The 57,671-nt window shown below is 32.0% G+C and carries 57 protein-coding genes (2 of these 57 only partly in view); 24 read left to right on the plus strand and 33 right to left on the minus strand.

The window, feature by feature from the left end; genetic code table 11:
- The 5 genes in view from ACFS5J_RS12690 to argH are tightly spaced (at most 2 nt apart) and all read left to right on the plus strand, a layout consistent with a single transcriptional unit that may run on beyond the window.
- Positions 1-357, plus strand: the 3' portion of a protein-coding gene (locus tag ACFS5J_RS12690) for an aspartate aminotransferase family protein (protein WP_379812600.1). It extends 789 nt beyond the left edge of the window; 357 of the gene's 1,146 nt are visible here — the last part of the coding sequence; its start codon lies off the left edge, out of view; the stop codon is at positions 355-357.
- On the plus strand, positions 354-1,313 hold the full coding sequence (locus ACFS5J_RS12695) for an acetylornithine carbamoyltransferase (RefSeq protein WP_379812602.1): 960 nt from the start codon (positions 354-356) through the stop codon (positions 1,311-1,313). The genes ACFS5J_RS12690 and ACFS5J_RS12695 overlap by 4 nt, the downstream gene beginning before the upstream one ends.
- The gene (argB, locus tag ACFS5J_RS12700; RefSeq protein WP_379812603.1) at positions 1,300-2,091 is read left to right on the plus strand and encodes an acetylglutamate kinase; all 792 of its coding nucleotides are present in this window, start codon (positions 1,300-1,302) and stop codon (positions 2,089-2,091) included. Before ACFS5J_RS12695 ends, argB begins: the two co-directional genes overlap by 14 nt.
- Entirely contained in the window at positions 2,072-3,154 is a 1,083-nt protein-coding gene (locus ACFS5J_RS12705; protein ID WP_379812604.1) for a M20 family metallo-hydrolase, read from the plus strand. The genes argB and ACFS5J_RS12705 overlap by 20 nt, the downstream gene beginning before the upstream one ends.
- A gap of 2 nt (positions 3,155-3,156) precedes the next feature.
- A complete protein-coding gene (gene argH, locus ACFS5J_RS12710; protein ID WP_379812605.1) occupies positions 3,157-4,467 on the plus strand; it encodes an argininosuccinate lyase in 1,311 nt (436 codons plus the stop codon).
- On the opposite strand, the gene ACFS5J_RS12715 is transcribed toward argH, so the two are convergent.
- The 4 genes from ACFS5J_RS12715 to ACFS5J_RS12730 form a co-directional block, all read right to left on the minus strand.
- On the minus strand, positions 4,464-4,940 hold the full coding sequence (locus ACFS5J_RS12715) for an Lrp/AsnC family transcriptional regulator (RefSeq protein WP_379812607.1): 477 nt from the start codon (positions 4,938-4,940) through the stop codon (positions 4,464-4,466). The genes argH and ACFS5J_RS12715 overlap by 4 nt on opposite strands.
- 132 nt (positions 4,941-5,072) lie before the next feature.
- Positions 5,073-6,554, minus strand: coding sequence for a malate:quinone oxidoreductase (locus ACFS5J_RS12720; RefSeq protein ID WP_379812608.1), 1,482 nt, complete (start codon positions 6,552-6,554; stop codon positions 5,073-5,075).
- Between the two features lie 79 nt (positions 6,555-6,633).
- The gene (gene ruvX / locus ACFS5J_RS12725) at positions 6,634-7,044 is read right to left on the minus strand and encodes a Holliday junction resolvase RuvX (protein ID WP_379812609.1); all 411 of its coding nucleotides are present in this window, start codon (positions 7,042-7,044) and stop codon (positions 6,634-6,636) included.
- Positions 7,045-7,281: 237 nt separating this feature from the next.
- Positions 7,282-7,407: a copper resistance protein NlpE N-terminal domain-containing protein gene (locus ACFS5J_RS12730; protein WP_379812610.1), complete on the minus strand. Its 126-nt coding sequence runs from the start codon at positions 7,405-7,407 to the stop codon at positions 7,282-7,284.
- A 265-nt stretch (positions 7,408-7,672) separates the two neighbouring features.
- On the opposite strand from ACFS5J_RS12730, the gene ACFS5J_RS12735 reads away from it, so the two are divergent.
- Together ACFS5J_RS12735 and ACFS5J_RS12740 are read left to right on the plus strand one after the other, a co-directional pair.
- The gene (locus ACFS5J_RS12735; protein ID WP_379812612.1) at positions 7,673-8,488 is read left to right on the plus strand and encodes a 2,3,4,5-tetrahydropyridine-2,6-dicarboxylate N-succinyltransferase; all 816 of its coding nucleotides are present in this window, start codon (positions 7,673-7,675) and stop codon (positions 8,486-8,488) included.
- Positions 8,489-8,631: 143 nt separating this feature from the next.
- Complete coding sequence (locus ACFS5J_RS12740; RefSeq protein ID WP_379812613.1) at positions 8,632-10,500, plus strand: LTA synthase family protein; 1,869 nt, start codon at positions 8,632-8,634, stop codon at positions 10,498-10,500.
- On the opposite strand, the gene ACFS5J_RS12745 is transcribed toward ACFS5J_RS12740, so the two are convergent.
- A complete protein-coding gene (locus tag ACFS5J_RS12745) occupies positions 10,486-11,247 on the minus strand; it encodes a glycosyltransferase family 2 protein (RefSeq protein WP_379812614.1) in 762 nt (253 codons plus the stop codon). The two genes, ACFS5J_RS12740 and ACFS5J_RS12745, sit on opposite strands and share 15 nt — an antisense overlap.
- Positions 11,248-11,343: 96 nt before the next feature.
- On the opposite strand from ACFS5J_RS12745, the gene ACFS5J_RS12750 reads away from it, so the two are divergent.
- The gene (locus ACFS5J_RS12750; RefSeq protein ID WP_379812615.1) at positions 11,344-12,408 is read left to right on the plus strand and encodes a glycosyltransferase family 9 protein; all 1,065 of its coding nucleotides are present in this window, start codon (positions 11,344-11,346) and stop codon (positions 12,406-12,408) included.
- On the opposite strand, the gene ACFS5J_RS12755 is transcribed toward ACFS5J_RS12750, so the two are convergent.
- Positions 12,405-13,220, minus strand: coding sequence for a glycosyltransferase family 2 protein (locus ACFS5J_RS12755; protein WP_379812616.1), 816 nt, complete (start codon positions 13,218-13,220; stop codon positions 12,405-12,407). The two genes, ACFS5J_RS12750 and ACFS5J_RS12755, sit on opposite strands and share 4 nt — an antisense overlap.
- A 24-nt stretch (positions 13,221-13,244) precedes the next feature.
- Positions 13,245-14,006: a lipopolysaccharide kinase InaA family protein gene (locus tag ACFS5J_RS12760; RefSeq protein WP_379812673.1), complete on the minus strand. Its 762-nt coding sequence runs from the start codon at positions 14,004-14,006 to the stop codon at positions 13,245-13,247.
- 88 nt (positions 14,007-14,094) lie between these two features.
- Here ACFS5J_RS12760 and ACFS5J_RS12765 point away from each other — a divergent pair, with 88 nt between their 5' ends.
- The gene (locus ACFS5J_RS12765; protein ID WP_379812617.1) at positions 14,095-15,171 is read left to right on the plus strand and encodes a glycosyltransferase family 4 protein; all 1,077 of its coding nucleotides are present in this window, start codon (positions 14,095-14,097) and stop codon (positions 15,169-15,171) included.
- On the opposite strand, the gene ACFS5J_RS12770 is transcribed toward ACFS5J_RS12765, so the two are convergent.
- On the minus strand, positions 15,161-16,069 hold the full coding sequence (locus tag ACFS5J_RS12770) for a hypothetical protein (protein WP_379812619.1): 909 nt from the start codon (positions 16,067-16,069) through the stop codon (positions 15,161-15,163). The two genes, ACFS5J_RS12765 and ACFS5J_RS12770, sit on opposite strands and share 11 nt — an antisense overlap.
- A 39-nt stretch (positions 16,070-16,108) precedes the next feature.
- On the opposite strand from ACFS5J_RS12770, the gene ACFS5J_RS12775 reads away from it, so the two are divergent.
- The 3 genes from ACFS5J_RS12775 to ACFS5J_RS12785 are packed head-to-tail and all read left to right on the plus strand — an operon-like array spanning position 16,109 to position 19,064.
- The gene (locus ACFS5J_RS12775) at positions 16,109-17,056 is read left to right on the plus strand and encodes a hypothetical protein (RefSeq protein WP_379812620.1); all 948 of its coding nucleotides are present in this window, start codon (positions 16,109-16,111) and stop codon (positions 17,054-17,056) included.
- Positions 17,049-18,011: a lipopolysaccharide core biosynthesis protein rfaS gene (locus tag ACFS5J_RS12780; protein WP_379812622.1), complete on the plus strand. Its 963-nt coding sequence runs from the start codon at positions 17,049-17,051 to the stop codon at positions 18,009-18,011. The genes ACFS5J_RS12775 and ACFS5J_RS12780 overlap by 8 nt, the downstream gene beginning before the upstream one ends.
- A gap of 3 nt (positions 18,012-18,014) precedes the next feature.
- Positions 18,015-19,064 carry a glycosyltransferase gene (locus ACFS5J_RS12785; RefSeq protein ID WP_379812623.1) on the plus strand — a complete coding sequence of 350 codons (1,050 nt, stop codon included), beginning with the start codon at positions 18,015-18,017 and terminating at the stop codon, positions 19,062-19,064.
- A gap of 94 nt (positions 19,065-19,158) precedes the next feature.
- Here the strand turns inward: ACFS5J_RS12785 and ACFS5J_RS12790 are convergent, their stop codons facing one another.
- Positions 19,159-20,172, minus strand: coding sequence for a glycosyltransferase (locus tag ACFS5J_RS12790; protein WP_379812624.1), 1,014 nt, complete (start codon positions 20,170-20,172; stop codon positions 19,159-19,161).
- Between the two features lie 40 nt (positions 20,173-20,212).
- On the opposite strand from ACFS5J_RS12790, the gene ACFS5J_RS12795 reads away from it, so the two are divergent.
- From ACFS5J_RS12795 to ACFS5J_RS12805, 3 genes are read left to right on the plus strand one after another with little or no spacing between them, the layout of a single operon-like run.
- Positions 20,213-20,773: an L-threonylcarbamoyladenylate synthase gene (locus ACFS5J_RS12795; RefSeq protein ID WP_379812626.1), complete on the plus strand. Its 561-nt coding sequence runs from the start codon at positions 20,213-20,215 to the stop codon at positions 20,771-20,773.
- A 19-nt stretch (positions 20,774-20,792) separates the two neighbouring features.
- Entirely contained in the window at positions 20,793-22,211 is a 1,419-nt protein-coding gene (locus tag ACFS5J_RS12800; RefSeq protein ID WP_379812627.1) for a CCA tRNA nucleotidyltransferase, read from the plus strand.
- A 27-nt stretch (positions 22,212-22,238) separates the two neighbouring features.
- The gene (locus ACFS5J_RS12805; protein ID WP_379812629.1) at positions 22,239-23,264 is read left to right on the plus strand and encodes a COX15/CtaA family protein; all 1,026 of its coding nucleotides are present in this window, start codon (positions 22,239-22,241) and stop codon (positions 23,262-23,264) included.
- A 64-nt stretch (positions 23,265-23,328) separates the two neighbouring features.
- Here the strand turns inward: ACFS5J_RS12805 and ACFS5J_RS12810 are convergent, their stop codons facing one another.
- The 7 genes from ACFS5J_RS12810 to ACFS5J_RS12840 all read right to left on the minus strand — a co-directional run bounded on the left by ACFS5J_RS12810 (position 23,329) and on the right by ACFS5J_RS12840 (position 30,733).
- Positions 23,329-24,570: a LamG-like jellyroll fold domain-containing protein gene (locus tag ACFS5J_RS12810; protein ID WP_379812630.1), complete on the minus strand. Its 1,242-nt coding sequence runs from the start codon at positions 24,568-24,570 to the stop codon at positions 23,329-23,331.
- Between the two features lie 233 nt (positions 24,571-24,803).
- Positions 24,804-26,024: a LamG-like jellyroll fold domain-containing protein gene (locus tag ACFS5J_RS12815; RefSeq protein ID WP_379812631.1), complete on the minus strand. Its 1,221-nt coding sequence runs from the start codon at positions 26,022-26,024 to the stop codon at positions 24,804-24,806.
- Between the two features lie 249 nt (positions 26,025-26,273).
- Positions 26,274-27,521 (minus strand): LamG-like jellyroll fold domain-containing protein, encoded by a 1,248-nt coding sequence (locus ACFS5J_RS12820; protein WP_379812632.1) that lies wholly within the window; start codon positions 27,519-27,521, stop codon positions 26,274-26,276.
- 119 nt (positions 27,522-27,640) lie between these two features.
- Entirely contained in the window at positions 27,641-28,396 is a 756-nt protein-coding gene (locus ACFS5J_RS12825; protein ID WP_379812633.1) for a LytR/AlgR family response regulator transcription factor, read from the minus strand.
- A 31-nt stretch (positions 28,397-28,427) separates the two neighbouring features.
- The gene (locus ACFS5J_RS12830) at positions 28,428-28,742 is read right to left on the minus strand and encodes a 2TM domain-containing protein (protein ID WP_379812634.1); all 315 of its coding nucleotides are present in this window, start codon (positions 28,740-28,742) and stop codon (positions 28,428-28,430) included.
- Positions 28,743-28,762: 20 nt separating this feature from the next.
- Entirely contained in the window at positions 28,763-30,100 is a 1,338-nt protein-coding gene (locus ACFS5J_RS12835; RefSeq protein ID WP_379812635.1) for a 2TM domain-containing protein, read from the minus strand.
- 6 nt (positions 30,101-30,106) lie between these two features.
- Positions 30,107-30,733, minus strand: coding sequence for a hypothetical protein (locus ACFS5J_RS12840; RefSeq protein WP_379812636.1), 627 nt, complete (start codon positions 30,731-30,733; stop codon positions 30,107-30,109).
- Between the two features lie 130 nt (positions 30,734-30,863).
- On the opposite strand from ACFS5J_RS12840, the gene ACFS5J_RS12845 reads away from it, so the two are divergent.
- The 7 genes from ACFS5J_RS12845 to ACFS5J_RS12875 all read left to right on the plus strand — a co-directional run bounded on the left by ACFS5J_RS12845 (position 30,864) and on the right by ACFS5J_RS12875 (position 35,960).
- On the plus strand, positions 30,864-31,478 hold the full coding sequence (locus tag ACFS5J_RS12845; protein WP_379812637.1) for an HPP family protein: 615 nt from the start codon (positions 30,864-30,866) through the stop codon (positions 31,476-31,478).
- Positions 31,465-31,854 (plus strand): SMU1112c/YaeR family gloxylase I-like metalloprotein, encoded by a 390-nt coding sequence (gene gloA2 / locus ACFS5J_RS12850; protein ID WP_379812638.1) that lies wholly within the window; start codon positions 31,465-31,467, stop codon positions 31,852-31,854. The genes ACFS5J_RS12845 and gloA2 overlap by 14 nt, the downstream gene beginning before the upstream one ends.
- Positions 31,855-31,922: 68 nt before the next feature.
- A complete protein-coding gene (locus ACFS5J_RS12855) occupies positions 31,923-32,453 on the plus strand; it encodes an IS1096 element passenger TnpR family protein (protein WP_379812639.1) in 531 nt (176 codons plus the stop codon).
- Between the two features lie 88 nt (positions 32,454-32,541).
- A complete protein-coding gene (locus ACFS5J_RS12860; RefSeq protein ID WP_379812640.1) occupies positions 32,542-33,600 on the plus strand; it encodes a nucleoid-associated protein in 1,059 nt (352 codons plus the stop codon).
- A 110-nt stretch (positions 33,601-33,710) separates the two neighbouring features.
- On the plus strand, positions 33,711-34,370 hold the full coding sequence (locus ACFS5J_RS12865; RefSeq protein WP_379812641.1) for a TetR family transcriptional regulator C-terminal domain-containing protein: 660 nt from the start codon (positions 33,711-33,713) through the stop codon (positions 34,368-34,370).
- A complete protein-coding gene (locus tag ACFS5J_RS12870) occupies positions 34,367-35,677 on the plus strand; it encodes an ABC1 kinase family protein (protein ID WP_379812642.1) in 1,311 nt (436 codons plus the stop codon). Before ACFS5J_RS12865 ends, ACFS5J_RS12870 begins: the two co-directional genes overlap by 4 nt.
- A 7-nt stretch (positions 35,678-35,684) precedes the next feature.
- Positions 35,685-35,960 (plus strand): TIGR03643 family protein, encoded by a 276-nt coding sequence (locus ACFS5J_RS12875; protein WP_379812643.1) that lies wholly within the window; start codon positions 35,685-35,687, stop codon positions 35,958-35,960.
- A gap of 51 nt (positions 35,961-36,011) precedes the next feature.
- On the opposite strand, the gene sucC is transcribed toward ACFS5J_RS12875, so the two are convergent.
- The gene (gene sucC, locus ACFS5J_RS12880) at positions 36,012-37,205 is read right to left on the minus strand and encodes an ADP-forming succinate--CoA ligase subunit beta (RefSeq protein WP_379812644.1); all 1,194 of its coding nucleotides are present in this window, start codon (positions 37,203-37,205) and stop codon (positions 36,012-36,014) included.
- Positions 37,206-37,456: 251 nt separating this feature from the next.
- On the opposite strand from sucC, the gene lysA reads away from it, so the two are divergent.
- Entirely contained in the window at positions 37,457-38,695 is a 1,239-nt protein-coding gene (gene lysA / locus ACFS5J_RS12885) for a diaminopimelate decarboxylase (RefSeq protein WP_379812674.1), read from the plus strand.
- Positions 38,696-38,737: 42 nt separating this feature from the next.
- Here the strand turns inward: lysA and pafA are convergent, their stop codons facing one another.
- The 7 genes from pafA to ACFS5J_RS12920 form a co-directional block, all read right to left on the minus strand.
- Entirely contained in the window at positions 38,738-40,348 is a 1,611-nt protein-coding gene (gene pafA, locus ACFS5J_RS12890; RefSeq protein ID WP_379812645.1) for an alkaline phosphatase PafA, read from the minus strand.
- 14 nt (positions 40,349-40,362) lie between these two features.
- Positions 40,363-40,677, minus strand: coding sequence for a hypothetical protein (locus tag ACFS5J_RS12895; protein WP_379812646.1), 315 nt, complete (start codon positions 40,675-40,677; stop codon positions 40,363-40,365).
- 110 nt (positions 40,678-40,787) lie between these two features.
- Entirely contained in the window at positions 40,788-41,732 is a 945-nt protein-coding gene (locus ACFS5J_RS12900) for an NAD(P)H-dependent flavin oxidoreductase (RefSeq protein WP_379812647.1), read from the minus strand.
- A complete protein-coding gene (locus tag ACFS5J_RS12905) occupies positions 41,729-43,348 on the minus strand; it encodes a S8 family serine peptidase (protein WP_379812648.1) in 1,620 nt (539 codons plus the stop codon). Before ACFS5J_RS12905 ends, ACFS5J_RS12900 begins: the two co-directional genes overlap by 4 nt.
- A gap of 39 nt (positions 43,349-43,387) precedes the next feature.
- Positions 43,388-44,323: a calcium/sodium antiporter gene (locus ACFS5J_RS12910; RefSeq protein ID WP_379812649.1), complete on the minus strand. Its 936-nt coding sequence runs from the start codon at positions 44,321-44,323 to the stop codon at positions 43,388-43,390.
- Between the two features lie 5 nt (positions 44,324-44,328).
- The gene (gene mnmA / locus ACFS5J_RS12915) at positions 44,329-45,516 is read right to left on the minus strand and encodes a tRNA 2-thiouridine(34) synthase MnmA (RefSeq protein WP_379812650.1); all 1,188 of its coding nucleotides are present in this window, start codon (positions 45,514-45,516) and stop codon (positions 44,329-44,331) included.
- Positions 45,517-45,527: 11 nt separating this feature from the next.
- Positions 45,528-46,256 carry a toxin-antitoxin system YwqK family antitoxin gene (locus ACFS5J_RS12920; RefSeq protein ID WP_379812651.1) on the minus strand — a complete coding sequence of 243 codons (729 nt, stop codon included), beginning with the start codon at positions 46,254-46,256 and terminating at the stop codon, positions 45,528-45,530.
- A 169-nt stretch (positions 46,257-46,425) separates the two neighbouring features.
- On the opposite strand from ACFS5J_RS12920, the gene ACFS5J_RS12925 reads away from it, so the two are divergent.
- Entirely contained in the window at positions 46,426-47,367 is a 942-nt protein-coding gene (locus ACFS5J_RS12925; protein ID WP_379812652.1) for a fasciclin domain-containing protein, read from the plus strand.
- A gap of 49 nt (positions 47,368-47,416) precedes the next feature.
- Here the strand turns inward: ACFS5J_RS12925 and yidC are convergent, their stop codons facing one another.
- The 9 genes from yidC to ACFS5J_RS12970 form a co-directional block, all read right to left on the minus strand.
- Entirely contained in the window at positions 47,417-49,300 is a 1,884-nt protein-coding gene (yidC, locus tag ACFS5J_RS12930; protein ID WP_379812653.1) for a membrane protein insertase YidC, read from the minus strand.
- A gap of 69 nt (positions 49,301-49,369) precedes the next feature.
- A complete protein-coding gene (locus ACFS5J_RS12935; protein ID WP_379812654.1) occupies positions 49,370-50,986 on the minus strand; it encodes a CTP synthase in 1,617 nt (538 codons plus the stop codon).
- A gap of 92 nt (positions 50,987-51,078) precedes the next feature.
- Entirely contained in the window at positions 51,079-51,312 is a 234-nt protein-coding gene (locus ACFS5J_RS12940; RefSeq protein ID WP_379812655.1) for a DUF3820 family protein, read from the minus strand.
- Positions 51,312-51,719 (minus strand): OsmC family protein, encoded by a 408-nt coding sequence (locus ACFS5J_RS12945; protein WP_379812656.1) that lies wholly within the window; start codon positions 51,717-51,719, stop codon positions 51,312-51,314. Before ACFS5J_RS12945 ends, ACFS5J_RS12940 begins: the two co-directional genes overlap by 1 nt.
- Complete coding sequence (locus tag ACFS5J_RS12950) at positions 51,719-53,629, minus strand: LysM peptidoglycan-binding domain-containing protein (protein WP_379812657.1); 1,911 nt, start codon at positions 53,627-53,629, stop codon at positions 51,719-51,721. The genes ACFS5J_RS12945 and ACFS5J_RS12950 overlap by 1 nt, the downstream gene beginning before the upstream one ends.
- Before the next feature lie 100 nt (positions 53,630-53,729).
- Positions 53,730-55,262, minus strand: a complete 1,533-nt coding sequence (guaA, locus tag ACFS5J_RS12955; RefSeq protein WP_379812658.1) for a glutamine-hydrolyzing GMP synthase — start codon at positions 55,260-55,262, stop codon at positions 53,730-53,732.
- 56 nt (positions 55,263-55,318) lie between these two features.
- Positions 55,319-56,497, minus strand: coding sequence for an AIR synthase related protein (locus ACFS5J_RS12960; RefSeq protein WP_379812659.1), 1,179 nt, complete (start codon positions 56,495-56,497; stop codon positions 55,319-55,321).
- A gap of 76 nt (positions 56,498-56,573) precedes the next feature.
- Positions 56,574-57,017, minus strand: coding sequence for a hypothetical protein (locus ACFS5J_RS12965; protein ID WP_379812660.1), 444 nt, complete (start codon positions 57,015-57,017; stop codon positions 56,574-56,576).
- 8 nt (positions 57,018-57,025) lie between these two features.
- Positions 57,026-57,671, minus strand: the 3' portion of a protein-coding gene (locus tag ACFS5J_RS12970; RefSeq protein WP_379812661.1) for an OmpA family protein. 176 nt of this gene lie beyond the right edge of the window; 646 of the gene's 822 nt are visible here — the last part of the coding sequence; its start codon lies beyond the right edge, outside the window; the stop codon is at positions 57,026-57,028.

Below are 57,671 nucleotides of genomic sequence, written 5' to 3' on the forward strand. Positions count from 1 at the left end.
ACGTTTGGTGGTAACTATTTGGCTTGTGCTGCTTCAAAAGCTGTACTAGAAGTAATGAAAGATGAAAATCTAATCCAAAACGCAAATGTCTTAGGTGAATATCTCTACAATCAGTTAAAAGACGAACCTGCAGTGAAAGAAATTCGTTACCAAGGTCTAATGTTCGGTATTGAATTAAAATTCCCATGCGTTGATTTTAGAAACCAATTGTTAAAGGAACATCATATTTTAACTGGAAATGCTTCTTGTCCGAACACATTAAGAATCCTTCCTGCTTTGAATGTAACCAAACCAGAATTAGACACCTTTATTGGAGCTTTTAAAAAAATTGCACAATCTGATTTAGTAGCCTTATGAAAAGATTTTTCTCAGTAGAAGATGTGGAAAACGTGGATGTTTTAGTTGAAGAAGCATTGCAATTAAAACAAAATCCACTTTCCAAAAATGATTTAGGAAAAGGTAAAACTTTAGGCTTAGTTTTCTTGAATTCAAGTTTGAGAACACGTATGAGTACGCAAAAAGCAGCCCAGAATTTGGGTTTAAACACTATTGTTTTAAATGCAAATCAAGAAGCTTGGTCTTGGGAATTTGAAGATGGTGCAATAATGAACAATACAACTGTCGAACATATAAAAGATGCAGCAAATGTTTTGAGTCAGTATTGCGACATTATTGGTATTAGATGTTTTGCAGGTTTAACTAATAAAGAGGAAGATACTAGTGAAAAAGTATATTCTTTATTTGAAAAATTTGCAACAGTTCCAGTCATTTCTCTTGAATCCGCTACGCTTCATCCTCTGCAAAGTTTAGCGGACTGTATCACAATTAAAGAAAATTTACCCGTAAATAAAAAACCGAAAGTAGTACTTTCTTGGGCGCCACACATAAAACCACTCCCGCATGCCGTTGGCAATTCTTTTACCCAATGGATGAATCAAAGTGACTATGATTTTGTGATTACGCATCCTGAAGGTTTGGAATTGGACACTCAATTTACCCAAGGCGCAAGCATTGAGCATTATCAAGAAAAAGCACTCGAAAATGCAGATTTTGTTTACCTAAAAAATTGGTCCTCATTCCGTGATTACGGTAAAATGCCAATAGTTGAAAACGATTGGATGTTGACACCTGAAAAACTGTTAACGACAAACAATGCAAAGATTATGCATTGCCTACCTGTGAGAAGAAATGTAGAAGTATCCGATGCACTTTTAGATAGTGAAAATGCATTAATATATCAGCAAGCCAACAACAGAACATATGCTGCACAAATAGTATTGCAGAAAATATTAGAATCAAATGAAAAAGCTTAATATTATAAAAGTTGGCGGTAATATTATTGATGATGAATTAAAGCTTGCTCAATTCACAAAGAATCTTTCTTTGCTTGAAGAGCCCTTTATTTTGATTCACGGTGGTGGAAAATTAGCAACCGATTTGGCGGAAAAACTAAATATTCCTCAACAATTGGTTGATGGAAGAAGAATTACTTCAGCCGATACTTTAAAAATTGCTACCATGACCTATGCAGGTTTTATTAATAAAAATATTGTTGCACAACTCCAACAGTACAATGTCAACAGCATCGGATTATCAGGTGCTGACGGAAACTTGATTCTTTCAAAACAAAGGGATAAACACCCTATTGATTTTGGTTATGTAGGCGACATCACAAAAGAAAGTATCAATATAACATTGCTGAAAAATTTAATCGACCTGCAATTAACGCCTATTATTTGTGCCATAACACATGATAAAAAAGGACAATTACTAAATACTAATGCCGACGAAATAGCCAATACTGTTGCCTGTTCGCTTTCAGAGAGTTTTGATGTAGAATTGATTTATTGCTTTGAAAAAAACGGTGTTTTATTAAACCCTGAAGATGACAATTCGGTAATTGAACAATTAAATGAAGTAGCCTTTTTAAGCTTAAAAGAAAAAGGAATTATCAACAAAGGAATGCTTCCAAAATTAGAAAATTGCTTTAATGCTTTAAAAGAAGGTGTCACTCAAGTCGGTATAATCAATGCCTCAAATATTGTAAATTTTATCACTAAATCAACTAGTAATGGAACTCAAATTAAATAGTACAAGCCACGATATATTACTCGAAAAAGCATTAACCCTTTTAAAAAGTTTAATTGCTATTCCGTCATTTAGTAAAGAAGAAGATAAAACAGCCGAATGTATTCAAGCATTCCTTGAAACTCATAATATTCCAATAAAAAGAAAGATGAATAATATTTGGGTCTACAATAAATATTATGATGCGTCAAAACCAACAATTTTATTGAATTCGCATCATGATACTGTAAAACCCAATTCTAGTTATACTTTAAATCCGTTTGAGCCTATTGAAAAAGATGGTAAACTATATGGCTTGGGCAGTAATGATGCAGGTGGTGCACTTGTGTCGTTGATTGTAACCTTTTTACACCTTTGGGATAAAAAAGACTTGAAATACAACCTTATTTTAACTGCAACAGCCGAGGAAGAAATTTCGGGTATTAACGGCGTGGAATCAATTTACAATCAGTTAGGAAATATCGATTTTGCAATTGTAGGTGAACCTACCGAAATGAATTTGGCGATCGCAGAAAAAGGACTCTTGGTATTGGATTGCACTGCAAAAGGTACACCATCACATGCAGCGCATCCAAATACAGATAATGCTATATTAAATGCTATAAAAGACATCATCTGGTTCAGTCAATATAAATTTGAAAAAGTTTCTGAACTCCTAGGTGAAGTTAAAATGACCCCGACCATTATCAATAGTGGCTCTCAACATAATGTAGTTCCAGATTCTTGTAGCTTTACTGTAGATGTACGAACTACAGAATTGTATTCTAATACCGAAGTATATGAAATTATTAGAGAAAATGTAGACTGCAAGGTTCAACCACGTTCATTACGATTGAATTCATCATCAATACCGCTGTCACATCCTTTTGTTCAAGCAGGTTTAAATATCGGAAGAAGCTATTATGGTTCCCCTACTTCATCTGATCAAGCGGTTATCCCGTGTCCTTCATTAAAGATGGGACCTGGGTTATCAACACGTTCTCACAGTAGTGATGAATATATTTTTATAAATGAAATTAAAGAGGCTATAGCATTATACAATGCTATACTCTCAAAAATACTATAACTATGGCTGATAAAATTTGGCAAAAAACAACGGATAAAAACATGCAACATGCTGAAATAGTGGAAAAATTCACTGTTGGGAATGATGTTGATTTCGATTTAATTTTAGCAAAATATGATGTATTAGGATCTTTAGCACATTGTGAAATGCTTCACAACATTCAATTGCTAACAGATGAAGAGTGGTATGCTATAAAAAAAGAATTACTTGTAATCAGTCAAGAAATAAATCAAAACCAATTTGAAATAGAACCGGGTATTGAAGATATACATTCACAAGTAGAACATTTGCTTATTCAACGAATCGGTGATATTGGTAAAAAAATTCATAGCGGACGTTCTAGAAACGATCAAGTATTAACCGATTTGAAATTATATTTTAAAGCAGAATTACTATCGATTGTCGATTTAACTTCGGCACTTTTTGAATCACTAATTAATTTAAGTAATAAGCACAAATCAACTTTATTACCAGGATACACTCACTTACAAATCGCCATGCCGTCTTCATTTGGATTATGGTTTGGAGCATATGCAGAAAGTTTAGTGGACGATTTGGAATTACTTTTAGCGGCTTACAATATCACTAATAAAAATCCTCTTGGCTCTGGTGCAGGCTATGGAACTTCATTTCCTTTAAATCGAACATTAACTACTGAATTATTAGGGTTTAAAACTTTAAATTTTAATTCTGTATATGCGCAAATGACTAGAGGTAAAACTGAAAAAACAATAGCTATGGCACTGGCAGGTTTAGCGGGAACGTTGAGCAAATTTTCATATGATATGTGTTTGTATTTGAATCAAAATTTTAATTTTATTTCATTTCCCGATTCGCTTACAACAGGTAGTAGCATTATGCCTCATAAAAAAAATCCAGATGTATTTGAAATTATGAGAGCGCGCTGTAACAGAATTCAAGCATTGCCAAATGAACTCATTTTATTAATGAACAATCTCCCTTCTGGTTATCATAGGGATTGCCAACTAAGCAAAGAAGGTTTATTTCCCGCTTTCAAATCTTTAAAGGAATGTTTGGAGATGTTGCATTTTATGTTACAAAACATTACAGTAAAAGAGGGTATCGTGAAAGATGAAAAATACAAGTATATGTTCAGTGTAGAAAATGTAAACCAACAAGTTTTAGATGGTATCCCTTTTAGAGATGCATACAAAAACATTGGGTTAGCTATTGAGAACAATCTATTTCAACCTGAATACAATGTCAATCATACACACGAAGGAAGTATCGGAAATCTTTGTAATGATTTAATAGAAAAGGCTTTTTACGAAGTAAAAGAAAAGTTCAATTAATCCTGTTTTGGTATAAAATAAGCTGTTTCTTTTTTAACTTCGTTTAATACTATACTACTGTGATAAAGTCCCATATTTGGGATATTTGAGATAACGTTTACCACAAATTCATTATAGGATTTAATATCTTCTGCGATTATTTTTAGCATATAATCATAATTTCCTGAAAGACTAATGACCTCTTGAACTTGTGGTATTTCGTTTACTAACTTTTCAAATTCCAATAAAGCATTACGCGATTGCTCTTTTAAAGTGATATTACAATACGCAACCAATTCAATTCCTATTTTAAGTCGATCAACTAGCGCAACATACTTTTTAATTACATTGTTATTTTCTAAATTTTTTATGCGCTCGTAAGTTGGCGTAAATGAAAGCCCTATTCGTTCCCCTATTTCTTTCACAGAAATCCTTGAATCTTCCTGTAAAATTTCTAATATCATTTGGTCTTTAGCGTCTATTTGATCTTTCATCGGTAAACTTTTAGCATCCTTAAATATTTAAAAACAAACAATATACACACAAAAAACATATATTGTTTAAGCATTAAGTATTCATATTAAAGTGAAGTACAATTTAAAAAGAAAAAGTGGGAAACCCCACTTTTATCCTTCTAAATTTAAAATTGTCGAAGTTGTATTTTTGATATTTTCAAAGACTACTTTGTTATCATTTAATTTAATACCATAAGAAGGAATCATCTCTTTTATTTTAGTTTGCCAATCAGGAGTTTGCAATTGATCTCCAAAGCAACGCTCAATAAGTTCAATCATGATTGAAACAGCCGTTGAAGCACCAGGAGAAGCCCCTAATAAAGCTGCAATTGAATTATCCGCTGCACTTACAATTTCAGTACCGAATTGTAACACACCTCGTCCGTTTGCATCTTTTTTGATAATTTGTACACGCTTACCAGCTTCCTCTAATACCCAATCTTCTGATTTTGCATTAGGAAAATATTCTTTTAGTGATTCAATACGTTCTTCGTGTGATTGGCGTACTTGATCAATTAAGTATTTCGTCAATGGTATATTATGGGCTCCAGCAGACAACATTGGCCAAAGATTCGTTGTTTTAATTGATTTTATCAAGTCAAAATATGAACCTTTTTTCAAAAACTTCGTTGTAAAACCAGCATATGGTCCAAACAGTAATTCTTTTTTACCATTAATCATTCTAGTATCTAAATGCGGAACCGACATAGGTGGTGCGCCCACAGCCGCTTTACCATAAACTTTTACATGGTGTGCTTTGATAATATCCTCGTTCACACAACGCAACCATTGTCCTGAAACCGGGAAACCACCAAAACCTTTTCCTTCTAAAATATTTGATTTTTCTAACAACGGTAAAGAACCACCACCTGCTCCAATAAAAACAAATTTGGCGTTTACTTTACGTTTTTGTCCAGTTGTTAAATCTTTAAATTTTAATTGCCATCTTCCGTCTTCTTTTTTCTTAAGCTTTTTAACCTCGTGGTTAAAGAACATCTCTACTCCTTCTTGAGCAGTTAAATAAGAAAACATTCCTCTAGTTAAATTACCAAAATTCACATCAGTTCCTCTATGCATATAAGTTGCCGCAACTTTTTCAGTTGCTTGTCTATTTTGCATAACCAAAGGCATCCATGAAGCAATCTCCTCATGAGAAGTTGAAAACTTCATTTCTTTGAAAAGATTATTTTGGGTTAATTGTGTATAACGATTTTTCAAAAAAGAAACGTTATCCTCTCCCCAAACAAAACTTAAATGTGGAATAGTTTTAATAAAATCAGATGGGTTACCAACAAGATTTTGTTTTACTAAATAAGCCCAAAATTGCCTAGAAACCTCAAATTGCTCTGCAATACTTATAGCCTTACTCACATCAACAGAACCATCTGGTTTTTGAGGGGTATAATTTAATTCACAAAAAGAGGAATGCCCAGTACCTGCATTATTCCACGCATCTGAACTTTCAGTAGAAGCAGAATCTAATTTTTCAAAAATTTCGATTGTAATATCAGGTTGTAATTGCTTTAGAAGAGTTCCTAGCGTAGCGCTCATTATCCCAGAACCTACTAAAACTACATCTGGATTAACATTCATGACAAATTAGCTTTAAAATTTAAAAGTGCAAATATATTGCTTATTCGGTAAAAAATCTTAACAGTTTTAAGTTTATTTATTATTTTTTATTCATGTAATCTTGCAAAATAATTGTCGCTGCTATTTCGTCGATTAAACCTTTATTTTGGCGTTGTTTTTTTTTCAAACCACTATCCAACATTGATTGAAAAGCAATTTTAGAAGTAAAACGCTCGTCAACTCTTTCTAGCATCATTTCTGGAAATTCCTTTTGAAACAGTTTAATAAACTTCTCAATAATCTCAGTACTTTCAGAAGGTGTTCCGTCCATTTGCTTTGGCTCACCTACAATTACCCGTTCAACTTTTTCTTTATTGAAATAATCCTTTAAAAAAGTAATACAAGCTTCAGACGGAATAGTTGTTAACCCCGAAGCTATAATTTGCATTTCATCAGTTACGGCTATACCCGTTCGTTTAACCCCATAATCAATTGCTACTATTCGTGCCATATTTTCATATCTAAAAAACTATAATCTTTATTAAAAGTAATAGTTATTGTTTATTATTATCAATTTCTTTCTTCAACTTGTAATTTGATGCCAAGTTCCCTTCTATTACTGTCCCATTTTTATCCAATTGCAACGAGTGACTTCATTTATTAAAAAATTCACCTCTAAAATGGTCTCCTTTAGTGTAATAATATTTCCATCTTCATTCCAAAATACTCTCCCATATCTGGAAACTCTTTACCATCTTCTCCTACTTTTGTGAATTACAATTATACCCCAATACGTCATTTCTATTTTAAACTTTTTTCCAGAGGCCAATCGTATAATAGTTTGAACACCGTCACAATCTGCACAGGTTAACACTCTTTTATAAGTTGCTAAATAGTCAAATGTAACTTTAGGTAAATATTGATGTTCAAATTCATTTTGTATCGTTAAAGGTATCGCTTCAACTGCTTACTTTTTATTGGAAATACAACTTAAAAACATAACTGTAATCAATCCTTATAAGATAGTCTTTATCTGCATTCCTATTTTTTTTACAAATTTAATTAAATATGTTATCCTACGACGTTAATGAAACTGCAATAGCTAATAAAATCTTATATTTGCAAACAAAATAATTACCATGAAAGCGATTCAGACAATTATAGAACAAGCTTGGGAAAACAGAGCTTTGTTACAAGAAGAAACAACTCAAAACACCATTAGAGAAGTTATCGAATTAATTGACAACGGTACCCTTCGTGTTGCAGAACCAGTAGAAAACGGTTGGCAAGTTAACGAATGGGTTAAGAAAGCTGTTGTAATGTACTTCCCTATCCAAAAAATGGAGACTCTTGAAGCAGGAATTTTTGAATATCACGATAAAATGCCTTTAAAAAGAGGTTATGCAGAAAAAGGTATACGTGTTGTTCCAAATGCAGTAGCACGCCATGGTGCCTATATTTCAAAAGGAGTTATTATGATGCCTAGTTATGTAAACATTGGTGCATATGTTGATGAAGGAACAATGGTTGATACTTGGGCTACTGTAGGAAGTTGTGCTCAAATTGGCAAAAACGTACACTTAAGTGGGGGCGTTGGTATTGGTGGTGTATTAGAGCCATTACAAGCTGCTCCTGTAATCATTGAAGACGGTGCTTTCATCGGATCAAGATGTATTGTTGTAGAAGGTGTTCGTGTAGAAAAAGAAGCGGTATTAGGTGCTAATGTTTGTTTAACATCTTCAACAAAAATTATTGATGTTACAGGTGATGCTCCAGTAGAAATGAAAGGTATTGTACCTGCTCGTTCTGTGGTAATTCCAGGAAGTTACACTAAAAAATTTGCTGCTGGTGAATTCCAAGTTCCTTGTGCTTTAATCATAGGAAAAAGAAAGCCATCAACTGACTTAAAAACTTCATTAAACGATGCGCTTAGAGAATACGATGTAGCGGTTTAAAATCATACTATATAATTTCTTAAAAATCCAACTTGTTCTATTTACTAATAAAACAAGTTGGATTTTTACTTTATTGTAAAATCAACATTAATAAATTGTTATTCTTGCATGATTGGTTAAATTTGCCAAAAATTTAAGCTCCCATGTCAAATTACATAAACAACGTAAAACTATTCTTCAAACGTTTCTTTTTAGTTGTTTTACTGTATCAAATTTGCCGATTATTGTTTTACTTCTTTAATCAAAGTGCATTTGATACAATTACAATAAAAACCTTTCTAGGAGGATTACACTTTGACCTATCTGCGATTGCTTATATCAATATACTATTTGCCGTATTGCATTTGATTCCCGGGAATTTTAAAAATAAGCAGCGCTATCAAAAAACGCTTAAAATTACTTTCTTCACCATAAATTTAGTATTTATACTTACCAATTTTGTCGACTTTGAATATTTTAAATTTACCGGTAGAAGGAGTACATATGGAATGATTACCGCTAGTGGAATGGAAAATGAAATTGGAGGCCTTATACTTTCCTTTCTACAAGAGTTTTGGTTTTTACCTATAATAGGAATAATATTAGCAATTGTGTTTTGGAAAATGATTCCAAATCTTAAACCAACTCACGATAGCACAGCTTCAAATTTGAATATTGTTAAACAAACAGCACTATTCATTTTACTTACCGGATTGGTATTTTTAATGGGGCGCGGTGGCTTCCAAAAAAAACCAATACGAATTGTAGATGCCGTAAATTATGGATCTATCAGTCAATCTTCTTTGGTATTAAACACTCCTTTTTGTATCCTTAAAACTATTGGTAAAAAAGAAGCGTTAGAAAATCCAAATTTCTTTTCTACGGAAGAACTTAACACCATTTTCAATCCTGTTATAGCAACTAATCCTAATAAACCGCAAACCAACCAAAATGTTGTGGTGATAATATTGGAAAGCTTTGGTAGAGAAAACATCCAACGTGGACAAACACCTTTTTTAGATTCATTAATTACAAAATCATTATTTTTTGAAAATGGCTTTGCAAATGGCAAACTATCCATTGACGCGGTACCTTCTACCCTTTCCAGTATTCCAAGTTTAATGAATAACTCCTTGATAACTTCCAGTTATTCCATTAATAAACTTTATGGTTTACCTAAAATTTTAAAAGACAATGGTTATTATACCGCTTTTTTCCATGGTGCTTTTAATGGTAGCCAAAATTTTGATCAGTATTGTAAAGTAGCGGGATTCGATGCTTATTTTGGAAAAAATGAATATGAAGGTCCAGAATCATTTGATGGTAAGTGGGGTGTATTTGATGAAGATTTTTTTCAGTTTTATTGTCAAAAAATGAATTCGTTCAAAGAACCTTTTTTTACATCAATATTCACTATTTCATCCCATAATCCTTACACGATACCAGAAAAATATAAAGGAAAATTCCCAAAAGGAACAACAAAAATTCACGAAAGTATAGCCTATTCCGACTATGCCTTAAAACAATTCTTTGAAAGTGCTAAAAAACAAGATTGGTATAAAAATACTGTATTTGTTTTAACAGCTGACCACACTTCATCTGAACCAACTGAGCAAAAATTCAACACTAATGTAGGAAAATTTAGAGTCCCTATTTTATTCTTTAATCCTGGCGACGAGAACTTTGGAGGCATCAGTTACCGTAATACACAACAAATTGATATCATGCCATCCATTGTTGAACTCTTGAACATTAAAACAAAAATGATTAGTTTTGGTAAACCATATAAGTCCGAAAAAGATTTTGCAGTGAACTATTTGGACAACATTTACCACTACATTGAGGGCGATTATTATATGGCTTTTGATGGTAAAAACGCAATTGCGCTTTACAATTTCAAAAAAGATGAGCTTTTAAAAAATAACATTTTAAAACTAGAAAGTGAACTTGCTCAAAAAATGGAACGTTTTATAAAGGCCTATGTACAATCATTTAATGACCGTATAATAAACAATAAACTAACGCTTCAATAATTTATCTTGACGTTGTAATTTTAACAGTTTAGCATACTTCATATGTGAGAAAAAACCTTGAATTAAGGCTATTGTAATACCGTCTATTCCATTAAACATTCCTTTTTTAAAGAAATAACATCTTATAAAAGCAGTTAACCCATTAACTACTGGTTTTAAAGCAGATACCTTTTTTCCTTGATCAAAAAGTTGTTGTGCATGCCAGGTAGAATATTGATTTTTTTTAGCAATAATTTGTTCAAATGAATCCCAACCATAATGCAAAATATGAACAGCTACACGCTTCTCATTGGTTGTGATAATTTTTTGGTGCACCATATCTTTTGAAGGAGAAGCTGTCTTTTTATTGAAAAAACGCACTTTATGATCTGGATACCACCCCGAAAAATCAATTAATTTATCTGCTAAAAAATTTTTCACTCGAAAAGAAAAAGCATCATACCCTCCACTTAAATACTTTTCATTTAAAATAAATTCTTTTGCATCGGCATCTAAAAATTCATCGGCATCTAAATTTAAAATCCAATCGTTTTTACAAAATGGTAATCCATGAATACGTTGAGGACCATCTCCTAAAAATTTTTGTAAAATCACTTTAGCTCCTTTGGATTCAGCAATTTTAACGGTATCATCGTTACTTAATGAATCAACTACAATAACTTCATCACACACTTCAAAAAGTGCATCGATACATTTTCCTATATTTTTTGCTTCGTTAAATGTAATTACTAAACCACTTATTGCCATAAAGATTTTTTTTGCAAAGTAACAAAATTATTTTGTTCTCTTAGTTTCAAAATACTATTCACTTGCGTACTTTAGCACTTTAATAGCACATATATAATGAAAATTTTAATTATCCAACAAAAACGAATTGGGGATGTATTAACATCTACAATTCTTTCAAATAATCTTAAAAAAGAGTTTCCAAACGCTCAAATTGATTATATGTGCTATGCAAATTGTGTTGATGTTTTAAAAAACAATCCAAACATAAACAACATTATTGTATTAGAAGAAAAAACGCGAAAAAACTACTTATCGCTTTTCCAATTTATCTTTTCAATACGTAAGAAGAAGTACGATGCCGTAATTGATGCTTATAGTAAGCTAGAAACCAATCTAATTACTTTTTTCTCAGGAGCTAAATATAAAATATCTTACAAAAAAGGGTATTCTAAAATCTTTTATAATTATAATATAGAACGTTTAAAAAACGGAACAAATTCTGAAATAGGCTTAGCTATTATCAACCGATTACTTTTACTTAAACCTTTAATAAAAAAAGAAATCATTGATTATAAGCCGAAAGTATTTTTAACCGAAACAGAAATACAAAACGCAAAAGCACTTATAGCGAAGTTTCCGCTAAATAAAAATGCACCAACTTATATGATTGGTGTTTTAGGAAGTGAATGGTATAAAACTTATCCATTTGAAAAAATGGCTGAGCTATTGGATTTTACCGTTAAACAAACGAATGCAAATTTACTTTTCAACTACATCCCAAAACAAAAAGAAGATGTTTTAAAAATTTACAATTTATGTAAACCTGAAACTCAAAAAAACATCTTCTTTGATTTATATGCAACGGATTTACGCTCTTTCCTTGGTTTGCTTTCGCAATGTGACGCACTTATTGGAAATGAAGGTGGAGCTGTGAATATGGCTAAAGCACTTTTTATTCCAACATTCTCCCTATTTACCCCTAGTGTAGACAAAGAAACGTGGCAAATTTTTGAAGACGATAAAAATGTTTCAATTCACTTAAAAGACTTAAAACCTGAAATTTATCAGCAATTTGACGCCAAACACATTAAAGAAAACACATTTAAATTCTTTGACGAATATCCTATTGAAATTATAAAAGAAAAACTAGCAATTTTCTTTAGTAGAATAAAAAACTAAAGATATTGTGACACTCCTTTTTCAATAGCAGTTACCTTATATTTTCGATTAAACATTCGGATTGCGTTGTTTTTTTTCCAGGTTTCACTTGTAGCATAACTACGTTTATGATCGAGATGCAAACAAATAGCGCTATAACGTATTTGTTTTGAGAGAATACCATTATTATAGAGACGTTCTCCTACCTCTCGATCCAAACCACCATATTGCATCTCTTCATTAAACCCATTAACTGCTAGTAAATCAGATTTAAAACATGAAGTATTGTGTCCATTAAAAGTACGCTTAGTAGGTGTTATCCAATTCATTAATGTAGAAAACAGCTTATTTTTAGTCAGTTTGGACAATTTAAAAGTTTTTCCAACCCCATTCTGTACCAACCAAGCAATACTAAAACAGTTTTGATTTCTAATTTGCTCTTCACTTATAGCAATAGAAGTATTCATTGGTAATTTAAAATATCCGCCCGACAAAAAAGTCCCATTTTGCTTCGCTTGTAAATGTGAAGCAACAAAATCTTTTCTAGGAATACAATCACCATCTGTAAATAGTAAATAATCAGCTCTTGATTGAACAATAGCCTTATTTAAAATTTTACATTTACGAAACCCTTCATCATCTTGCCAAATATGCTGAATTGGATATTTAAATTGACTTTTAAACAAATCAATTATTGTTTTAGTTCTTAAATCAGATCCATCATCTGCAATGACAATTTCAAAATCATCTTCGGTTTGCACACTATAGCCAATGAGTACCTTACGAAGCCACTCTTCAGAATTGTACGTTGTAATAATTACAGATAATTGCATGTATCGAATTAAAAAGTTAAAGTATTATTTTTTCCAGAATTTTAATCTCTTTTTAATTCTTTTTTTACGGTAAAAACGATATTGAAAATCTTGTGTAAGTTTCCACATTAATTCAAAAACTTTTGATTCCTCTTCACCTGAAAGTAATGCATATTCATTACTCATTATAGCAATCATGTCCTCTCTCGGAGTTATTTTGGATAGATTTTTCATACGAGCTTTAAAATCAAGCGACTCATGAAACTTCATACGATTTAAATCTACTAAATAAAAAGAATAATTACCGTTACCATTATTCACTATTAAAGTGTTTCCAGGAGAATGATCTAGAAATTCAATTCCTTTTTCATGCATATCATAGGTAAAGCGTGTAAATTGACGTAATATATTTTCACTATCAGGATAATCGGTTTCAACCAACTCTCTATAAGTTAAATCACACTCAAGGTGTTCGCATACATAATAACTATCGTTTAAACCGATGAAATCAAAATTCTCATAATAAGCAACTGGTTCTGGCGTTCCAATTCCTTTTTTAATTAAAATTGAAGCGTACTCAAATGACCTTCTTGCTTTTGATTTTCGAAAATATTTATAAGCAACTTTATTTATTAAATTAGGAGATTTAAATGCTTTTATATTTACAGTTTTATCATCTAATTTAAATAGCTTAATTGTATTTCTTGAGCCTTGTACAAATAAAGTTCCTTCAGATTTAAATACATCAACAAAACCTTTGATGCTGTTTTTATGGGAGGTAAATTTTGAACTTATAATAAACGGCATTCTTTTTTTACCAAAAGTAGTTATTGTCTTTAATAATTCCAATTAATTGAATATTTTTACGAAAAATTAAACTTTTAAACGTTACATTTTGAAAAACAAAATACTTCTTGAGTCGCATAATTTAAACAATTTAGCTTCTGGATTAGGAACATTTAACTTTGAATTAATTAAAGCGATTTCAAACCAAAATATTGACGACTTGGATATTGTTTTAAATATCGGTAACATAACAAAGTTTAAACAAATTTTTGGCAATAAGTTTAGCTATAAACAGTATTTTACTTTCCAGAGATACCCAATGCTTTATACAAGACAAAAGTTCAACCTATGGCATTCGCTTAATCAAAACATCAAATTAGAGCCTCACCACAAATCAAAATATATTCTAACCGTTCACGACGTTAATTTCTTTGAGGAAATTTCAAACGACTATAACCACAAAAGAAATAAACTTTTTGTTGAAAAGATTAAACGTGCCGACAAAGTAGTTTACATTTCGGAATTTGCTAAAGAACAGACACACCAATACTTTGATTTGAGTGGTAAAGAAGAATCAATAATATATAATGGAAATCCAGTATTCAATCTTCTTGACACAAACAACATCTCTTCCGATTTTTTAAAAGAGAACGATCCCTTCTTTTTTTCAATTGGTGATTTTATTGAACGCAAAAATTTTGAAGCTATTGTAAAAATGATGTCTCATTTTAATGATTACAAACTAATCATTGCAGGTAACAATACCAAAAAATACGGAGAAGTCATACGTAACTTAATTATTGAGCGTAAGCTTGAAAATAAAGTATTCTTAGCTGGGAAAATATCTAATGAATTAAAACAATTTTACTTAAAAAATTGCTCAGCATTCCTTTTCCCTTCTATTAGGGAAGGTTTTGGATTGCCTCCTATTGAAGCTATGCGTTTTCAAAAACCTGTCTTTTTATCAAAATATACTTCATTACCAGAAATTGGAGGCGATGCTGCTTTTTATTGGGATAATTTTGACGAAATTGAAATGAAAGAAAAAGTAATTTCTGAACTTAATTATTTTGAAAATAATAAATCACAAATGGAGGAAAAACTTCTTAAAAGAGCATTGTATTTTAGTTGGGACAAAGCTGCTGAAGAATATCTTAAATTATATAGACAAACTCTTAATCTTTAAAATATTCTTCAAACTCTAATTTTTGCTTTTTAGGCTTGGTAAAAGTATATTTAAACCATTGCCCTATATTCTTCTTAAAGATAAAATTCTTATCCAATTGAGTAATATCTAATTCATTGATTCTGTTAGTAAAATCATGAATATTATTCCCTTTTATAAACCCAAGTGTACTCCACTGCTTACCCGTTAGGTAAAAAACATCTTTAATCTCCTTATAATTTTTTGAATTAGCTCTTCTCCACTTCTCTAAAAAAGTACTATTCAATTCATGATTATGCCCCCAGTTATTTAATTTTATTTGGAGTTCTTGTTCAGTCCTAGCTAAAGATTCGTGTAAAACATAAGTATCTACATAAATAACACGTTCACGTGTTTGCCTTGCCAATTTATAATTAGGATAATTTGTTGCCAACAATACTTTACACGTATCTTTAACATATAAAATACCATCTTCTAAATATTTATAAATGTCAATATGAAATCCTGAAATCTGGATGGGTGTTTTTTTAGGATTATCTAAAAAATGATTATACTTACGTAAGTCTTTAACAAAATCATCAAAATTCAAAACATACTCATCACTATCTATTTGAATTAACCAATTTCCTATTCCCATTTTTAATGAAAGCATGTGACGCTCTCTCGTATCATTTTGAATTGCAGTTAATTCTGGTACATAGAAATTATCTTTGTATATCTCTATTTTATTTTCGGTATCAAGTTCACTTAACCATTGAAAAAAAGAGTCATCAACTTTAAACTCATTACCACTCCACGTCAAGTTATTTATATCTTGAGCAATAAAAATCCTATCGCTATTTTCATATACAAGCGGAATCGACATTTTTAATTTCTCATAGTCGTAAGACAACAAAAAGCCTACATGAATTTTTTTCAAGCTAATAATATATTATTTTTGACAAAATTACTAAAATAAATGAGAATCGCTGTTATAAGTTTCGACTATTGGGGTTACGATGAAAAAATTACAACCGAATTACTTAATCAAGGACATGAAGCGATACACGTAAAATTAAGTGATTTTACATATCGGTATAAAAATAAAACCGAAAAAATTATAAATTTCATTTCCAAAACATTCCTTGGGAAAAATGTAAAAAAAATAAAAGCTGAAGAGTTTATTTTAAGTACTCTAAAATCATCCTCAAAATTTGACTACATCCTTGTGATTAACCCAGAGCGGATTAGCAAAAAAACACATCTGAAAATAAAAAAATTCAGTAATAAATACATTGCTTATTTATACGACAGTTTAAAAAGGCACAATGCTAAAAATCTCTTATATGGTGTATTTGATAAAATTTACTCATTTGACAAAAAGGATGTAAAAGAATACCAATTGGCCTTTTTGCCCAATTACATTCATTTACCTAAAAATAGAAATAATACAAAATCTAAAAGATGCGTTTTTTCAATTTCCTCAATAGATGAAAGACTTGAAACCTATAATACTATCGCTCAAAAATTATCTGACTTACAAATTTCTTTTAAGTTTCTTTTTTTTGACAAAAAATTAAACGCAAATTTGCACCCCGAAGCTATTTTTACCACAGAAAAATTGAGTCAAGATGACATCATGAAAGAAATTTCAGATTCAGACATCATTTTAGATATAGTTAGAGAAAATCAAATTGGCCTTAGTTTTAGAATATTTGATGCTTTAGCATTGGGAAAAAAAATTATTACAACTAACAAGGATATTAAAAATTACGATTTTTACATCCCTCAAAATATTTTAATCATTGATAAAAACAATATTGTAATTGACACTCATTTTTTTAAAACAGAGTATCAACAAATTCCAGATACTATATACGAAAAATACACGTTAAGAAACTGGATTAAAACAATTTTTAATGGATAAGAAAAGATTATTATATATTGCCCCAGATCATTATAGTTTCTATAAAGTTATCTTAGAAGGTTTCCAAAAATACAGCCAACATGAAGTACAATTTGTTTACTCCAATAAATCTGAAAATTTTAAGTACAAAAATATTTTTGAACGAGTATATAACTTTTTTTTAAAAACGTTTACAGGGAAAAATATCAAAAAACTTTATAAAGAACAGTATTTTGAAAAAAAGGTAAACGAGTATAAAAAGTACGATATTGTTTACATAAACAGACCTGACATTCTTTCTGATGAACAACTTGATAGCATTACATCCAAATGTGATAAATCTATAGTGTATTATTGGGATAGTTTCGAGAAAATTGATGGACAATTTGAGACTATGAAATATTTTGATAAAGTCTACAGTTTCGACAAATTTGACTGTGAAAAATACGGTATGATTAAAGGTCATAATTTTTTCTATGTTACAGAAACCATTAATAATCCTCAGTACGATGTTTTCTTTTTAGGAACTTATGATAGTAGATTTGAAAATTTAATTTCGATACTTGAAAAAATCAACAACCAAGGTATAAATGTTCATGCAACACTTTTCACCTATGATGTTAATCTTTCAAAGGAAATTAAACACAAAAACATATCTTTTATTCACAAAATTGTCCCATTTAATGAGGCTTACACTTTCAATCTAAATACTAAAATTATTTTAGATATTCAACACGACACTCAAGTTGGACTTTCATTTCGCCCTTATGAAGCTATGGGATTGAAAAAGAAATTAATCACGACAAACCCTCATATTAAAGAATACGATTTTTACAATCCTAAAAATATTTTTATTTGGGAAAAAGACACACAAGAAATTCCAAGTGACTTTTTAAATTCTCCTTATGAAGAACTACCCGAAGAGATTTATAACAAATATAAACTTGAAAATTGGGTTAAAACAATACTATCTTAAACCATGAAGCAAAAACTATACTTTATTTGTACAGACGGTAAAACACCTGCTGGTGGGGTTAAACAAATTTACAGACAAGTCGATATACTCAATAAAAATGGGTACGATGCTTGTGTTGTACATCGAAAAAAAGGATTTCGTCATAAATGGTTTAAAAATGAAACTAAAATAATCTACAATCTTTCATTGTTTAAAGACATAGAGAATATTATTTTAAAAAAAGAATTCAAGCCTTACAAGGCTGTGAAAAATTATATTCGCTCAAAAAATGATGATGTAATTGAAGAAAGTGGTATTATAATTTTTCCAGAAATATATGGTCCTACAATCAATTTGATTTTACCAAATATGAAAAAAGTTGTTTTTAACCAAAATTGCTTTTATACATTTGATAATTGTGAACCAAATATTATTTCTTCAAGTTCAATTTACAAAAACGATACTAATTTTTTAGGTACGATAGTAGTTTCAGAAAATTCAAAAAACTATATTGAATTTGCTTTTCCCAATACTAAGGTATATCGAATAAAATTAGGCATCGATAATCAAAAATTCTTTTATAATCAAACAGCAAAAGAAAAGCTAATAGCTTATATGCCAAGAAAAAGAAAAGACGATATAACCCAAATCATTCAAATACTTCACTCAAGAAACAATTTAAACAATTGGAATTTTATTGAGATTGACAACAAAACCGAAGACGAAGTTGCTACTATTCTTAACAAGAGTACCTTTTTTCTAAGTTTGAATCATAAAGAAGGTTTTGGCCTACCACCAGCAGAAGCAATGGCTTCTGGTTGTATTACTATTGGATTTACTGGGCATGGTGGAAAAGAATATTTTAAACCTGAATTTACATATGAAATTGAGGATGGCAATATTATTGAATTTATTAGTCAGGTAGAAAAAACTATAAATGCTTACGATAACAATCCTAATGAATTTGAAAGAAAAGCAAAAGCTGCATCAATGTTTATAAAAACAAACTATAACATGGAAGAAGAGGAAAAAAGTATAATTACAGTTTGGGACCAACTACTAAAAAACCAATAAATTTACTCTACTATAATAAACAAACAACCTTACCTAAGTAATTTTGCTATGTATGAAAAGCATTAAACTTATGTAAAGGTTTCTAAGCCAGGCATTAAACACTTGCCTTGTAATAATTTTTATAAAATCTTTTTACAAATTTACGCGCAAGACTATTACCAAAACTAAATTTCAACGATCTGAAAACAGTATTCTTTTTAATAATGTCTTTATTTAGAATACAATCATTAACTAACGCTAAATATTTATCCACAGAAGCGCTCATTGATAAATTATCAACTATAAAATTTCTTAAAACTTCTCCATCAGTTTTTTTATACTTTTTGAATTCTTTAACCATCATTTCTTTTGTCATTTTCATTTTATAAAAACGACCCGAGCAATTGTTTACCAAACTATTAGCTAGTTTATCAACTACATAACCATCTGCAAAAGACTCAGCATAAGGCCTTTGATCATATATAATTACAGGTCTACCACAAGCCATTGCCTCATAAGCAGATCTGCCCAACCCAACAACCATATCACTTTTATTAATTAAATCCTCTATTTCCCAAGTACGATTTTCGAATTTTTCAATACACAAAAAGTCAACTTTCAATTCATCACATACATCCTTTAAAAAGGAATTAGCTGATTCAGAATGACACAGACTTAAAACTGATTTCAAATTATCATTTAGTGCTTTCTTAGAATAAAATCGATCTGTATTTATACCATTCATAATAATAGCAGATGGAAAACCTTTTACAGCTAAATAATTAGCGACTTCTTGAGAAATAGCAACATGGAAATCAGCAAAAATGGAAGGCTGTTCGAGATCAGGATAAATACCATGACAGGTTTGAACAACTAAACCTTTATCCTTAAGAAACCTAACACAAGTGTTATGATTTGCCAAAACCAAGTCATAAGAGTCCTTACTCATAAAACCAACATTTAGCTTTTGCTCAATCAGTTTTGAAAAATTACCCTTAACAAAAGTAAAATACTCCACATCAAAACCTTTTGCAAGTAAACCTTCAATTAAAGCAAAAGTAAAAGTTTCACTACCTCCAAAATAATCCAAATGATTATTTGCAACTAAAACAGATTTAATTTCTGTCATGGCTCGTTTTATATTATTTTTGTAAAAATAACAATTAAATATGAACTCTGAAGTACACAATGCATTTGAAGTTATTAAAAATGGTGGCATTATCCTCTATCCTACTGATACGGTTTGGGGAATTGGATGTGATGCTACAAATGAAGAAGCTGTAAAGAAAATTTTTGCGTTGAAACAACGTGCCGAAAGTAAAAGCATGATTGTTTTAGTAAATGGAGAACGTATGATGCATCAGGTTTTTAATGAAATTCCAGAAGTAGCTTGGCAAATTCTTGATTTTGCAGAAAAACCAACAACACTTATTTTGGATAAACCCAAAAATGTTGCAAAAAACATTATTGCGGAAGACAATTCTTTAGCTGTTCGAATGGTTACTGAACCATTTTGCTTCAAACTAATGGAACGCATGAAAAAACCTTTAGTTTCAACTTCTGCTAACCTTTCTGGAATGCCTACGCCTAAATCTTTCAAAGAAATAAGTCCCGAAATTTTAAAAGGTGTTGACTATGTAGTAAATTTGCACCACGAAAAAATTTGCAGTAATCCTTCAACCATTATAAAGTTAACTTTAGACAGTCAAGTAAAGGTAATTCGCAAATAATTTTGTTTAATGTTTGACAATGAACTACAAAGAAGAATTACAACATAAGATATTTAATATAATTTCAAAAGCTGCTCAAGAACTAAATTTAGAATGTTATGTGATTGGTGGCTTTGTTCGTGATGTATTATTAAGTAGAAACCACAAAAAAGATATCGACATCGTTGCTGTAGGCAGCGGAATAGAATTAGCATTAAAAGTTTCGGAATTGATTCCAAAAAAACCTAAAGTTCAGGTTTTTAAAAATTACGGGACGGCAATGCTACGCTATGATGATATGGATATCGAATTTGTAGGAGCTCGCAAGGAATCTTACAATCATGATAGCCGAAATCCAATAGTTGAAAATGGTACGTTACAAGATGACCAGGAACGTCGTGATTTCACTATCAACGCTTTAGCTTTTTCTCTTAATGAGAATAATTTTGGCGAATTAGTCGATCCTTTCAATGGTGTTGACGATTTAGAAAATAAAATCATTAAAACACCTTTAAATCCAGATATCACATATTCAGACGATCCATTACGAATGATGCGTGCCATCAGATTTGCAACGCAATTGAATTTTGAAATTGAAACTTCTTCTTTGGAAGCCATTGCGCGTAATAAAGAACGTATTAAAATAATTTCCGGAGAACGAATTGTTGACGAGTTGAATAAAATTCTTTCAACTCCAAAACCTTCCATTGGTTTTTTACACTTGTATCAAACAGGACTTTTAGATTATATACTACCTGAATTGACTGCTTTAAATCAGGTTGAAGAAATAGAAGGTCACACCCATAAAAACAATTTTTATCATACACTAGAGGTAGTAGATAATATTTGTTTAAATACCGATGACGTTTGGTTGCGTTGGGCTGCACTATTGCATGATATTGGAAAAGCACCAACAAAAAAATTCAACAAAAAGCAAGGTTGGACATTTCACGGTCATGAATTTTTAGGTGGAAAAATGGTAAAACGTATATTCCAACGCTTACACATGCCATTAAACCAAAAGATGAGATTTGTTCAAAAAATGGTTACCATGAGTTCGCGTCCAATTGTTTTAGCGGAAGATGCAGTAACAGATTCAGCGGTAAGACGTTTAGTTTTTGATGCTGGAGAAGATGTTGAAAACTTGATGACGCTTTGTGAAGCCGATATCACCACAAAAAACCCGAAAAAATTTCAAAAATATCACAACAATTTTAAAGTTGTAAGACAAAAAATTGTAGAAGTTGAAGAGCGTGATCACGTGAGAAATTTTCAACCTCCAATTACGGGTGAAGAAATCATGAGTCTTTTTAGTTTAAAACCAGGTAGAGAAATTGGAGTATTAAAAGAAGCTGTTAAAGAAGCTATCCTTGAAGGTGTAATCCCAAATGAATACGAAGCCGCCTTAGCATTCGTAATAAAGCAAGCTGAAAAAATGGGATTGCAAAAAGTAGAGTAAACATATTACATTCTAAAAACAGAATTTATGAAAAATAACAAACCGGTTATCATTTGGCTATTGAGTGGTTGTGCACTACTTTTCATTATGGTAATGGTTGGTGGAATCACCCGATTAACCAATTCAGGATTATCCATGACGGATTGGCATTTGATTACAGATACATTTCCTCCACTTACAGAAGAAAAATGGAACGAGGCTTTTGATGCGTATAAAACTTTTCCAGAATATCAGAAAATCAACCAATATAAAGAAGGCGGGTTCAATTTATCCGATTATAAATTCATCTACTTTTGGGAATGGTTTCACCGTTTTATCGGACGTATTATAGGAATCGTTTTTATTATCCCATTTCTTTATTTTTTAATTAAGAAAAAACTAGAGACCTCAACAATTAAAAAGTGTGTCGTCTTACTTTTAATGGGAGGTTTTCAAGGTTTTCTTGGATGGTTTATGGTTAGAAGTGGATTGATTGACAATCCAGATGTAAGCCACTTTAGACTAGCTTTACACTTAACTTTCGCATTCATCACATTCGCGTACACACTTTGGGTTGCCTTAGATTTAATTTATCCCAAAAAAAATGAAATCATAACCCCTTTACGCAAAATTGCTCGAATTGCACTTGTATTTTTAATAATTCAAATCATTTATGGAGGTTTTGTTGCTGGGTTAAATGCAGGTTTAGTACACAATCATTGGCCACTTATGAGTGATGGTCAATTTTTCCATGAAAGTATACAATTGGAACAGCCAACACTTTTAAAAGCATTTACAGAAGGTAAAAGTGGGGTACAGTTTATCCACCGTACGTTTGCCTATGTTGTAGTTTTTATAATGGTTTTACTATTTTTCAAAAGTAAAAAGTACTCATTAAAAAAACAGCAAATCAAAGGAGTAAACAGTCTTATAGTTATTGTTCTAATTCAATTTGTATTAGGCATTCTCACCCTTTTATTGCATGTCCCACTTTGGTTAGGACTTGCACACCAATTAGTCGCTTTTGCATTATTATCGACTATGGTTTATACACTTCATCGCTTTAGTAAATAAACCATGCAACTATAAATAAAAAAGAGCTCTAAAATTTGAGCTCTTTTTTTATAATATTAAATATTCACTGTAGCTTTAAAATTCGCTTCACAGTCTTTTCTCCTGTATTAGTAGTGATTTCAACAAAGTAAACACCAGCAGCAAAATCTACAGCTTGTGATACTTGATTTGTATTTGAATAAAAATTCGTTGTAATAACTTGTCCTAAACTATTAATAACTTTTACATCAACTTCTTCATAAACCTCTCCTAAGTTCAAATTGAACGCTGAACCTACTGGATTCGGATAAAGTGAAATCTTATTATCAAAATCAAATGAATTAGAACTTAAAGTAGTAACTTGAATACAGTTTGAAACGGTCATACAACCGTTCAAATTAATATTTACTGCATAATTTCCAACTGCAGAAGGCGTATATGTTTGTGCATTTGCTCCTGCAATCTCAGCATTACCATTATCACAATCTACCCATTGATAGGATGCACCTACTTGAGTAGCCGTTAAAATTCCAGCATTATTGGATACTGTATTATCAATAGTAGTCAATGTCAAACTTTCTCCATCAACAAAATTTGATGTAGTTCCTGATAAGGCAAAACCATTTAAAGTCCCAGTATAATTACTCCCTGAATAATCACTTACAGTAGTCAAACCAGTATTGGCTCCTTCCGCTATTCCTTCATTAAATTTAAAATAAGCTACCAAACCTGTTTGAGGTGAACAGAACTCTGTATTCATATCAGTAGTAATTTGTGCTTGCGTTTTTGCAAAATTCCATACCCTAACCTCATCTATTGCACCTTGAAAATGTCCTGTGCCATCAATTCTTTGACCTATTCTCAAATTAGTTGAAGTTCCCGTATTTGTAGAAACAGTTAAATTACCCGCAGTATCCAACACTCCGTCTACATATAAAGACACCGATGTAGATGTAGAAGCCCCTGCAGGATTCCAAACTACTGCAACATGATGCCAGTTACCATCATTAACGGCTATTGTCCCTGACAAACCATTACCTCCAACTTCTAGCCGAATAGCATTACTCCATAGTAAATTGAATGTGAAGCGATAACCATTTGGTGAAAAGCTACCCCAATCCGTAATAACACTTTGTCCCATACCTCCAGGTTGTGAATCTTTAGTAGTTTTAATCCAAGCTTCAACCGTTCTAGCAGCATTACCACTCATCGGTAATACATTGGTTTGAACGTAATCATTTACTCCATCAAAATTTAAAGCATTTTGAGCTTCAACATTACTAAATAACCCAGCTGTTAAAGCAAATAAAAGTATTTTTTTTTTCATTTGTATAACTATTTATGATTAACACATCTAATGTATAAGTTTTTTTTAAAAAAAACTTATACACACACACTTATATAACTAAAAAACAAAATAAACGTTAAATAATAAAAACACAGTTACCTTTTTAACAAAAAATACAACTATATTAATTTACTAATATCCTCCGTAAATTAAAAAAGGAGCACTTTAAAAGTGCTCCTTTTTTATTATTTTTTAAATAATTTAAAACATAATTACTGTTTAATAATGCGTTTTACTGCTTTTTCTCCAGTATTCGTAGTAATTTCAACAAAATACACACCCGATCCAAAATCTATTTCTTGTAATACTTGATTTGTATTTGAATAAGATTGTGTTACGACAACTTGCCCTAAACTATTAATTACTTTCACCGAAACCGATTCATAGGTCTCTTCCAAATTCAAATTAAAAATAGAAGTAACAGGATTTGGATATATTGTAATTTTATTATCAAAATCAAAAGAGCTAGAGCTTAAAGTAGTCACTTGAATACAATTTGAGACTACTGTACAACCATTCAAAGTGACATTAACGGCATAATTTCCATTTGCAGTTGGACTAAATGTTTGAGCATTTTCACCTGAAATAATTGCATTCCCATTATCACAATCCACCCATTGATAAGTAGCACCTGTTTGTGTTGCTGTTAAAATACCATTATTATTAGTAGCTCCGTTATCAATGCCATTCAACGCTAAATTTGGTCCCGTAACATAATTTGAAGCCGTTCCAGTCAAAGTAAATCCATTTAAAGTTCCTGTATCTGTTGTTCCCACGATATCATTGATGCTTGTTATTATAGAATTATCAACATTAGCAGCTCCTTCGTTTAATTTGTAATAATCAACTAGTCCTGTTGGCAATGAACAATATTGAGCATCCATATCATTTTGAATTTCAATCTGCGTTCGTGCAACATTCCAAACTCGGAAATCAGCTATTGATCCATTAAAATAGATATTACTTCCTGTAACTCGATTTCCAATTTTAATCATTTCATTTCCTGTTGGTGTATTAACACCTGATAAATTACCAGTACCCACTTGTAACCCATCTATATAAAGATAGCCTGTACCTGAATCCAGTACAAAAGCAACATGTGTCCAAACACCTGGGGTAATATCATTTGCATTACTTGAAATGTTTCCATTTGTTCCTCCTGAAACAAACGAAAGCGCACGAGTACCTGTTACCAAGAATGTGTTTCTTGAACCAGAAGCATTTACTCCATAATCAGAAATACATAAATTTGAAGCAGATGCAGTAGGACTTACATAAACCCAAGCTTCAAAAGTACGATTTGATGTACCCAGAACTCCTTGTGAAGTAGTTTGAATGTAATCATTAGTACCGTCAAAATTTAACGCAGTTTGTGCATTAGCAATTGAGAAAAAACCTGCTGTTAAAGCAAAAAGGAGTAGTTTTTTTTTCATTGGTTTGATATAATTTAAAATTAATTGTACTAAAATAAGCCGCCTTTGGGTGTAAAAAAATTTTTTACACTATTATAACTTTTAAACATATATTATGTTAAATATAAATCAAAATAGAAAAAACACCTTTAAAGTTAACGATTGCAAAAAAAAAGTAACTTTTTGATTTTTTTAAAAGTTATAATAAAAAAGGAGCACTCATAAAGTGCCCCCTCCTAATTAAAAATAGATAAGTACTAAAACATTTAGTTACTGCTTTATAATTCTTTTCACTGCTTTTTCCCCTGTATTAGTTGTAATTTCAACAAAATAAACACCAGATGAAAAATCTACAGTTTGTGAAACTTGATTTGTATTTGAATATGACTGCGCTGCAACAACTTGCCCTAAACTATTTATTACTTTTACCGAAACCTCTTCGAAAGTCTCATCTAAATTCAAATTTAATATTGAACTTAAAGGATTTGGATAAATTGTAATTTTATTATTAAAGTCAAATGAATTTGAACTTAGAGATGTTACTTGAATACAATTTGAAATAGTCTCACATCCATTCAAATTAATATTTACAGCATAATTTCCATTTACAGAAGGACTAAATGTTTGTGCATTTTCACCTGAAATTAATGCATTTCCATTATCACAATCAACCCACTGGTAAGTTGCTCCCGTTTGAGTAGCTGTTAAAACACCCCCATTATTTGTTACGGTATTATCAACTGTTGTTAAAGTTAAATTTCCTCCCGCAACAAAATTTGAAGTTGTCCCTGTTAAAGCAAAGTTATTTAATGTACCGGTATAATTCCCACCGGAATTATCATTTATAGTAGTCAATCCAGTATTGACTCCTTCTACTACACCTTCATTAAATTTGAAATAAGTAACTAAACCCGATTGTGATGAACAAAACTCAGTATTCATATCATTTGCAATTTGCGTTTGTGTTTTTGCAAAATTCCAAACCCTTACCTCATCGATTGAACCTTGAAAAGGTCCTGTTCCGTCAATTCTTTGACCAATTCTTAAATTTGTAGTAGCACCTGTATTAACATTAACTGTTAAATTCCCAGTAACATCTAAAATTCCATCAACATATAAAGAAACTGAAGTTGAAGTTGAAACGGCAGCTGGGTCCCAAACCACTGCTACATGATGCCAGTTTCCGTCATTTACAGCAATATTTCCAGAGATACCATTTCCTGCGACTTCTAAACGAATAGCATTATTAAATAAAAGGTTAAAAGTAAAACGATAACCGTTAGGAGAAATAGATCCCCAATCTGTAATTACACTTTGTCCTAAACCTCCCTGACCTGTTGGCAATGAATTTTTTGTTGTTTTAATCCAAGCTTCAACAGTTCGAGCAGTATTACCAGTCATGGGTAACACATCAGTTTGAACATAATCGTTTACTCCGTCAAAATGTAGCGCTTTTTGCGCATAAGAAGCTGTAAAAAGACCTGCAGAAAATGCAAATACAAGTAATTTTTTTTTCATTGATTTGTTTTATTTATCGATTTGGGACACCAAAATATAAGTTTTCATTTACAAGAAAAAAAAAATAACGTTTTATAACTTTTACATACAAATTATGTTAAAAAATTACAAAACAAATATTAATTATCAATCCAATTTTTAAAATCGTTTACACGCTCTCTCGACACTATAACTTCATCAGTTTTAAAAGTAGCTAAAATAACTTTCAATCTGGAGTTTGAATAAAGTTGTATTTCTTGGATTGCTTTTATTGAAACAATATACTTCCTACTTACACGGTAAAAAGCTTCAGCATCCAACTCAGTTTCTAAAACCTCTAATGTCGTATCCAACAAATAATCACGATTATCGAAAGTATGCAGATAAATTCCCTTATTTTCACTATAAAAACACTCTACACTTTCAATAGGTATTACTTTTATTTGATTCCCTATTTTAACAGAAAAGCGTGACTTATACTCTCTTGCTATTGGTTTTTGTATCATCCGCTTTACAGCTTCAAAATCAAACCCAGATATAGTTACTTGAGTTCGCGTTTTAAATTTTTCAATTGCGGTTAGCAACTCATTATCATCAATAGGCTTTAATAGGTAATCAATACTATTTAATTTAAATGCTTTCAATGCATATTCGTCATAAGCAGTAGTAAAAATTACAGCACTATGGATTTCAATAGACTCAAAAATTTCAAATGATAATCCATCTGATAATTGTATATCTAAAAAAATTAAATCAGGATGAGGATTATTAGCAAGCCAACTTATAGCTTCTTCCACTGTATGCAGCATTTTATTTAGGTTATACCCCAATTTCTCAACTTTACGTTGCAGTAATCGTGCTGCAGGTTTTTCATCTTCAATTATGATAATATTCATTTGTTTTTTAAATAATTAAATGGAGTGAATTCTATTTCCAATTTCCATTGCTATTTTTTTCTTTCTCCATAAGCTCTCTTATTTTTCTTTTTTCCCAACTAGATCCCATAATGGTATTAGGTAAAAAAACTGCTGCTCCATGCGCCAATAAACCTAATCCCCAAAAAAATGTTGGCATAAAAATATGAAAATGTTCTTTACCTAGCTTTGCGCCATTTAAATTGATGATTATAATTATAAGATTAACGATAACATAGAGTATAGCATGTGTATAAAATCGCTTAATGCGTTTCACTTTTTTAAAAGCCCTATCGTATCGCTCTTGTTTGTTATATTTATTTTCCATGATAATTTAATATATCTTACTTATTGCCAATTATTACTCTCTTTTTCTTCCTTATCCAAGAGTTCCTTAATCTTACGCTCTTCCCAAGTTTTACCATACCCAAATACTCGAAAAGCATGAAAAAGCAATCCTATTCCCCATCCCAATACAGGAAACCAAAACCACTGAAAATTAGAAACCGTTTTTAGATTAATAAAAATTAGAACTGGAATCACAATTAAATAAGAAATTAAACTTCCGTAAAAATCTTTTAATTCGTTCACTCTATTCTTAGCTCTTTCATAAGCCGCTTCTTCGTTGTATTGACTATATGTTTTCATATTACTAACTTGTTTAGTCAAGATAGGTAGCTTTACTTTAAAAGAATCTATTGACTCTTCTATTATCACACTTCGTGTTGTCAAAATAGCATATCGATTTAAAATATTTTGCAACCCTACACCATTACTCGTGCGTAAAACTTCTTTCTTTTGTTTATTATTTTCTACTATTAACTCACCGCCATTGCAGTAAATTTTAATTTTTAAAGGCTTTTGATCACTAGCAATATTATGTTTAATGCTATTTTCCAACAGTAACTGTAAAGCCAATGGAATAATCTTTCCTTCTGCTGGACAATCAAATTCCGTAAAGTCTAATTCTAAACTATTTTCAAAACGCATTTTTAACAAATCCATATAAGTTTTTGCAAAAGCCAATTCTTCTTGCACTGTTACCAATTCTTTATCTCGTTGTTCTAATACATACCGATAAATTTTAGATAAAGAAGCTGTAAATTTCTGAGCATTTTCGGGGTTTTCTTCAATTAAAGCACTCAAAACATTTAAACTATTAAATAAAAAATGAGGATCTAATTGATTTTTTAAACTTTCAAATTGCGCTGAGGCTGTTCCTGCAATTATTTTCTGTTCGTTAACTCTATTCTCTTGATAATTTTTATAAAAATAAACCAAATGAATCACTAGAGTAACAACAACAGTAACCACCATTGCAAATACATAATTCTCTGGTTTTTCATCTTCTAAAAATTTTTCAAAACTTTTCTTTTCAAAACCTACATCCTCTAATACTCTTAAGAAAAAAATTGTTAACCCAGAAAAAATAAACGATGCTAAAAAACCTATAATGAGTCGCTTTAAATCAAATCGATCTTTCTGAAAGAACCTATCCAATTGAATAAACACAAATGCATTTACAAAATACAACACCACACTGTAAAGCATTGTAAAAACAAAATTCCATTTAAGTACAATGATGTTTATTGGATGCTGGTATATCAACAAATTGACTCCTTGAAGTACTAGAAAAACCCCAATACCCAACACCAATGCTTTTATAATCTCTTTAGAATAATTCATTTGAACTTATTTAATACATTCTGCTAACAAAGCTCTCGCTTGATTAAAACCCCAATTCGGTTCTATCTCACTTTTAGGTTTAAAGTTAGCGAAAAGGGTTAAAGTTTTATTATACTGCTCGCATAAACCCGAAGTATCTTGACCAAAATATTTGGCTACACCAATTTCATAATTCGTTTTATTTAAATGAACTCTTGGGTTTTCAGGAGAAACTTCATTTGCTTTTTTATACAAATAAGCAACGTCCGCTGATAATTTTGGACCATTAATTATTGGATTATAAATAATCCAGCCTGTATTAATCAAAGCTTGAACGACTAAAACTTCTGCATTTTCCAATTCCACTCTATTTACTAGATCTTGGTATCGTTGTGCTTTCTCCAGAAGACTTTTCATCAACTCTCTATTATCACCTTCCATTAATGCCTCTTGTGCAGTTAACAAAGCTACATAATAGTTAGGTAACCATTCTGAAGTATATACAGTAGCAATAGCTTCAAATTCTTTAACGGCAACTGCCGTTTTACCATCTTCCCAAAGCGACAATGCATGTTGCATATCCGCTTTATAATCATTTTGTGCTGATAATAATGACGCTATCAACAAGGCTAAAAAAGTCATAATTCGTGTCATAACAATACTATTTTACAAATTTATAACCCAAAATTGCAATGAATTAACAACAATAAAAATTAGACTTTACCGAATTGTCAAAAGTCAAGGATGAATTGTAATTTTACACCATTAAACTTGGTAACACAGCATGAGATTCAATTCAAATAACCGAAATTATCGAAAAGTAAAATACGTACTTTACAAAGAAACACTTGTCGATTTTAAAGAACATTTTTGGGCTTTTATCGGCTCATTTATTGGAATGGGAATTATTGCTTATTTGCAATACGGATTAGTTTCAGATCATGATTTTGTATTTCTTATCGGGTCTTTCGGTGCATCAAGTGTATTAGTATATGGCGTTATCAGTAGTCCTCTGGCTCAACCCCGAAACTTGATTGGAGGTCATTGTATTTCTGCTCTTATTGGCGTTACTGTCCAAATGTTGATTCCTGATATTATTTGGATTGCCGCTCCATTGGCAGTATCCCTTTCAATTGTGATGATGCAAATCACCAAAACCTTACATCCTCCAGGTGGTGCTACCGCTTTAATAGCTGTTACTGGTTCAACACAAATTAAAGCATTAGGTTATTGGTATGTTATTTCACCAGTATTAACCGGTGCACTAATTCTACTACTTGTTGCGTTACTATTCAACAATATGACATCAAAGCGACAATACCCTTCACACAGAAAATTCAATCATTTTAAGAAAAGGGTAATAACTAGAATAAAAAAACAACAAAATGCTACAGATTAACAATACGCATCATATTGCAATTATTTGCTCTAATTACGAGATTTCGAAAAGGTTTTATACCGATGTTTTAGGTTTTACTATTATTAGAGAAATATACCGCAAAGAACGCGATTCGTATAAGTTGGATTTAGCATTAAATAACCAATATTGTATCGAATTGTTTTCATTTCCAAATCCTCCTAAAAGACTTTCGCGTCCAGAAGGCACAGGATTACGCCATATTGCTTTTGAGGTAGACAACATCGATTCCGCTAGAATGCATTTTACCAACCAAAACATAACCGCAGAATCAATTCGAAAAGATGAATTTACAGGGAAAAAGTTTTTTTTTATTAACGACCCTGATAATCTTCCAATTGAGTTTTATGAAAAATAAACTTTGCCATTTTCAAATCGTAAGTCTAAAAATTATGTTTACTTTTGTCATTCCAAAAATTTCAAAATATGATTTATAAATTCCGAGTAATTCTCGATGCAGAAGAAGATATTTTTAGAGATATAGCCATAGAAAACACCGATACATTAGAGGATCTACACAATGCAATTGTGAATGCTTTTGGCTTTGATGGAACTGAAATGGCCGCTTTTTATACTTGTGATGAAAACTGGACACAAGAGGATGAAATTCCATTGTTTGACACTGGTGATGTACCTGGTGAAATGCGCATCATGAACGATTTCATTTTAGAGGATAATCTAGATCAACACCAAACAAAAATTATATACGTTTATGACTTTTTCAACATGTGGACATTCCTTGTAGAACTTGCTGCAATTGAAGAAAAAGAAGATGGTGAGTTATACCCAGCATTACTTTTTGCACACGGAGAGTTACCCTCAAGTGCACCTGACAAAGCATTTGAAGCAGACGATTTAGACAACGAATTTGAAGACGGATATGACGACGAGGACTTCGACATGTTTGATGGTGATGATAGTTTCGAAGATTTCGGATTTGAAGAAAACTGGAACTAGTTCTTAGAACAATATTTTTTACACAATACTATACAGCCAAGAAAGAAAACTATTTTCTATCTTGGCTCTTTTATCTAAACTACACAAAATGATTAACTTATTTAACGCTCACATTGAAAACCTTTCCATTCACAGAGTAGGAAATAAAAGTAGAAACGAAGCTATTTTTCTTTCGGAAACACCATATGGTCTTAACGATGAAATTATGCCTTTACTTAAAGAATACTTCTTTAAACCATTTCGTGAAAAAGAAGAAAACTACTATCAGTTTGCCCATGAAGTAGATTTAGAATATAACGAAATGTTCAATTTAGCAACTGAAGCTTTTTTAAATCCATCAAGCATTCATGCTATTTCAAAAAAAATTACCCAGCACTTATTTGAACAGTCGAACCACCCACATATCAAAAATGGAGAGGTTTATGTAACTTATTTTACCAATGTCTCTATTGATAACAATGTAGTCGATGCAATTGGTATTTTCAAAAGCGAAATCAAGACCGATTTCTTACAGTTTGAGGAAAACGGTAATAATCTTGAAATGATCTTACAACAAGGTATCAACTTAAATAAGCAAGACAAAGGTTGTATCATTTTCAATTATAAAAAAGAAGAAGGTTACAAAATTTTAACAGTCGACAGTAACCGCTACGATGCCCGTTACTGGCTAGAGCATTTCTTATCAGTAGATGTTTTCCAAGACGAAAACTTCATGACAAAAAAATACCTACAGTTTTGTAAAGACTTTGCTAAAGACGTAGTGCTACCTGCTGAAGACAAACAACAAGAGGTGTTATTCATGAACAGAGCTGTAAACCACTTTGCTAAGAATGACGAATTTGAAGAAACGGCTTTCTTAAACGAAGTAATGCAAAACCCAGAATTTATTCCGGAGTTTAAAAATTATAAAGTGGACAAAGGTGCTAAATACAGCATTGAAGATGTTTCCAATTTCCCTATTGCAAATGCCGCTGTAACAGATGCAAGAAAGAAAATGAAAAATGTTATTGAATTGGACACAAACATCCAAATCAAATTAGACTTTATAAACCCTGAAAGCGCAGAGAAGTTTGTGGAAAAAGGCTGGGATGAAGAAAAACAAATGTACTACTACCTAGTTTATTTCAATAAAGAACAAAAATCATAATCAATTGCCCAACTTAATGTTGGGCTTTTTTATCGTGATATTTAGCTTTTGTTTAACTTAACCAAACATTTTGTTAAACGTTTATTTTGTAACTTCGTAAAAATGAAAATATGATGGCAAAAAAAACAATAAACAAAGATTACTTCATCAATGAATATTCGAACTATATACTTGAAGAAGGCAAAAAACCCAACAATGTGTTTCAATTTTGCAAAAATCTAAAAGTAGAAGAAGGAAAATTTTATGACTATTTTTCAAGTTTTGAAACACTAGAAGAAAATATTTTTATCGCATTTTTTGAAAACACAGTAACCCTCCTTTCAAAAAGTGACGATTATATAAACTATGATGCTAAAACAAAACTATTAAGCTTTTACTTTACATTTTTTGAAATTTTAACTTCAAACAGAAGCTTAGTATTACACCTTTTAACTGCAGATAAAAACAAATTAGAGAATCTGAAAAAATTAAGCAGTTTACGTAAAAACTTCAAAAAGTTCATCGATGGCTTAAACATTAATACACCAAAAATTCCGCAAGAGAAAATTGATGAACTAAAAGAAAATAGCATCAGCGAAATCGCTTGGCTTCAGTTATTAATGACACTTAAATTTTGGATAGAAGACACTTCACCATCATTTGAAAAAACAGACATATTCATTGAAAAATCAATGCATGCTAGTTTTGATTTACTCGATCTTACCCCTTTGAAAAACATTTTTGATTTTGGAAAATTCCTTTGGAAAGAAAAAATAAACACTTCAATATGAAAACTCTAAATAGTATTCCAACATCAAAGATTCAACGTGCCTCAAAGCTCCTTCAAACCGGTGCAAAAGTTGGGGTAAACTATATCAAATATTACGGTGATAAATTAATCAAAACTGAAGAAGAAGCTAAAGAAAGTCTAAACCAGTCAAATGCGGAGGATATTTATGATGGACTAAAACAATTAAAAGGTAGCGCTCTAAAAGTAGCTCAAATGCTGAGTATGGAAAAAAACATTCTACCACAAGCCTACGTAGAAAAGTTTTCATTATCTCAATTTTCGGTTCCTCCACTCTCCGCTCCTTTGGTGGTAAAAACCTTTAAAAATTATTTTGGCAAAAATCCAAACGAAATTTTTGACACCTTTAATCCGAATTCAATAAACGCTGCAAGTATCGGTCAAGTACATCAGGCCGAATTAAACGGGAAGAAATTAGCCGTAAAAATTCAATATCCTGGAGTTGCGAATAGCATATCCGCAGATTTAGCGTTGGTAAAACCAATTGCTATTAAAATGTTCAACATTAAAGGCAAAGATTCGGATAAGTATTTCAATGAAGTTGAAAACAAATTAATAGAAGAGACCGACTATATTAACGAAGTAAAACAAAGTAAGGAAATAGCCAACGCATGCAAACACTTACCCAATTTATTATTTCCAAATTATTATGAAGAATGGTCTTCCGACAGAATAATTACAATGGATTGGATGAAGGGAAAACATCTTTCTGAATTTACTGCTTCAAACAGTTCGATTGAAAATTCAAATACAATTGGACAAGCACTGTGGGATTTTTACATGTACCAAATTCACAATTTACGCAAAGTACATGCCGATCCACATCCCGGAAATTTTTTAGTTTCAGATGATAATCGACTTATCATTTTGGATTTTGGATGTATGAAAGAAGTCCCTGAGGATTTCTATATACCATATTTTGAATTAGCTAAAAAAGAAAATATCAACAATCCAAAAGTATTCGAGCAAAAACTTTACGAATTAGAAATCTTAAAGGAAGAAGACTCTCCTGAAGAGAAAAAATTCTTTAAGTCTTTATTTCATGAAATGCTTAGCTTATTTACTCAACCTTTTCATGAAGAATATTTTGACTTTTCAAACGAATACTTTTTTCAAAAAATAGCGGAATTAGGAGAACGCTATTCCAAAAGCACAGAAATTCGGAATATGAATGGAAATAGAGGTTCTAAGCACTTTATTTATATAAACCGAACTTTCTTCGGACTATACAATTTAATGCATGACATCAAAGCAAATAAAGTCTATATCAACAATTACATTCAATATTAAATGGAAAATGAAAACACTAACACCTCTAGAAATTGATCGAATAATTGAAATGGCATGGGAAGACCGTACTCCTTTTGAGGCAATCGCTTTTCAATTTGGACTTTCGGAAATGGAAACTAAAAATTTAATGCGAAAAGAGCTCAAACGTTCGAGCTATGAATTATGGCGCAAGCGTGTAACCAATCGAAAAACAAAACACCTTAGACTAAGAAGCTTTACAGAAGGTCGATTTAAATGTAAATTACAGAGAACTATTTCCAATAACAAAATAGCTAAAAGATAAAAAGCCTCGCATGTGCGAGGCTTTTTATTATATAAAACGTTTTTGTTTCAATTAAGATAAAGCAGCTTTAACTTGGTCAGCAGCTTCTTGGAATTGAACAGCAGACAAAATTGGCATACCAGAATTATCAATTAATTCTTTAGCAATTTCTGCATTTGTTCCTTGTAAACGAACAATGATAGGCACTTTAATAGCGTCACCCATATTTTTGTAAGCATCTACAACACCCTGAGCAACACGGTCACAACGAACGATTCCTCCGAAAATGTTAATTAAAATAGCTTTTACATTAGGATCTTTTAAGATAATACGGAAAGCTGTTTCAACACGTTTTGCATCTGCAGTTCCTCCTACGTCTAAGAAGTTAGCTGGTTCAAAACCTGCATATTTGATTAAGTCCATCGTAGCCATTGCAAGACCTGCACCATTTACCATACAACCTACAGTACCATCTAAATCAACGTAGTTAAGACCTACTTCTTTAGCTTCTACTTCAATTGGGTTCTCTTCACGAACATCACGCATTTCAGCTAAATCTTTGTGACGGAATAATGCATTGTCATCTAAATCAACTTTAGCATCAACAGCGATAATTTTATTATCTGACGTTTTTAACACAGGGTTAATTTCGAACATTGAAGCATCAGAACCGATATAAGCTCTGTATAATGCATCAACAAATTTTACCATTTCTTTAAAAGCATTACCTTCTAAACCTAAGTTGAAAGCAATTCTTCTCGCTTGGAATCCTTGTAATCCAACAGCTGGATCGATTTCTTCGGTAAATATTAAGTGTGGTGTATGCTCCGCAACTTCTTCAATATCCATTCCACCTTCAGTAGAATACATAATCATGTTTCTTCCTTTACCTCTGTTTAATAAAACAGACATATAAAACTCAGAAGTTTCACTTTCACCTGGATAATATACATCCTCAGCAACTAATACTTTATGTACTCTTTTTCCTTGAGGTGGGGTTTGAGGTGTTACCAAATCCATTCCAATAATTTGACCAGCAATTTCTTTAACTTGATCTAAATTCTTAGCCAATTTAACTCCTCCACCTTTTCCACGACCACCAGCGTGAATTTGCGCTTTAATAACATGCCAACCTGTACCAGTTTCAGCTGTTAATTGTTTTGCTTTTTCAACTGCTTCCTCAGCATTGTTCGCTACATGTCCACGTTGAACACGTACACCGTAACTAGCTAATATTTCTTTACCTTGATATTCGTGTAAGTTCATAATATGATATGTTGTTATCTTTTAATTAAAAGTGCCACAAAAATAACAAACTAATTTTTAAATGGCTAACTTTTTTAATTTTAATTTTGCTAATTAGAACTACAGAAAGTTTCAAATCTACTTGATTTAAAAAATCACAAAAACAAATAATTTTATTTTAAAAAACAACATTTTGTTTAATTTTGTTATAATTTGTTATTTAGTTGATTATGAAGATTTAATGTGATTAATTTGCATAAATTTTATAAATGATGAGAAAAGAGGATTTGATTAATTTAACAGAAGAATTTGGTTGTCCATTATACGTGTATGATGCTGCAACTATTGAAAGACAATACAATCGTTTAACGACAGCGTTTAAAAAGGTTGACCGATTTAAGGTTCATTATGCTGTTAAAGCTTTGTCAAATTTAAACATTTTAAAATTATTAAAAGGCTTTGGTTCAGGACTAGACACTGTATCTATTGAGGAAGTACGTTTAGGACTTCATGCTGGTTTTGATCCAAAAGACATTATATACACACCAAATGGTGTTTCAATGGAAGAAATTGAGCAAGTTGCATTAATGGGCGTTCAAATCAACATTGATAACTTATCGATTTTAGAGCAATTTGGTACAAAACACCCAACTATTCCAGTTTGTATCAGAATTAACCCCCACGTTATGGCAGGTGGAAATGCTAATATTTCTGTAGGTCATATTGATAGTAAATTTGGTATTTCTATACACCAACTTCCACATTTATTGCGCATTATAGAAAACACTAAAATGCACATTAATGGTATTCACATGCACACAGGCTCTGACATCCTTGATGTTGAAGTATTTTTATATGCTGCTGAAATTTTGTTTGAAACTGCTAAAAACTTTAAAAGCTTAGATTTCATCGATTTTGGAAGTGGATTCAAAGTGCCTTACAAAAAAGGAGATATTGAAACCGATGTAGAAGAGTTTGGAAAAAAATTAACAAAACGATTCTTAGCATTTGAAAAAGAATATGGAAGAGAATTAACTTTAGCATTTGAACCAGGAAAATTCTTAGTGAGTGAAGCTGGATTTTTCTTAGCAAAAGTTAACGTAGTTAAACAAACAACTTCAACTGTTTTTGCTGGAGTTGACACAGGTTTCAACCACTTAATCCGCCCAATGCTGTACGGATCGGAACACTATATTGAAAACATTTCTAACCCTAAAGGTAAAGAACGTTTTTACTCTGTAGTAGGATATATTTGCGAAACCGATACTTTTGCAAGCAACAAACGTATTAAAGAAATTACAGAAGGTGACATTTTATGTTTCCACAACGCTGGGGCCTATTGTTATTCAATGTCTTCTAACTATAACTCTCGTGTTAAACCTGCAGAAGTACTTTGGTTAAACGGAAAAGGTCATTTAATAAGACAGCGTGAAACTTTTGAGGATATCTTAAGAAATCAAGTTGAAATTGATTTTGTAAACACGAATACCAATGAAACGGTAAATGCATAAAACAAAAAAAGCTCTCATAATCGAGAGCTTTTTTTATATACTTTAATCTAAAATCTCTTGTAAAACTTCAGCTTCCGTGCTATTTGGATAAGTAATTTTTAAAAGCTGAGATAGCGTTGGAGCTATTTGCGTTATCGCTTTTTTATCATGTGATTTGCCTCTTTTAATATTCCATCCATAAAACAATAATGGAACATGTGTATCATAGGTGTAAAGACTTCCATGAGAAGTACCCGTTGTACTATATTCAATATAACCCGGTTTAAAAGAAAAAACTAACTCGCCATTTTGCGTCGGATCATATCCTTTTGTTATAAAATTTAAGAAAAAGTCATTACTTGCAGACCCCAGAATTTCATCTTCAGTATAAACACGTTTAATAAAATCTTGAGAATATAGAAAATCCTTAAAATCTTGCCTTACTTTAGCCAAATCCAAACCTTTCTGTTTGATTAAAGCTTTATTCAAAAACAAATTAAAATTTGAATAGTTTAAAACCAAATCTGCACCATATTGTTCTGAAGAAAAAGTATGAATAGAATTCTCTAAATTTTTTGAAATAATATTATTGACTTCGTATTTATTATCCTTCAAATACGTAACATTCTCTGCTCCTGCATGATCGGCAGTCAAAAAAACAAGATAATTACCTTTACCTACTTCTTTATCCAAATAATTTAAAAAATCCCCTATTGACTCATCCAAACGTATATAAGTATCTTGTAACTCAATTGAGCGCGGTCCTAAAAGATGACCTACGTAATCTGTAGATGAAAAACTCAAAGTCAAAAAATCTGTTATTTGATCTTTACCTAAACTTTCTTTAGCAACAGCTGTTTTAGCAAAATCAACAATTAAATTATTTCCAAATGGTGTAGATCGTAAAATGCCCGCATTATTATCAGCATACATTTCCTTCATACTATACGGAAAAAAAGCTGTCTTTTTAAACAATTTTCCTTCATAAGGATTATTGTCATTTAAGCTTTCATTGTAGCTTTCTTTAGGTTTTAACAAATCCCAAGTAGTATTTACATATTTCAGATAATGCTTTTCATTATTGAAATCTTCCGCCCATTTGGGTAACTTACTACCATAAAAAGTACTTGAAATAAAAGATCCAGTTTTACTGTACCAAAAGGCCCAATCTGCAAAATGTCCAGCAGGAAGAATTGCACCTCTATCTTTCAAACTTATTCCAATAACTTTTCCATTAAAATTGGTCGCCAGCTTTAATTCATCAGTTATAGTAGTACTTTGTAATTTCTTTGGTGACATTTTTCCTTCACTTTCAGAACCATTACCCAAAATACTCACACCTTCATCATCGGTACAATAAACATCTTTACCTATAGATTTATTAAACCATTCATTTCCTACAATACCATGTAAAGCTGGTGTAGTACCCGTAAAAATTGACGCATGTCCAGGACCTGTATAGGTAGGCATGTAGTTGTAATGCATGTTATGAAAAGTAAAACCATCACGCATCAAACGCTTGAAACCATTTTGAGAAAAATCATCAGAAAAACGGTATAAATACTCCATTTTCATTTGATCTACAACTATCCCAACAACCAGTTTTGGTCGTTGCTGAGCAGAAGCAGCAATTGAAAGCACCCCTAATACCATAGAGGTTAGCACTTTTTTCATAAGATTTTGGAAATTTATTCAGTTATTTCAACAATGTCATAACAAAATGCAAAGTTTTTATGATACAGGTAAAGCTGGGTTTTATTATCCAAATCCTTACGGATAAAAAACGATAACTTAACTACTATACCTTCAACATTCTTACAGATATAAGAAGTAATCACATCCTTATCTGTATGTTCTGTTCCCAATGCTTCAATAATTCTATAGTGTTGAATTTCAGTTGAATAAATAACAATTTTATCTTTATTAAAATCTAAAGAAATAATAACTTCCGTTGGTTTTGGTGTAGACCATTTACCCCACTCTTTCGAGTTCTTTCTTTGCATAATTGACAAAGCTGTTGATTTGAAGCGGAATTCTTGCGCCTGAATAACACTAAAGGCAAATAAAAATAGAAAGAGTGTGTATTTTAAACCTTTCATGGTTCTAATGAATATTAAAAATTAAAATTTTGGATTTCTTGTTTCGCTATTTCAAACTCGCTTATTACGTTTTGAATAATATTCTCTACGGGTAAAATATCGTGTATTAAGCCTGCTATTTGACCTATCTCTAGTTCGCCGTCTTCTAAATCTCCTTCAAACATTCCGCGTTTTGCTCTAGCCCTCCCCAAAAGATTTTTCAAATCATCAGTTGTTGGACATTTTGCATACAATTCTTGTACTTCATTAAAGAACTTATTCTTAACCAAACGAACTGGAGCTAATTCTTTTAAAGTTAGCATTGTATCACCTTCGTTAACTTCAACAATTGTCTTTTTAAAATTATCGTGCGAACTCGATTCTGTTGATGCCGCAAAACGGCTACCCATTTGAACTCCATCAGCTCCTAGTGTCATAGCTGCTAACATTCCTCTACCTGTTGCAATACCTCCGGCCGCTATTAAAGGAATCGTAATTTGCTCTTTTACCATAGGAATTAAAGTCAAAGTAGTCGTTTCGTCTCTACCATTATGCCCTCCTGCTTCAAAACCTTCGGCTACCACAGCATCAACACCAGCTTCTTGGGCTTTTAAAGCAAACTTTGTACTACTCACAACATGTACAACAGTAATCCCATGTGCTTTTAAATGAGATGTCCACGTTTTTGGATTACCAGCAGAAGTAAAAACAATTTTTACTCCTTCTTCGATAAGAATCTGCATGATCTCTTCAATATTTGGATATAACATAGGAACATTTACCCCAAAAGGTTTATCCGTAGCTTTTTTACATTTTTGGATATGTTCACGTAATACATCCGGATACATAGATCCTGCACCTATTAATCCAAGTCCACCAGCATTACTAACGGCACTGGCTAATTTGTATCCACTATTCCAGATCATTCCACCTTGAACAATTGGATATTGTATATTAAATAATTGGGTAATTCGATTCATTTTTGCTTAATTATTTTTCCGCGCAATTTACTATTATTCGTAGAAAAATCATAAAGATAAACTCCTGAATGCAATTCAGAAAGAGTTAAGATTGTGTTATCCTGATTTAATGTAGTCTCTAATATTTTTTTTCCTAAAAAATCGTATAAGACAAAGCTACCTTTTGTATTATGAGGCAAATTCAAATACAAATTATCTTGTACAGGATTTGGATATAATGTTAATTGTGATTTCTCAAAACTTTCAATATTAAGTGCATTCATCAAAGCCAACTGAAAATCGGGCACTCCATACCCCTTGAAATTATCGGGGTTTTGAAATTGATCAGCAGACTCTTTAACATACTGAATGACTTCAGCAGCAGTTAATGATGGTACTGCAGACCAGAAAGAAGCGATAGCTCCTGCTAAAATAGGACTAGAAAAAGACGTTCCACTTGCAGCAGTAATATTCCCTGAAGTATCACTTATAGTAGCCGCAACTCCTAATGCAGCAACATCCGGTTTAATGCGGGTATCACTTGTTGGTCCTATAGAACTAAAACTCGCGTAACTTTCCGTACTTGTTACTGCTCCTACTGTTAAAACATTAGTTGCATCTGCCGGTATTCCAACATGTGGTTCTGAAGTTGCACCACTATTTCCAGCACTTAATACACATACTATTCCTTTCGAAAAAGCAATTGAAGCACCACGTGAAGCAAAACCTACTTGTCCATTACGTTGAGCATAATTATACGAATAATTAGGATTATCATATTGTCCATAACCTAAAGAAGAATTAATAATATCGACACCAAGACTATCCGCCATTTCAGCGGCCTCAACCCAATACGATTCTTCCACTGGGTTTTCACTATTTACATCTTCGGTGATGAACAAATAATAGGCAGCATTAGGAGCGGTTCCTACTAACTGATTGTCTACATACCCCCCCATAGTTGACAACACATTAGTTCCATGATTATGTCGCGTATAAAAATTAGTATTACGATCGGGAAAATTATACCCTCCTAATATCAAATTATTGGCAAACAAATTTTGAAAAGACTGTGCAGTATTCACCCCTATGAAACCAGAATCTAAAACTGCAACTGTTTTGCCAGAACCCGTATAATCTTGTTGATGTAAAAGATGCGCGTTTAACATCTGTACTTGGTTAGACGCTCCTCCATAATTATACATCACCGAAACATCCCATTTATTCTGTAAAGTTGTTGTCTTCTCGGTTTGAGAATTGTTTGCTATCCTCAAGTTCAAAGAATGGTTAGCAAATCGAACTTCAGTTACAAACGATAAAGTTGTTAATGCTTGGAGATCTGTAAAACTCCCTCTCACATGTAAAGCATTTAACCATTTTGACTTTGCCATAATGGTTACTCCTGTAACATTACTAATTTGTGAAATATAAGATTGTGAAATCGGAATATCGTTGGTCTCTAAAACAATATTTTGAGTAGTTCTTCTGTCTAAAGCCTTTTGAGACAACATCTCTAGGGGATTAGCCATAAAATAAGTTTCATCTGGTTTATCGGCAAAATATACCCATGCATCTTCAGTTTGTGCAAAAGTACTGAATAAAACAAACCAAAAAAACACCAACAATTTAAATTTCATAACCTTACAGATTTGGTTATCAAATTTATAAATAAAAAATTAAATTGTGGAATAGATAAAAACAGAATATGCTAGTACGAGCAGAATACCTTCTCTAAACGATAAGCTATTCCGCTTTGGTAAAAACACCATCGGTAATAGTACCAATCCAAAACCAAGCATCCAATAAATATCGTTACTCAAAATTTTAGCATCAATAGATTCAATCGGTTTAATTATAGCCGTAAAACCAAGCACACTCAGAATATTAAAAATATTAGAGCCGATAATGTTACCTATTGAAATATCACTTTCTTTTTTTACAGCAGCTATTATAGAAGATGCCAATTCAGGTATACTAGTCCCAATGGATACCACAGTAATTGCAATAACACGTTTACTTACCCCTAAATGTTCTGCCAAATTAACTGCTCCATCAACCAACAATTCTGAACCCAACCAAAGCGCTCCCCCACCTAATAACAAAAAAAAGAAAATCATCGACATAGTTGTTTGTATCTCTTCTTCTTGAGTGAATGGTTCCGTTTGTACCCTCTTGTTTATTTTAATCAAATAAGCCAAAAAGCACAATAATAGCACTACAAAAACAATCCCTTCCAGCTGACTTAACTTTCCATCTACTATCAGAAAAAAGAAAAGTAAAAAAGAAGCTATCATTTTCATTGGCCAATCTGTAGCATAAAAACTAGTATTAACTTGAATGGAGTTAATCAACAGCACCATCCCCAAGACAAGTCCAATATTTCCAATATTTGAACCAACTACATTTCCAATTGCGATATCAGGATATCCATCAAGTGCTGCTTTAATACTCACAATCATTTCAGGAGCTGAAGTCGCAAATGAAACAACCGTTAAACCAACAATAATTTTAGATATATTAAGTTTTTGCGATAATCCCACGGAAGCTTTCAAAAGCCAATTTCCACCAAAAACCAATAGCGCTAAGCCGATGACAATAAATAGAAAATCCATATATTTTAAGAAATTACACCACTTCCTAAAACTTCATCGTTATGGTGCCAAGCCACAAACTGTCCTTCTGTAATGGCTGATTGTGATTCCTCAAATACAATATACATGCCGCTATCAAATTGGTGCAACGTTGCTTTTTGCAAAGGTTGACGATATCTAATTCTAGCCATTACGTCCATAGATTCATTTGGTTGTAAACGCATATCTTCACGAATCCAATGCACTTCATCTTCCTTAATAAACAATGCTTTTTTGAACAAACCTGGATGATTTGGTCCTTGACCTGTGTAAATAATATTTGAATTTACATCGGTTTCAATAACATAAAGTCCATCTTTCGTACCTCCAATATTCAAACCTTTACGTTGTCCTTTTGTAAAATAATGTGCGCCTTGGTGTTTTCCTAAAGTTTTTCCAACTTCATTACTATAATCTCTATTACGAGATTCATATGCCAACTCTTCTTCTAAATTAGAAAAATCTGGTTTTGCAGCCGAAAAAATAGCCGCATCTTCTGGAATATCAACTACAATTCCTTCTTTTGGTTGTAATTTCTGCTGTAAAAATTCTGGAAGGCGTACTTTTCCAATGAAACACAACCCTTGCGAATCTTTCTTTTCAGCGGTAATTAAATCCAATTTTGCTGCGATTTCTCGCACTTCTGGTTTAGTCAATTCTCCAATGGGAAACAAAGCTTTCGACAATTGTTCTTGCGACAATTGACATAAGAAATACGATTGATCTTTATTACCATCCTTACCTGCCAACAACTGATATACTTCTTCTCCTCCTTCAACAATAGTTCCTTTACGACAATAGTGACCTGTTGCAACATAATCTGCCCCCAAAGACAGAGCGATTTTCATAAAAACATCAAACTTTATCTCACGGTTACAAAGGACATCAGGATTTGGCGTACGACCTTGTTCGTATTCGTGAAACATATAATCTACAATACGCTCTTTGTATTCTTCTGATAAATCAACCGTTTGAAAAGGAATTCCTAATTTTTCTGCAACTAACAAAGCGTCATTACTATCTTCCAACCATGGACATTCATTAGAAATAGTCACTGAATCATCGTGCCAATTTTTCATAAACAATCCTATTACTTCATAGCCTTGCTCTTGCAATAAATAAGCAGCAACACTCGAATCAACTCCTCCAGAAAGTCCTACAACTACTCTTTTCATTACTATCTTAATTATTTTTTATCATATTTAGTCTCAAACTCAGCTGGGCTATCTTTTTTGAAAACTTTACGCGTATATGGTGTAATCTTTTCCTTTTTCACCAATTTACCCTCTTCATAAGTTTCCCAATATCCCGACTTTCTTCCGTTTTTATATTGTCCTTTGAAAACTAAATTTCCAGCGCCATCATAATATAAAGCCGATCCATGAAACTCTCCGTTTTTATAATTGGAATCTTCCAAAGGCTTACCATTTTCAGCATACTTTTTGTAATATCCATTCAAATCACCATTAGAATACATTGACTCTTCTGCTAAAGTTCCATCTTTATAAAATACTTTCTTAACGCCGTCTAATTTCCCTTTTTTATAATTTTCAAGTGTCATATATTGATCACTATCTAAATGATAGTATTTCCACTCCCCTTCAGGTAATTTATTTTTCAAAACACCCTCACTAACTTTTTTGCCTTTTTGATTGAAAAAGATGGTATAACAACTGCCATCGCCTTTTGAAAAATCACGAGTTGCTATAACAGTACCTGCTTTTGTATCATCGAAATATTTAAAAATTCCAGTTTCTTTACCGTGATTGAAAGTTCCTTCATAACGCGGTCTTTTCGTTTTTTCATAAATCCCTTTCCACAATCCATGACGCTTACCTTGAACATCAAATTGATTTATCTCTTGCGAAAAACCAATAACCGAAATCAATAAAACAAAAAATAATCTAAAACTCATTTTAATAATTGTTTACATTTTTAAATCAAAACAAAGCATTGCAAACCAAATAGTTAAACAAAACAAAAAGGTGTGTTAAATAAACATAAATCTATGTTAACTTCCCTGATAATCTTTTTTATTTTGTTTAATGTTTTTTTAAATTTGATTAAACAAAACTAATTTACTTATGAAATTTAATGCAAAACTAATGAAATTAATGTTATGGATGGTAATTCCATTTACTTTGTTATCATGTTCAGATGATGACACAATTAATGTACCAGAAAACAATAGTATAACCGCTATTGCTTCGCGAACTCCTCAATTCAGCATTTTAGTAGATGCCTTAGTAAAAGCTGGATTAGCAGAAACGTTAAACCAGAACGGTTCTTATACTGTTTTTGCACCAACTAACAGTGCTTTTACTGATTTTTTAAATGACAAAGGATTTAATTCCTTAAATGATGTACCAGTAGATGCTTTAAAAGAAATATTACTTAACCATGTTGTAAGTGGTACAAACCTATCATCCAACCTAACAACAGGATATGTAAAAACTCTTGGAAAAGGATCTGCTTCTACTACAAATACCTTATCAATGTTCATCAACACAAATTCCGGTGTAGTATTAAACGGAATTTCGACAGTTACAACAGCTGATATTTTAGCCGATAATGGTGTTATTCATGAGGTTAATACTGTAATTGATTTACCTACTATTGTAACGCATGCTCTGGCAAATCCAAATTTTAGCACACTTACAAGTATATTAAGCCAACAAGGACTTGTACCTACACTTGCTGGTGAAAGTGGATCACCGTTTACCGTATTTGCACCAGATAATAATGCATTCATGACCTTTGAAATGGAAAACCCAGGCACTTTGGCTAGTTTAACATCAAATCAAGTTACATCGGTACTTACTTACCATGTTGTAGGTGGTGCAAATGTTGTATCAACAGGAATTCCTACAACTCCTATTACAACATTAGAAACAGGAACATTTACTATTAATGGAACTGTAATTACAGATGAATCTAACAGAGAGACTAATATAATAGCTGTTGACATACAAGCATCAAATGGAATAATACATGTTCTCGATAATATATTACTTCCTAATCTTTAATTTATAGTACAAAAAAAAGCCTTGAAATAATCAAGGCTTTTTTTATATATTATTTTTTTGCATTTTTCTGCGCTTCTGCCTGCTCCATCATTTCACGCATTTTCTTTTGAAACTTGCTTTCCTTACTTGGCTTGGCTTTGTTTTCTTGAATTTTAGCATGAATTTTATCTTCTTTTACGATATAATTTTTAATTACCAACATAATTCCAATTGTAATTAAGTTAGATATAAAATAATATAACGATAAACCTGAAGCATAATTATTAAAAAAGAACAACATCATTACAGGTGATATATACAACATCATCTTCATGATTTTACCCATATCCGGCATACCTTCTTGTTGTGGCGCACTCATTTGTTGGTCACCAGTTGTCATTCTCATGTAGAAGAAAATAGCAACAGAAGCTAAAATTGGGAACAAACTTACGTGGTCACCATAAAAAGGAATCTTAAATGGTAATTGGTATATACTGTCATATGACGATAAATCATCTGCCCATAAGAAACTTTTCTGACGTAAATCAAACATCGATGGGAAAAACTGGAATAATGCATAGAAAACTGGCATCTGCATTAAAGCTGGAATACATCCCGCCATTGGGTTAACCCCTGCTTTACCATACAATTTCATAGTTTCTTGTTGTTTCTTCATCGGATTGTCTTTAAACTTCTCGTTTAATTCTGCAATCTCCGGACGAAGTACTTTCATCTTAGCTTGAGAAACATATGATTTATATGTTACTGGCGACATTACCAAACGTACCAAAATAGTAAACACTATAATTGAAATACCATAAGGTAAAAATCCGCTAATGAAACCAAACACAGGAATAAAGATCCAACGGTTAATCCATCCGAAAATCCCCCACCCTAGTGGCATAATTTCATCTAAATTACGGTGGTAATCGTTCAAAATTTGATATTTTGCTGGACCATAATACCAATTCATATTATAAGCAACAGCACCATTTTTAACTTCTAATGGAGCTTTTAATGAGAAATTTTTAGTAAATAATGTATCTACATCTTCATTTTGGACTAAGTTTTCCGATTTTAATTCAGCTACTTTGAAAGGTGTATCTGTTAATAAAATTGAAGTAAAATGATGTTGTTTGAAAGCAACATAAGTAACTTCTTCAGCTGTATCTTCAGCTAAAGCTTTTTGAGCATTTAAATAATCATCTTTACCACCTTCATATTCGAAAACGATTTCAGAATAACGGTTTTCATACGAAATACTTTTTTCGTTACGGTATGTTTTCATTTGCCACTCCAAATCGATAGGCTTTGAAGGATTAATTACATTCTCTAAACCTTGAGAACGAATTGCAAAATCCAACATATATTCTTTTGGCTTTAAAACATATCGGTATTCTAAAAACTGATTAGGTCCCGCTTTTAATTGCATTGTTAACACTTGATTTTCACCCTCAGTACTCAACTTAGGCTCAAAATACATGTCTTTTGTATGCAATACTCTATTATCAGCTGTGTTTAACGTTAAATTGAAATTTGCATTATTGTCTTTGATTAACTGAATCAGTTTTCCTGACTCCTTTTCAAATTGGTCATATCCAATTACAGTTGCTTCAGAAATATAACCTCCTTTGTTTGAAATTTTTAACGATAAAACATCATTTTTAATTTCAGTTACGGCATTTGTTGCAGATGGTAATGAAGCCGAATAAGCAAAAGATCCTAATTGCGCTTGTAATTTTGACTGCTGAAGCGAATCCATTTCAGCAACTGCAACAGTCTCATTACTTATTTTATTTGCTACAGCTTTTGCTGTATCCACTTGTTCTTGTTTCGCTTTTTCAGCGTCTATTTCTTCTTGAGTAGGTGCATTTGAATACAACATCCAAATCATTACTACTGAAATCAGTACAAAACCAATAATAGATTTAAGGTCAAACTTTTTTTCTTCCATTTTATATATGAGTTGTTTCAATTCATCTTTGCTTGAAAACTTCCAAACAAACATGAATTAAACAAATTATTATTTGCTCTTTTTATATTTAACTGCAGCAGCAACTAAACTCACAAAAAGTGGGTGTGGATTAGCTACAGTACTTTTATATTCTGGGTGGTATTGAACCCCAATAAAAAATGGGTGTGTAGGAATTTCAACAACTTCTACCAAACCTGTATCTGGGTTAACACCAGAGGCTTTTAAACCAGCATCTTCCAGCTTATTTAAATACTCACCATTAAATTCATAACGGTGACGGTGACGTTCCATGATGTCTGATTTTCCATAGATAGAATGTGCCAAAGTATTGTCTTTTAAGCTACATTTCCATGCTCCCAAACGCATAGTTCCACCTTTGTTTTCTACGTCTTTTTGCTCTTCCATTAAACTAATTACTGGATGTGCAGTACCTTCATTCATTTCAGTTGAATTAGCATCTTTCAAACCTAAAACGTTTCTAGAATACTCAATAACAGCCATTTGCATACCCAAACAAATACCTAAAAATGGTATATTGTTTTCACGTACATAACGAACTGTATCAATTTTCCCTTCGATACCTCTGCTTCCGAAACCTGGCGCAACAAGAATACCATCAAGACCTTTTAATTGTTCTTCAGCTGTTTTAGCATCTAAATATTCCGAGTGTACTGAAACAACGTTTACCTTAGTTTCATTTGCGGCACCTGCATGAATGAACGCTTCTAAGATTGATTTATAAGAATCTTGTAATTCTACATATTTACCAACTAAACCAATATTAACTTCATGCTTAGGGTTTTTCAACTTGCGCAAGAACTCGTTCCATTGTTTTAAGTCTGGAGTATTTTTTTCTGGTAATCCCAAACGCTTAAGTGAAACGGTATCTAAACCTTCTTCAAGCATTAAGTTTGGAACATCATAAATAGTAGATGCATCAATAGATTGAATTACTGCTTCTTTCTTAACATTACAGAACAATGCTAATTTCTGACGTAAATCATCCGATAATTCATGCTCTGTTCTACAAACTAATATATCAGCCTTAATTCCACTTTCCATTAAAGTTTTAACAGAGTGCTGTGTAGGTTTTGTTTTTAACTCACCTGCTGCAGCCAAATAAGGAATTAAAGTTAAATGAATACAAATTCCGTTTTCATCTCCTAGTTCCCACAACAATTGACGCACTGATTCAATGTATGGTAATGATTCGATATCACCAACCGTTCCACCAATCTCAGTAATTACAATATCATACTCTCCTGTTTGACCAAGAAGTTGCATTCTTGATTTGATTTCATTTGTAATATGAGGTACAACTTGAACCGTTTTACCTAAAAACTCACCACGACGCTCTTTTTCAATAACAGATAAGTATACTCTTCCGGTAGTTACATTATTCGCTTGAGAAGTAGGAACGTTAAGAAAACGCTCATAATGTCCTAAATCCAAATCGGTTTCAGCTCCATCATCTGTTACATAACACTCTCCATGCTCATATGGATTAAGTGTCCCCGGATCAACATTTAGATACGGATCAAACTTTTGAATTGTTGTACGATACCCTCTTGCCTGCAATAATTTAGCTAAAGAAGCTGCGATAATTCCTTTTCCTAAAGAAGAAGTCACACCTCCTGTAACAAAAATATACTTTGTCTGATTCATTTTGATATTGTTTGTTGTGTTGTTGCTTAAAAAACTTGGCAAAAATACAATTTATAATTGAGATTTAACAACGGATAAATGACAATATTTTATTAAGAATTCGTTTTAGGAAAGTTCCTTCTAATATTTCTTATTAATTCTTCTAGTCCGTTTAATTTAAGTTCGTGAACCAATTTAAGTTGTTCACCAAGTTGCCCTTTCGGAAATCCTTTGTTGGCATACCAAACAATATAATACTCTGGCAAGTCAATAAGAAAATACCCTTCGTATTTTCCGAAGGGCATTTTGGTATGGGCTAATTTAATAAGTTGCTCATGTTGCGTCATTATTCTTTCCAGTTAAAAGTGACATTCTTAATAATATCGGGATGTAAACTATACAATACCGGACATGTTAAGGCCGTACGTTCTAAAATGGTTTTAGTTTTTTCATCAGGATTAATCGTCATGATAAAAACAACATGAATTTCTGAAATTCGTCTCGGATCTGCAGCCATAATTTTAGTAACTTCAGCTGTAGAACTCGAAAAATCGACCCCTAAATCACGCGCTTTTATCCCCATAACCGTAAACATACAACTCGCTAATCCGTTTGCAACTGTATCTGTAGGTGAAAAAGCTTCACCTTTTCCATTGTTATCAACAGGTGCATCAGAAACAATAATTGATCCCGATTGTAAGTGTTCAGAAGATGTGCGTAAATCTCCTAAATATGTAACTTTTGAAGTTGCCATTATAATGCTTTTTTAATTGAATAATCCTTATCGTAGTACTGTAAATAAACTGCTGTATTCACATTTACACCATTATCTATATCATAATTGAATGCACTTTCCACGTATTCTGTGCGATACTTCGCCACACTTGTACTATAACCGTCTTTTTGACAGATTCTCAAAAGCGTATCAAACGTAGTATCAAAACCTGCAATTACTTTAGAATTTGGTGCAGCACCATATTTTTTTCGATATTCCTTTTCAAATAAAAGAGATGATGGAGTTTCTACATCATTATGAGTTGAAGGGAATAACATTTTAAGCTCCATTAAATTTGCGATTGGAATTTCTTCATAATCCAATGTATCATACAACTCTAAAACTACCAATTGTATATTAAACTCCTCTTTCAGTTTCATCAAATAATTGGTAACATTCATTACTTGCCTTGCTTTTTCAGAATCTAAAATCACAAAATTCAAACGTTCTTTTACCAATTGACTTTGAATGGCCTCCATTGTAACATCCCCTTTTTCATTGTAAACCGGATATTTTACATTAGTAAAATGAGATTGTAAAAAATCTTTTGATGATTTTTTCTTTTGACTAATAACTGCAACTATATTACCATTTTTAGCATTCATATAATCAAAAAGAGCCGTATACAAACGTTTATCCGTTGGGATAGCATTGTATAAATTAGGTAAAGGCTGACTCTTCTCTTTTGACAAAGGCGAAATTACCGGAACATTATAAGGCGCTAGATATTTAGCAGCACTTTCCACATGTGAATTGTAAAATGGCCCAATAACAGCATTTACTGATGAAAAATTTTGACTAGAAAGAATTTTTGCAACATTTGAACTGTTTCGAGAACTTTCAACATTTACAATTTTCACTGTAACAGGAAGGCCTAATACTTTAGCAGAATCTATAGCCATAAGCGCACCTGAATAGTAATCCAAAGTTAAATTCAAAAGTTTATCATCCTTAACAAATTCTTTATACGTTTTTGAGGAATCCGCATCCATTTTAGCCATATTAAATGGTAACAACATTACCAATTCTTTACGCGTGTTAAAATCAACAGAATCAATTAATCTAACTAATGGTTTAACTTTTAAAATCGTATCAGAGAGCACAACCTTAGAAGGCAACTTTAATTGCATTCCATCTTTTAAACCGTTACTCAATTCTGGATTCAAAGTAATCAATTCATTTGGCGTAACATTGAATTGTTTCGACAAACTAAAAATTGTCTCTTTTGGTTTTACTGTATAAAGATTCTCAGTATCATTAACTGAAGTAAGCGCAACTTTATTTTCGGTTTTAATCGTTAAAACATCGCCAACATTCAAACCCGATTCTTTCAATTGGGGATTTAACTTTTCTAAATCAGTGATTGAAATATTATATTTTTTTGAAATACCATATACCGTTTCTTGGGTTTTTACTACATGCGAAAAAGTAGAAGTAGTACTGGTAACAGTAGTCTTGTTAACTAAGTCATTATTTTTAGGTACAAATGTTTTTGAGACCACCAATTCTTGACCTATTTGCAATCCATTAGTTACTAATTCTGGATTCCATTCTTTTAAATCAGTGATAGAAACTTGGTATTTTTTAGCTAAACTAAAAAGCGTTTCCTTAGGCGCAACCTTATGGATAGTTGTTCCGCTAGCTGAAGTAGTTTTAGTGGCTACTTTTGAAGATGCTTTTGGAATTAACAAAGTTGTATTTTCACTAATACTTTCCTTTGCATCTGGGTTCAAACGGTAAATATCAAAAGGAGTTACATTATACTTTTTTGCGATTTGATAAACCGTCTCTCCTTTTTGTACTTTGTGTTTGGTGTAGGGCTCTTGTGTAGTTTGTGCCACACAAGTGGAAAATAGCATTACAAAAAATACAACTTTAATTAACTTCATCTTTTAAATTTTATGTATAAAAAAAACAATAACAATATCAATGCCAATTTAAACTTTAAAAGTTAAAAAAAGAAATTTACTGTTATTGTTTTTTGATTTTTTATTCCCACTCAATAGTTGCAGGCGGCTTAGAGCTAATATCGTAAACAACTCTATTCACACCTTTAACTTTATTGATGATTTCATTTGAAGTTTTCATCAAAAACTCATATGGCAAGTGTACCCAATCTGCCGTCATACCATCAGTCGATTCAACAGCTCTTAATGCAACAACTTTCTCATAAGTACGCTCATCTCCCATTACACCAACACTATTTACTGGAAGTAAAATAGCTCCTGCTTGCCATACTTTATCATACAAACCGTGCTCTTTTAATCCGTTGATAAAAATAGCATCTACTTCTTGAAGAATAGCTACTTTTTCTGGAGTGATATCCCCTAAAATACGAATTGCTAAACCTGGACCAGGGAAAGGATGACGCCCTAATAACTCTGGATCAATTCCTAAAGTTGCTCCTACTCTACGTACTTCATCTTTAAACAACATACGCAATGGCTCAACAATTTTCAATTTCATGAAATCTGGCAAACCACCTACATTATGATGCGATTTAATTGTAGCAGATGGACCGCCTGTAGCAGAAACCGACTCGATAACATCAGGATAAATAGTACCTTGACCTAAATATTTCACATCTGTCAATTGGTGTGCTTCATCATCAAATACTTCGATAAAAGCATTACCGATTGCTTTACGTTTTGCTTCTGGATCATCAAGACCTGCTAAAGCATCGTAAAAACGTTGTGATGCATCAACACCTTTTACATTTAATCCCATCCCTTTGTATTGATCCAAAACACTTTGGAATTCATTTTTACGCAAAAGTCCGTTGTTAACGAAAATACAATATAAGTTTGAACCAATAGCTTTGTTCAATAAAACAGCCGCAACTGTTGAATCAACACCTCCTGAAAGACCTAAAACTACTTTATCATTTCCTATTTTTTCTTTCATTTCAGCAACAATCTCTTCAACGAAAGCATTTGGTGTAAAGTTTTGTGGAACTTCAGCAATTTTCACTAGGAAGTTCTCTAACATTTGTTTACCGTCAGTTGAGTGGTAAACCTCTGGGTGAAACTGTATTGCATAAGTTGTTTCCCCTTCAATTTTATAAGCAGCATTTTCAACATCTTTAGTACTTGCTAAACGCACAGCACCTGTTGGCAACGCTTTAATAGTATCTGAGTGACTCATCCAAACTTGGCTTCCTGCCGACACACCTTCTAAAAAGACTTCATTCTCTTTAATATAAGAAAGATTTGCTCTACCGTATTCACGAATGTTTGAAGGCGCAACCTCTCCACCTGAAAAATGTGCTAAATATTGTGCACCATAACAAACTGCTAATAAAGGCTTTTTACCTCTAATCTCCGATAAGTCTGGGTGCGGAGCATCTTCTGCACGAACCGAAAATGGACTTCCTGAAAGAATTACAGCTTTATAGCTTGATAAATCTTTAGGAGGATTATTATATGGAAATATTTCACAAAAAATATTCAGCTCTCTTACTCTACGTGCAATCAACTGCGTGTATTGCGAACCGAAATCTAAAATTAATACGTTGTGCTGCATTTTATCTATGTGTATTATGTTTGTGTTTATGATATTACGAAATACGAGACTACTTTTTAATATTCAAAAGTTCCGTACTCACTTGTAATCGTTAATTTTTTATTTTCAGAAGCCTCTACTCTACCAACAATTTGCGCATCAATATTGAATGATTTTGAAATTTCAATAATATCTTGAGCAACTGCTGCTGGAACATAGATCTCCATACGGTGCCCACAGTTGAAAACTTGATACATTTCTTTCCAATCTGTTTTAGATTGCTCTTGAATCAATTTAAACAAAGGAGGGACTGGAAATAAATTATCTTTTACTACGTGTACATTATCTACAAAGTGAAGCACTTTTGTTTGTGCTCCTCCACTGCAATGCACCATTCCGTGAATTTCACTTGAAGTATATTTCGACAATATCTTTTTGATAACTGGCGCGTATGTTCTTGTTGGCGACAACACCAATTTACCAGCATCAATAGGACTATTTTCAACAGCATCCGTTAATTTTGTTTGACCTGAATACACCAATTCATTTGGTACAGAAGCATCAAAACTTTCTGGGTATTTTTCTGCTAAGTATTTAGCAAAAACATCATGACGAGCAGAAGTCAAACCATTACTTCCCATACCACCATTGTATTCTTTTTCATAAGTAGCCTGACCGAAAGAAGCCAAACCTACGATTACATCACCTGCTTGAATATTAGCATTATCAATTACATCAGCACGCTTCATACGAGCCGTAACTGTTGAATCAACGATAATAGTACGAACTAAATCTCCTACATCTGCAGTCTCACCACCAGTAGAATTAATCGTTACTCCAAACTCTTTTAAATCGGAAATTAATTCTTCGGTACCGTTTATGATTGCCGATAAAACTTCAGCTGGAATTACACTTTTATTTCTTCCAATTGTTGAAGACAACAAAATATTATCGGTAGCACCTACACATAGTAAATCATCAATATTCATAATCAAGGCATCTTGAGCAATACCTTTCCAAACAGATAAATCACCTGTTTCTTTCCAGTACATATAAGCTAATGACGATTTTGTACCTGCACCATCAGCATGCATAATAATACAATAATCTTCATCATTTGTTAAATAATCTGGGATAATTTTACAGAATGCTTTTGGAAACAATCCTTTATCGATGTTTTTAATCGCATTATGAACATCTTCTTTTGAAGCCGAAACTCCTCTTAAATTGTAGCGTTTACTAGTATCAGAACTCATTGAAAGTTGTTTGTAGTGTTGTGCCGCAAAGATAGTTAGTTAATTTCTAAAATGGAAAAAATTGACCCATCAAAAACTATATTTTAATAATATAAACCGAATTCACTAATTCTGTCTCATTATTTGGCGTTACTACATTTGAAATTGTATGCATGGTAAAACATTCCTGTTCTACTTTATTTATATCAAACTGTATATCAACCGTTTTTGTTTCCATAGTCTCCAAATTATTCAATTTAACCACAACACTTCCACTTGTTAAATTTTTATATTCTGGCACAATATGAATTACATTCAAATCTGTAATAATGCTAAATGACACATCATTTTCCTCACTATCCAATACGACAACCTGATTTTCAGCAAAACTACCGTTTGCAAAAACATTCTCACCGCTTGTAGCATCAATTAACTCAACAAAAAAAGATGGCGCTTCTGGTGATTTAGCATCTTTACAATCATCTGAACAACTTGTAAACAAGCCAACTACCAATATTAATACACTCCAATATTTTTTCATATCAAACACTATCTTTTACTTAAAATTTCAATTTCTACTCTTCTATTTTCTGCAGCCTGCTGTTCATTTTCTTCCGGTATTGGATAAATCGGTTGCGTTGTTCCAAAACCTGTTACTGTAATTCGATGCTGTTGAATACCCTTAAATACCAAAAAACGTCGCACTTGCTTTGCTCTATCCAAAGACAAATTTCTTCGATCGATATCAATACAACAAATATGTCCTTGAATTTGGATACGCAATCCAGGGTTATTTTGCATTACAAACAACAAATCGTATAAAGCTTCATTTGATTCGGGTGTAATAGCAAAAGTATTTTGATAAAAATTTATATTCTTCAATACAATTTTGGTCCCAACATTTGCCAATGCAATCTTTTCATGCAACGGTAAATTATCCGGAATTTCGACTTCTTTGATTTCCTCCGGAATTCCCAAAACTTCATTTTCTTTATGCAAATCCGCTTCCTTTAAATAATAAATAGATGCACGTCTGTTCTTGGCTTTATCAATATCTTGAATGAAGTTTTCCCCGAAACTTATCGTTTTAAAATCTTCTCTAATTTTTACTTTATTTTCAATTTGACCATAAATAAACGACACTCTCTTTTGCGCCAAAGTATCGTTGTACCCAGTAGAACCAACTTCATCTGTA

The sequence above is a fragment of the Flavobacterium chuncheonense genome (assembly GCF_042686145.1).
Lineage (GTDB): Bacteria > Bacteroidota > Bacteroidia > Flavobacteriales > Flavobacteriaceae > Flavobacterium > Flavobacterium chuncheonense.

What these genes read in the sequence shown, in the direction of transcription:
- ACFS5J_RS12755 (WP_379812616.1), bottom strand. Translation starts at nt 13,220, where the DNA reads ATGCAATTATCTGTAATTATTACAACGTACAATTCTGAAGAGTGGCTT.
- ACFS5J_RS12905 (WP_379812648.1), bottom strand. Translation starts at nt 43,348, where the DNA reads ATGAAATTTAAATTGTTGGTGTTTTTTTGGTTTGTTTTATTCAGTACT.
- ACFS5J_RS12935 (WP_379812654.1), bottom strand. Translation starts at nt 50,986, where the DNA reads ATGAATCAGACAAAGTATATTTTTGTTACAGGAGGTGTGACTTCTTCT.
- ACFS5J_RS12920 (WP_379812651.1), bottom strand. Translation starts at nt 46,256, where the DNA reads ATGAGTTTTAGATTATTTTTTGTTTTATTGATTTCGGTTATTGGTTTT.
- ACFS5J_RS12800 (WP_379812627.1), top strand. Translation starts at nt 20,793, where the DNA reads ATGAACTACAAAGAAGAATTACAACATAAGATATTTAATATAATTTCA.
- ACFS5J_RS12875 (WP_379812643.1), top strand. Translation starts at nt 35,685, where the DNA reads ATGAAAACACTAACACCTCTAGAAATTGATCGAATAATTGAAATGGCA.
- ACFS5J_RS12715 (WP_379812607.1), bottom strand. Translation starts at nt 4,940, where the DNA reads ATGAAAGATCAAATAGACGCTAAAGACCAAATGATATTAGAAATTTTA.
- ACFS5J_RS12780 (WP_379812622.1), top strand. Translation starts at nt 17,049, where the DNA reads ATGGATAAGAAAAGATTATTATATATTGCCCCAGATCATTATAGTTTC.
- lysA (WP_379812674.1), top strand. Translation starts at nt 37,457, where the DNA reads ATGAGAAAAGAGGATTTGATTAATTTAACAGAAGAATTTGGTTGTCCA.
- ACFS5J_RS12805 (WP_379812629.1), top strand. Translation starts at nt 22,239, where the DNA reads ATGAAAAATAACAAACCGGTTATCATTTGGCTATTGAGTGGTTGTGCA.
- ACFS5J_RS12870 (WP_379812642.1), top strand. Translation starts at nt 34,367, where the DNA reads ATGAAAACTCTAAATAGTATTCCAACATCAAAGATTCAACGTGCCTCA.
- ACFS5J_RS12705 (WP_379812604.1), top strand. Translation starts at nt 2,072, where the DNA reads ATGGAACTCAAATTAAATAGTACAAGCCACGATATATTACTCGAAAAA.
- ACFS5J_RS12825 (WP_379812633.1), bottom strand. Translation starts at nt 28,396, where the DNA reads ATGAATATTATCATAATTGAAGATGAAAAACCTGCAGCACGATTACTG.
- ACFS5J_RS12895 (WP_379812646.1), bottom strand. Translation starts at nt 40,677, where the DNA reads ATGCAAAGAAAGAACTCGAAAGAGTGGGGTAAATGGTCTACACCAAAA.
- argH (WP_379812605.1), top strand. Translation starts at nt 3,157, where the DNA reads ATGGCTGATAAAATTTGGCAAAAAACAACGGATAAAAACATGCAACAT.
- ACFS5J_RS12760 (WP_379812673.1), bottom strand. Translation starts at nt 14,006, where the DNA reads ATGCCGTTTATTATAAGTTCAAAATTTACCTCCCATAAAAACAGCATC.
- ACFS5J_RS12745 (WP_379812614.1), bottom strand. Translation starts at nt 11,247, where the DNA reads ATGGCAATAAGTGGTTTAGTAATTACATTTAACGAAGCAAAAAATATA.
- mnmA (WP_379812650.1), bottom strand. Translation starts at nt 45,516, where the DNA reads ATGAAAAGAGTAGTTGTAGGACTTTCTGGAGGAGTTGATTCGAGTGTT.
- ACFS5J_RS12820 (WP_379812632.1), bottom strand. Translation starts at nt 27,521, where the DNA reads ATGAAAAAAAAATTACTTGTATTTGCATTTTCTGCAGGTCTTTTTACA.
- ACFS5J_RS12845 (WP_379812637.1), top strand. Translation starts at nt 30,864, where the DNA reads ATGAGATTCAATTCAAATAACCGAAATTATCGAAAAGTAAAATACGTA.
- ACFS5J_RS12750 (WP_379812615.1), top strand. Translation starts at nt 11,344, where the DNA reads ATGAAAATTTTAATTATCCAACAAAAACGAATTGGGGATGTATTAACA.
- ACFS5J_RS12785 (WP_379812623.1), top strand. Translation starts at nt 18,015, where the DNA reads ATGAAGCAAAAACTATACTTTATTTGTACAGACGGTAAAACACCTGCT.
- ACFS5J_RS12965 (WP_379812660.1), bottom strand. Translation starts at nt 57,017, where the DNA reads ATGAAAAAATATTGGAGTGTATTAATATTGGTAGTTGGCTTGTTTACA.
- argB (WP_379812603.1), top strand. Translation starts at nt 1,300, where the DNA reads ATGAAAAAGCTTAATATTATAAAAGTTGGCGGTAATATTATTGATGAT.
- ACFS5J_RS12940 (WP_379812655.1), bottom strand. Translation starts at nt 51,312, where the DNA reads ATGACGCAACATGAGCAACTTATTAAATTAGCCCATACCAAAATGCCC.
- ACFS5J_RS12735 (WP_379812612.1), top strand. Translation starts at nt 7,673, where the DNA reads ATGAAAGCGATTCAGACAATTATAGAACAAGCTTGGGAAAACAGAGCT.
- ACFS5J_RS12860 (WP_379812640.1), top strand. Translation starts at nt 32,542, where the DNA reads ATGATTAACTTATTTAACGCTCACATTGAAAACCTTTCCATTCACAGA.
- ACFS5J_RS12810 (WP_379812630.1), bottom strand. Translation starts at nt 24,570, where the DNA reads ATGAAAAAAAAAATACTTTTATTTGCTTTAACAGCTGGGTTATTTAGT.
- ACFS5J_RS12830 (WP_379812634.1), bottom strand. Translation starts at nt 28,742, where the DNA reads ATGGAAAATAAATATAACAAACAAGAGCGATACGATAGGGCTTTTAAA.
- ACFS5J_RS12900 (WP_379812647.1), bottom strand. Translation starts at nt 41,732, where the DNA reads ATGAATCGAATTACCCAATTATTTAATATACAATATCCAATTGTTCAA.
- ACFS5J_RS12925 (WP_379812652.1), top strand. Translation starts at nt 46,426, where the DNA reads ATGAAATTTAATGCAAAACTAATGAAATTAATGTTATGGATGGTAATT.
- ACFS5J_RS12775 (WP_379812620.1), top strand. Translation starts at nt 16,109, where the DNA reads ATGAGAATCGCTGTTATAAGTTTCGACTATTGGGGTTACGATGAAAAA.
- ACFS5J_RS12865 (WP_379812641.1), top strand. Translation starts at nt 33,711, where the DNA reads ATGATGGCAAAAAAAACAATAAACAAAGATTACTTCATCAATGAATAT.
- ACFS5J_RS12695 (WP_379812602.1), top strand. Translation starts at nt 354, where the DNA reads ATGAAAAGATTTTTCTCAGTAGAAGATGTGGAAAACGTGGATGTTTTA.
- ACFS5J_RS12835 (WP_379812635.1), bottom strand. Translation starts at nt 30,100, where the DNA reads ATGAATTATTCTAAAGAGATTATAAAAGCATTGGTGTTGGGTATTGGG.
- guaA (WP_379812658.1), bottom strand. Translation starts at nt 55,262, where the DNA reads ATGCAGCACAACGTATTAATTTTAGATTTCGGTTCGCAATACACGCAG.
- ACFS5J_RS12795 (WP_379812626.1), top strand. Translation starts at nt 20,213, where the DNA reads ATGAACTCTGAAGTACACAATGCATTTGAAGTTATTAAAAATGGTGGC.
- ACFS5J_RS12840 (WP_379812636.1), bottom strand. Translation starts at nt 30,733, where the DNA reads ATGACACGAATTATGACTTTTTTAGCCTTGTTGATAGCGTCATTATTA.
- ACFS5J_RS12960 (WP_379812659.1), bottom strand. Translation starts at nt 56,497, where the DNA reads ATGAGTTCTGATACTAGTAAACGCTACAATTTAAGAGGAGTTTCGGCT.
- ACFS5J_RS12815 (WP_379812631.1), bottom strand. Translation starts at nt 26,024, where the DNA reads ATGAAAAAAAAACTACTCCTTTTTGCTTTAACAGCAGGTTTTTTCTCA.
- ACFS5J_RS12740 (WP_379812613.1), top strand. Translation starts at nt 8,632, where the DNA reads ATGTCAAATTACATAAACAACGTAAAACTATTCTTCAAACGTTTCTTT.
- pafA (WP_379812645.1), bottom strand. Translation starts at nt 40,348, where the DNA reads ATGAAAAAAGTGCTAACCTCTATGGTATTAGGGGTGCTTTCAATTGCT.
- yidC (WP_379812653.1), bottom strand. Translation starts at nt 49,300, where the DNA reads ATGGAAGAAAAAAAGTTTGACCTTAAATCTATTATTGGTTTTGTACTG.
- ACFS5J_RS12910 (WP_379812649.1), bottom strand. Translation starts at nt 44,323, where the DNA reads ATGGATTTTCTATTTATTGTCATCGGCTTAGCGCTATTGGTTTTTGGT.
- gloA2 (WP_379812638.1), top strand. Translation starts at nt 31,465, where the DNA reads ATGCTACAGATTAACAATACGCATCATATTGCAATTATTTGCTCTAAT.
- ACFS5J_RS12855 (WP_379812639.1), top strand. Translation starts at nt 31,923, where the DNA reads ATGATTTATAAATTCCGAGTAATTCTCGATGCAGAAGAAGATATTTTT.
- sucC (WP_379812644.1), bottom strand. Translation starts at nt 37,205, where the DNA reads ATGAACTTACACGAATATCAAGGTAAAGAAATATTAGCTAGTTACGGT.
- ruvX (WP_379812609.1), bottom strand. Translation starts at nt 7,044, where the DNA reads ATGGCACGAATAGTAGCAATTGATTATGGGGTTAAACGAACGGGTATA.
- ACFS5J_RS12790 (WP_379812624.1), bottom strand. Translation starts at nt 20,172, where the DNA reads ATGACAGAAATTAAATCTGTTTTAGTTGCAAATAATCATTTGGATTAT.
- ACFS5J_RS12950 (WP_379812657.1), bottom strand. Translation starts at nt 53,629, where the DNA reads ATGAAGTTAATTAAAGTTGTATTTTTTGTAATGCTATTTTCCACTTGT.
- ACFS5J_RS12720 (WP_379812608.1), bottom strand. Translation starts at nt 6,554, where the DNA reads ATGAATGTTAATCCAGATGTAGTTTTAGTAGGTTCTGGGATAATGAGC.
- ACFS5J_RS12945 (WP_379812656.1), bottom strand. Translation starts at nt 51,719, where the DNA reads ATGGCAACTTCAAAAGTTACATATTTAGGAGATTTACGCACATCTTCT.